Origin of the sequence: Pontibacter fetidus (assembly GCF_010119545.1) — a bacterium.
GTDB classification, from domain to species: domain Bacteria; phylum Bacteroidota; class Bacteroidia; order Cytophagales; family Hymenobacteraceae; genus Pontibacter; species Pontibacter fetidus.
The window spans coordinates 1-57,671 of the sequence record NZ_JAAEAA010000002.1 but is presented as its reverse complement, the minus strand read 5'-3'; the positions used below and the strand labels follow the sequence as shown (position 1 = coordinate 57,671).

The 57,671-nt window shown below is 44.8% G+C and carries 52 protein-coding genes and 1 tRNA gene (1 of these 53 running past the window's edge); 33 read left to right on the top strand and 20 right to left on the bottom strand.

Annotated elements, in window-relative coordinates; genetic code table 11:
- The 9 genes from GWO68_RS01475 to GWO68_RS01435 all read left to right on the top strand — a co-directional run.
- Positions 1-459 carry the 3' portion of a cytochrome c oxidase subunit 3 gene (locus tag GWO68_RS01475; protein WP_162344635.1) on the top strand. The gene continues 120 nt to the left of window position 1, outside the view, so only the last 459 of its 579 coding nucleotides appear in the window; its start codon lies off the left edge, out of view; the stop codon is at positions 457-459.
- Between the two features lie 20 nt (positions 460-479).
- Entirely contained in the window at positions 480-1,226 is a 747-nt protein-coding gene (locus GWO68_RS01470) for a cytochrome c oxidase subunit 3 (protein ID WP_162344634.1), read from the top strand.
- A 76-nt stretch (positions 1,227-1,302) separates the two neighbouring features.
- Complete coding sequence (locus GWO68_RS01465; protein ID WP_162344633.1) at positions 1,303-1,644, top strand: cytochrome C oxidase subunit IV family protein; 342 nt, start codon at positions 1,303-1,305, stop codon at positions 1,642-1,644.
- A gap of 10 nt (positions 1,645-1,654) precedes the next feature.
- The gene (locus GWO68_RS01460) at positions 1,655-2,323 is read left to right on the top strand and encodes an SCO family protein (RefSeq protein WP_162344632.1); all 669 of its coding nucleotides are present in this window, start codon (positions 1,655-1,657) and stop codon (positions 2,321-2,323) included.
- Positions 2,301-2,858, top strand: coding sequence for a DUF420 domain-containing protein (locus GWO68_RS01455; RefSeq protein ID WP_162344631.1), 558 nt, complete (start codon positions 2,301-2,303; stop codon positions 2,856-2,858). Before GWO68_RS01460 ends, GWO68_RS01455 begins: the two co-directional genes overlap by 23 nt.
- Positions 2,859-2,890: 32 nt before the next feature.
- Positions 2,891-3,166 (top strand): hypothetical protein, encoded by a 276-nt coding sequence (locus GWO68_RS01450; RefSeq protein ID WP_235941899.1) that lies wholly within the window; start codon positions 2,891-2,893, stop codon positions 3,164-3,166.
- Positions 3,150-3,536, top strand: coding sequence for a DUF983 domain-containing protein (locus tag GWO68_RS01445; RefSeq protein WP_235941898.1), 387 nt, complete (start codon positions 3,150-3,152; stop codon positions 3,534-3,536). The genes GWO68_RS01450 and GWO68_RS01445 overlap by 17 nt, the downstream gene beginning before the upstream one ends.
- A 65-nt stretch (positions 3,537-3,601) precedes the next feature.
- Positions 3,602-7,351 (top strand): sensor histidine kinase, encoded by a 3,750-nt coding sequence (locus GWO68_RS01440; RefSeq protein WP_235941897.1) that lies wholly within the window; start codon positions 3,602-3,604, stop codon positions 7,349-7,351.
- Positions 7,344-10,829 carry a hypothetical protein gene (locus GWO68_RS01435; protein ID WP_162344630.1) on the top strand — a complete coding sequence of 1,162 codons (3,486 nt, stop codon included), beginning with the start codon at positions 7,344-7,346 and terminating at the stop codon, positions 10,827-10,829. The genes GWO68_RS01440 and GWO68_RS01435 overlap by 8 nt, the downstream gene beginning before the upstream one ends.
- Positions 10,830-10,994: 165 nt before the next feature.
- On the opposite strand, the gene GWO68_RS01430 is transcribed toward GWO68_RS01435, so the two are convergent.
- Positions 10,995-11,453, bottom strand: a complete 459-nt coding sequence (locus GWO68_RS01430; RefSeq protein ID WP_162344629.1) for a YciI family protein — start codon at positions 11,451-11,453, stop codon at positions 10,995-10,997.
- 44 nt (positions 11,454-11,497) lie between these two features.
- A complete protein-coding gene (gene rfaD / locus GWO68_RS01425) occupies positions 11,498-12,463 on the bottom strand; it encodes an ADP-glyceromanno-heptose 6-epimerase (protein ID WP_162344628.1) in 966 nt (321 codons plus the stop codon).
- Positions 12,464-12,527: 64 nt separating this feature from the next.
- On the opposite strand from rfaD, the gene GWO68_RS01420 reads away from it, so the two are divergent.
- The 8 genes from GWO68_RS01420 to GWO68_RS01385 all read left to right on the top strand — a co-directional run bounded on the left by GWO68_RS01420 (position 12,528) and on the right by GWO68_RS01385 (position 19,606).
- Positions 12,528-13,433, top strand: coding sequence for an ABC transporter substrate-binding protein (locus GWO68_RS01420; RefSeq protein ID WP_162344627.1), 906 nt, complete (start codon positions 12,528-12,530; stop codon positions 13,431-13,433).
- The gene (locus GWO68_RS01415; protein ID WP_162344626.1) at positions 13,430-14,437 is read left to right on the top strand and encodes a FecCD family ABC transporter permease; all 1,008 of its coding nucleotides are present in this window, start codon (positions 13,430-13,432) and stop codon (positions 14,435-14,437) included. The genes GWO68_RS01420 and GWO68_RS01415 overlap by 4 nt, the downstream gene beginning before the upstream one ends.
- Positions 14,438-14,854, top strand: a complete 417-nt coding sequence (locus GWO68_RS01410; RefSeq protein ID WP_162344625.1) for a 6-pyruvoyl trahydropterin synthase family protein — start codon at positions 14,438-14,440, stop codon at positions 14,852-14,854. It begins immediately after the preceding gene.
- Between the two features lie 62 nt (positions 14,855-14,916).
- Positions 14,917-16,029, top strand: coding sequence for a lipid-A-disaccharide synthase (gene lpxB / locus GWO68_RS01405; RefSeq protein ID WP_162344624.1), 1,113 nt, complete (start codon positions 14,917-14,919; stop codon positions 16,027-16,029).
- 34 nt (positions 16,030-16,063) lie between these two features.
- Complete coding sequence (locus tag GWO68_RS01400; protein ID WP_235941896.1) at positions 16,064-16,861, top strand: DUF2971 domain-containing protein; 798 nt, start codon at positions 16,064-16,066, stop codon at positions 16,859-16,861.
- A 403-nt stretch (positions 16,862-17,264) separates the two neighbouring features.
- Positions 17,265-18,359, top strand: coding sequence for a Fic family protein (locus tag GWO68_RS01395; RefSeq protein ID WP_162344622.1), 1,095 nt, complete (start codon positions 17,265-17,267; stop codon positions 18,357-18,359).
- Between the two features lie 21 nt (positions 18,360-18,380).
- Positions 18,381-18,941 carry a sugar O-acetyltransferase gene (locus tag GWO68_RS01390; RefSeq protein ID WP_162344621.1) on the top strand — a complete coding sequence of 187 codons (561 nt, stop codon included), beginning with the start codon at positions 18,381-18,383 and terminating at the stop codon, positions 18,939-18,941.
- 68 nt (positions 18,942-19,009) lie between these two features.
- Entirely contained in the window at positions 19,010-19,606 is a 597-nt protein-coding gene (locus tag GWO68_RS01385) for a class I SAM-dependent methyltransferase (RefSeq protein WP_162344620.1), read from the top strand.
- Between the two features lie 71 nt (positions 19,607-19,677).
- Here GWO68_RS01385 and GWO68_RS01380 read toward each other — a convergent pair whose 3' ends face one another.
- The 3 genes from GWO68_RS01380 to GWO68_RS01370 all read right to left on the bottom strand — a co-directional run bounded on the left by GWO68_RS01380 (position 19,678) and on the right by GWO68_RS01370 (position 23,243).
- On the bottom strand, positions 19,678-20,664 hold the full coding sequence (locus tag GWO68_RS01380) for a c-type cytochrome (RefSeq protein WP_162344619.1): 987 nt from the start codon (positions 20,662-20,664) through the stop codon (positions 19,678-19,680).
- Between the two features lie 196 nt (positions 20,665-20,860).
- Positions 20,861-21,694 (bottom strand): carboxypeptidase-like regulatory domain-containing protein, encoded by an 834-nt coding sequence (locus GWO68_RS01375; RefSeq protein WP_235941895.1) that lies wholly within the window; start codon positions 21,692-21,694, stop codon positions 20,861-20,863.
- 118 nt (positions 21,695-21,812) lie between these two features.
- Complete coding sequence (locus tag GWO68_RS01370; protein WP_162344617.1) at positions 21,813-23,243, bottom strand: dicarboxylate/amino acid:cation symporter; 1,431 nt, start codon at positions 23,241-23,243, stop codon at positions 21,813-21,815.
- Between the two features lie 252 nt (positions 23,244-23,495).
- Here GWO68_RS01370 and GWO68_RS01365 point away from each other — a divergent pair, with 252 nt between their 5' ends.
- The 4 genes from GWO68_RS01365 (at position 23,496) to GWO68_RS01350 (ending at position 26,815) form a co-directional block, all read left to right on the top strand.
- A complete protein-coding gene (locus GWO68_RS01365; protein ID WP_162344616.1) occupies positions 23,496-24,485 on the top strand; it encodes an enolase C-terminal domain-like protein in 990 nt (329 codons plus the stop codon).
- A 290-nt stretch (positions 24,486-24,775) separates the two neighbouring features.
- Positions 24,776-25,234, top strand: a complete 459-nt coding sequence (locus GWO68_RS01360) for a MarR family winged helix-turn-helix transcriptional regulator (RefSeq protein ID WP_317164475.1) — start codon at positions 24,776-24,778, stop codon at positions 25,232-25,234.
- A gap of 41 nt (positions 25,235-25,275) precedes the next feature.
- Positions 25,276-25,938, top strand: coding sequence for a YceI family protein (locus GWO68_RS01355; RefSeq protein WP_162344614.1), 663 nt, complete (start codon positions 25,276-25,278; stop codon positions 25,936-25,938).
- A gap of 118 nt (positions 25,939-26,056) precedes the next feature.
- Positions 26,057-26,815: a DUF6503 family protein gene (locus GWO68_RS01350; protein WP_162344613.1), complete on the top strand. Its 759-nt coding sequence runs from the start codon at positions 26,057-26,059 to the stop codon at positions 26,813-26,815.
- A gap of 181 nt (positions 26,816-26,996) precedes the next feature.
- Here the strand turns inward: GWO68_RS01350 and GWO68_RS01345 are convergent, their stop codons facing one another.
- Both GWO68_RS01345 and GWO68_RS01340 read right to left on the bottom strand, forming a co-directional pair.
- Positions 26,997-27,539: a hypothetical protein gene (locus GWO68_RS01345; RefSeq protein ID WP_162344612.1), complete on the bottom strand. Its 543-nt coding sequence runs from the start codon at positions 27,537-27,539 to the stop codon at positions 26,997-26,999.
- Between the two features lie 156 nt (positions 27,540-27,695).
- The gene (locus GWO68_RS01340) at positions 27,696-29,867 is read right to left on the bottom strand and encodes a S9 family peptidase (protein WP_162344611.1); all 2,172 of its coding nucleotides are present in this window, start codon (positions 29,865-29,867) and stop codon (positions 27,696-27,698) included.
- A 243-nt stretch (positions 29,868-30,110) separates the two neighbouring features.
- Between GWO68_RS01340 and GWO68_RS01335 the strand changes: the two genes are divergently transcribed.
- The 5 genes from GWO68_RS01335 to GWO68_RS01315 all read left to right on the top strand — a co-directional run bounded on the left by GWO68_RS01335 (position 30,111) and on the right by GWO68_RS01315 (position 35,954).
- Positions 30,111-30,392 (top strand): ATP-dependent Clp protease adaptor ClpS, encoded by a 282-nt coding sequence (locus tag GWO68_RS01335; RefSeq protein ID WP_162344610.1) that lies wholly within the window; start codon positions 30,111-30,113, stop codon positions 30,390-30,392.
- A 9-nt stretch (positions 30,393-30,401) separates the two neighbouring features.
- The gene (gene recR / locus GWO68_RS01330; RefSeq protein ID WP_162344609.1) at positions 30,402-31,016 is read left to right on the top strand and encodes a recombination mediator RecR; all 615 of its coding nucleotides are present in this window, start codon (positions 30,402-30,404) and stop codon (positions 31,014-31,016) included.
- Between the two features lie 924 nt (positions 31,017-31,940).
- On the top strand, positions 31,941-33,155 hold the full coding sequence (locus tag GWO68_RS01325) for a pyridoxal phosphate-dependent aminotransferase (RefSeq protein ID WP_162344608.1): 1,215 nt from the start codon (positions 31,941-31,943) through the stop codon (positions 33,153-33,155).
- Positions 33,155-34,177 (top strand): bifunctional heptose 7-phosphate kinase/heptose 1-phosphate adenyltransferase, encoded by a 1,023-nt coding sequence (locus tag GWO68_RS01320; RefSeq protein WP_162344607.1) that lies wholly within the window; start codon positions 33,155-33,157, stop codon positions 34,175-34,177. The genes GWO68_RS01325 and GWO68_RS01320 overlap by 1 nt, the downstream gene beginning before the upstream one ends.
- A gap of 37 nt (positions 34,178-34,214) precedes the next feature.
- Positions 34,215-35,954, top strand: a complete 1,740-nt coding sequence (locus GWO68_RS01315; RefSeq protein ID WP_235941894.1) for a TrkH family potassium uptake protein — start codon at positions 34,215-34,217, stop codon at positions 35,952-35,954.
- Between the two features lie 162 nt (positions 35,955-36,116).
- Here GWO68_RS01315 and hemE read toward each other — a convergent pair whose 3' ends face one another.
- The 3 genes from hemE to GWO68_RS01300 all read right to left on the bottom strand — a co-directional run bounded on the left by hemE (position 36,117) and on the right by GWO68_RS01300 (position 38,621).
- Positions 36,117-37,145 carry a uroporphyrinogen decarboxylase gene (gene hemE / locus GWO68_RS01310; protein ID WP_162344605.1) on the bottom strand — a complete coding sequence of 343 codons (1,029 nt, stop codon included), beginning with the start codon at positions 37,143-37,145 and terminating at the stop codon, positions 36,117-36,119.
- A gap of 137 nt (positions 37,146-37,282) precedes the next feature.
- On the bottom strand, positions 37,283-37,909 hold the full coding sequence (locus tag GWO68_RS01305; protein ID WP_162344604.1) for a MarC family NAAT transporter: 627 nt from the start codon (positions 37,907-37,909) through the stop codon (positions 37,283-37,285).
- Between the two features lie 88 nt (positions 37,910-37,997).
- A complete protein-coding gene (locus GWO68_RS01300) occupies positions 37,998-38,621 on the bottom strand; it encodes a MarC family NAAT transporter (RefSeq protein ID WP_162344603.1) in 624 nt (207 codons plus the stop codon).
- A 161-nt stretch (positions 38,622-38,782) separates the two neighbouring features.
- Between GWO68_RS01300 and GWO68_RS01295 the strand changes: the two genes are divergently transcribed.
- The 3 genes from GWO68_RS01295 (at position 38,783) to GWO68_RS01285 (ending at position 41,859) form a co-directional block, all read left to right on the top strand.
- Entirely contained in the window at positions 38,783-39,913 is a 1,131-nt protein-coding gene (locus GWO68_RS01295) for a 5-(carboxyamino)imidazole ribonucleotide synthase (protein ID WP_162344602.1), read from the top strand.
- A 4-nt stretch (positions 39,914-39,917) separates the two neighbouring features.
- A complete protein-coding gene (purE, locus tag GWO68_RS01290; RefSeq protein ID WP_162344601.1) occupies positions 39,918-40,445 on the top strand; it encodes a 5-(carboxyamino)imidazole ribonucleotide mutase in 528 nt (175 codons plus the stop codon).
- A gap of 460 nt (positions 40,446-40,905) precedes the next feature.
- Entirely contained in the window at positions 40,906-41,859 is a 954-nt protein-coding gene (locus GWO68_RS01285; RefSeq protein ID WP_162344600.1) for a hypothetical protein, read from the top strand.
- 17 nt (positions 41,860-41,876) lie between these two features.
- Here GWO68_RS01285 and GWO68_RS01280 read toward each other — a convergent pair whose 3' ends face one another.
- The 10 genes from GWO68_RS01280 to GWO68_RS01235 all read right to left on the bottom strand — a co-directional run bounded on the left by GWO68_RS01280 (position 41,877) and on the right by GWO68_RS01235 (position 52,830).
- Complete coding sequence (locus GWO68_RS01280) at positions 41,877-42,839, bottom strand: glycosyltransferase family 2 protein (RefSeq protein ID WP_162344599.1); 963 nt, start codon at positions 42,837-42,839, stop codon at positions 41,877-41,879.
- Between the two features lies 1 nt (position 42,840).
- On the bottom strand, positions 42,841-43,779 hold the full coding sequence (locus GWO68_RS01275; RefSeq protein WP_162344598.1) for a glycosyltransferase family 2 protein: 939 nt from the start codon (positions 43,777-43,779) through the stop codon (positions 42,841-42,843).
- A 3-nt stretch (positions 43,780-43,782) separates the two neighbouring features.
- Positions 43,783-44,805 carry a polysaccharide deacetylase family protein gene (locus GWO68_RS01270; protein WP_162344597.1) on the bottom strand — a complete coding sequence of 341 codons (1,023 nt, stop codon included), beginning with the start codon at positions 44,803-44,805 and terminating at the stop codon, positions 43,783-43,785.
- A 4-nt stretch (positions 44,806-44,809) separates the two neighbouring features.
- Positions 44,810-46,429: a glycosyltransferase gene (locus tag GWO68_RS01265; protein WP_162344596.1), complete on the bottom strand. Its 1,620-nt coding sequence runs from the start codon at positions 46,427-46,429 to the stop codon at positions 44,810-44,812.
- A gap of 54 nt (positions 46,430-46,483) precedes the next feature.
- Positions 46,484-47,767, bottom strand: coding sequence for an ABC transporter ATP-binding protein (locus tag GWO68_RS01260; protein ID WP_162344595.1), 1,284 nt, complete (start codon positions 47,765-47,767; stop codon positions 46,484-46,486).
- 1 nt (position 47,768) lies between these two features.
- On the bottom strand, positions 47,769-48,623 hold the full coding sequence (locus tag GWO68_RS01255) for an ABC transporter permease (RefSeq protein ID WP_162344594.1): 855 nt from the start codon (positions 48,621-48,623) through the stop codon (positions 47,769-47,771).
- Between the two features lie 361 nt (positions 48,624-48,984).
- A complete protein-coding gene (gene clpX, locus GWO68_RS01250) occupies positions 48,985-50,208 on the bottom strand; it encodes an ATP-dependent Clp protease ATP-binding subunit ClpX (RefSeq protein ID WP_162344593.1) in 1,224 nt (407 codons plus the stop codon).
- A 353-nt stretch (positions 50,209-50,561) separates the two neighbouring features.
- On the bottom strand, positions 50,562-51,260 hold the full coding sequence (locus GWO68_RS01245; RefSeq protein ID WP_262887469.1) for a ClpP family protease: 699 nt from the start codon (positions 51,258-51,260) through the stop codon (positions 50,562-50,564).
- A 90-nt stretch (positions 51,261-51,350) separates the two neighbouring features.
- Positions 51,351-52,673: a trigger factor gene (gene tig, locus GWO68_RS01240; protein WP_162344591.1), complete on the bottom strand. Its 1,323-nt coding sequence runs from the start codon at positions 52,671-52,673 to the stop codon at positions 51,351-51,353.
- 75 nt (positions 52,674-52,748) lie between these two features.
- A tRNA-Leu gene (locus GWO68_RS01235) sits at positions 52,749-52,830 on the bottom strand.
- Positions 52,831-53,205: 375 nt separating this feature from the next.
- Between GWO68_RS01235 and GWO68_RS01230 the strand changes: the two genes are divergently transcribed.
- The 4 genes from GWO68_RS01230 to GWO68_RS01215 are packed head-to-tail and all read left to right on the top strand — an operon-like array spanning position 53,206 to position 57,530.
- Positions 53,206-55,392 (top strand): RelA/SpoT family protein, encoded by a 2,187-nt coding sequence (locus GWO68_RS01230; RefSeq protein ID WP_162344590.1) that lies wholly within the window; start codon positions 53,206-53,208, stop codon positions 55,390-55,392.
- Between the two features lie 27 nt (positions 55,393-55,419).
- On the top strand, positions 55,420-55,914 hold the full coding sequence (locus GWO68_RS01225; RefSeq protein ID WP_162344589.1) for a Fur family transcriptional regulator: 495 nt from the start codon (positions 55,420-55,422) through the stop codon (positions 55,912-55,914).
- Entirely contained in the window at positions 55,892-56,242 is a 351-nt protein-coding gene (locus GWO68_RS01220; protein ID WP_162344588.1) for an STAS domain-containing protein, read from the top strand. Before GWO68_RS01225 ends, GWO68_RS01220 begins: the two co-directional genes overlap by 23 nt.
- A gap of 7 nt (positions 56,243-56,249) precedes the next feature.
- Entirely contained in the window at positions 56,250-57,530 is a 1,281-nt protein-coding gene (locus GWO68_RS01215) for an adenylosuccinate synthase (RefSeq protein WP_162344587.1), read from the top strand.
- Positions 57,531-57,671 lie beyond the last annotated feature (141 nt).

The following is a 57,671-nucleotide window of genomic DNA, read 5'->3' as shown; positions in this document are numbered from 1 at the left end:
CGTAGGGAAGAGGGTAACTGGCTTGAGTTTGACCTGCCAGGAATGTTCCTGGTGAATACCGTTATTATAGTTTTAAGCAGTGTGGCCATGCAATGGGCATATGTTGCTGCCAAAAAGAATAACCTGAACATGGTTAAGCTAATGGTTGGGCTAACTATGGTTTTAGGTATTGCTTTTTTATACGGCCAGTTAAATGCGTGGGGCGACCTGGTAGCAAATAATGTGTATTTCGGTGGTTCTGAAAGCAACCCTGCAGGTTCCTTTTTATATGTATTAACCGGCGTACATGGTTTTCACCTAGTAACAGGGTTAATATTTTTACTTATCGTACTGATATCCAGTTTAAAATTTAAAGTACATTCTAAAAATATGCTACGTATACAGTTATGCACTACATACTGGCACTTTTTAGGAGCACTTTGGCTATATTTGTATTTCTTTTTACAGGTAAATCACTAAACACGTTTTATACATAAACTATGTCTACTACAACAACGCTGGAAGCACCTAACACAGGTACATGGGATGGTGGTAATGAACCAATGAAGGCGAGCTATGGAAAGCTCATGATGTGGTTTTTCCTGCTATCTGATGCCTTTACGTTTGGCGCATTTCTAATCGTTTATGGTTTGGCTCGTCATAAGCACATGCCTTATACTGGTAAAGCGGATGACTTTACATTCTCTACAGAATGGTGGCCAATACCTGAAAAAGTTTATAATGCTTTCCCAGGCTTACATGGTATGGATCTTCCGCTTGCCTTCGTGGCATTAATGACCATGATCCTGATTCTTAGCTCCGTAACTATGGTACTTGCCGTAGAAGCTGGTAACCGTATGGATAAGAACGATGTGCAGAAGTGGTTACTATGGACAATTTTGTTTGGTGCAACTTTCCTTGGTTGCCAGGCATGGGAGTGGACACACTTTATTACTGGTACTGAAGAAGGAATGCTTCTTGCGGATGGTACCCGTATTTTTGGTGCTAACCTAACCATGAACCAGTACGGCCCGCCATTGTTTGCTGACCTGTTCTTCTTTATCACAGGTTTCCACGGTACGCACGTATTATCAGGTGTAGTATTACTGATCATGATCTTCATTAACACCGTAAATGGCGTATACCACAAGCGCGGTCATTACGAAATGGTGGAGAAGGTTGGCCTTTACTGGCACTTTGTAGATCTTGTATGGGTATTTGTATTTACATTCTTCTACCTGATCTAATCGAACAATAAAGTATAAACTACGACCTGAACGATACTTTTAAACAAGTAGAAAGCAGGTTTAAACGTTATAAAATATGGCAACGCATCACGAGCACGATTATACTACAACCGGGGAAATACCTAAACCGCAAACAAAAGCGATCTGGAGAACTTTCCTGATCCTGGTTGGATTAACAGCAGTAGAATTCATTTTTGCCTTTACAATGGAAGCGAGCACGCTTCGTAACGCTATTTTTATCATCCTTACCATATTTAAGGCGTTTTACATTGTAGGCGAATTCATGCACTTAAAGCATGAAACCAAAGCACTGGTTTGGTCTATTATTCTGCCGATGGCCCTGGTAGCCTGGCTAATGGTAGCCCTGATTGCTGAAGGAAGCTACTACTTCGAGTCGGTTACGAATTACTTTAAATAAGCACTACTGCATGAGTAAGTTAAAGGCACTAATATTAGGTCTCCTATTATTAGTGCCTATTTTCGTTTTTATATTTATCTATATTTTCGGGGAGCATCATTTTAAATTAAGAGGCTACTTTCCGCAGACAGACGATAAAGGTGCGGTACTTTACACTGAGGCCGGGGATACCCTGTTTAAAACTGTACCCGCATTTCATTTCACTGATCAGAGTAACAAATCCTTTTCGCAGCAAGACCTGGAGGGCAAGATCTACATTGTTAATTTCTTCTCTTCGGACTGCGAAGATATGTGCCGGAAGATGAGTTCGCAGTTGGTACGTACCCAGGAAGCTTACCAGAACAATCCTATAGTTCAGTTTGTTTCTATCACGACCAAACCTGACCTAGATTCTGCAAGTGTACTATGGGCTTATGCCGCAAAATTTGATGCCGACACTACCAGATGGCATTTCCTGACTGGTAACCGGAACGAGATCTATAGCCTGGCACAACAAGGCTTTGAGATTCCGTTACAGAAAACCGGAGGACCGGATGGTTTTATCCATACAGATAAATTTATACTGGTAGATAAAGAGCAGAAGGTGAGAGGGATTTATGAAGGCACCAAAATTGCCGAAACAGATCGGATGGTTTTAGAAATTAATGTACTGCTGGATGAATACAGTAAAAGTAAATAACGCAGCTACTACACGTGATAAGCGTATCTTATTCCTGATTGCTATACTTTCGGTGGTTATACCTTTGGCAGTAGCAGCACTTTTCTTTTTAGATAAATCTACTGCTAATGCCTCGGTTGATGTTTCTTTTCAGCCCCCGTTACATGCTATACTGAACTCACTAACCGCTATTGCGCTCATAGTTGGGTACATCAATATCAAAAAGAAAAATGTAAAGGTGCACCGAGCTGCTATGCTCACGGCATTCGGCTTATCGGCCATTTTCCTGGTATCGTATGTAACCTATCATTTCCTGGGCGAGCGGACCATATATGGTGGCGATGGCGTGTTGAAGTATATCTATTACTTTGTGCTGCTAACGCATATTGTACTGGCTGTAGTTATAGTTCCGCTGGTGCTATTGTCGGTATACTTTGGCATTACAAACCAGTTGGTAAGGCATCGCCGCATTTCCCGCTGGACCTTTCCGATCTGGTTGTATGTTGCGATAACAGGCGTGTTGGTTTATCTGCTGATTTCGCCTTATTATAATTGAGTTACGTAATTTAATTAACTGTTTTTGATTTTATGAAAACGTTGATGATAAAAGCTTTTTCTGTTGTAATGCTTGTAGTCGGGCTTATACTTTCCACTGCAAACTATAGCTATAGCCAATGTGCCATGTGCCGTGCCACTGTAGAGTCTAATGTAGGAACAGGCAGCAAAGAACCGGAATCTGAAGTTGGTAAGGGGTTAAATACAGGTATACTTTACCTGTTAACTATACCTTACATTATGGTAGCTACAGTAGGTTTCTTATGGTATAGAAGCAACAAGAAAAACAAGAATGGCAACACCATCTAAGGCTGAAGCTATACTTAAAAACCGGTGCCCGCGATGCAGGCAGGGGAAGGTTTTTACACATCCTGCTTATAATCTACGCAAGTTTGACAGCATGTATGATGACTGTCCGGTTTGTGGATTGCATTACGAAGTGGAGGTCGGGTTATTTTACGGCGCTATGTATATCAGCTATGGATTTTCGGTGGCTATAGTTTTTATAGTTGGTGTTTTGCTCTATAACCTGGCCGGTGACCCGCCCACTTCGGTTTACATTGCCACCGTGGCAGGGATTGTGATTTTAGCGGCCCCTATACTTTTCAGGCTCTCCCGTATTCTGATGCTGCACTTTTTTTCCGGTATCAATTACGACCCATCGTATAGCAAAGTATAAATCTCTACTGAATCAATAGGGCTTATCCTGCGTTTTAATTAAATTCGTGGATAAACTGCTGAAACTTGAACCGGAAGATAACCCCTTTTATACTTCTATTACTGTCGTTGCTATGTTTTATAGTTACGGCTGCCATTCATTTTAACTTTATTTCGGTTCCGCCCATCTTCTCAGGTAAAGTGCAGGAGCAGGTATCCATACAAAAGCGTACTAACCAATGCATTGCAAAAGCCAAAGCACAAGCTTTAACTATAGATAAAAATCTGCAGCAAGGCAAAGTATCATTTTCCTCCATCCTGGACAAGTGCGAATACCCTACCTTAGTTTATAAGAATAACCGGGTTGTGCTGTGGTCGGGGCATGCGGCCATCACTGACCTGGATACGGAACCCGATCTTAAGCAAACCGGCTTTGTAAGCAGCGATTATGGTTCGTTTATAGTAGTGCCCCATCATACCAACGGGTATCATGTGTTTATTTACATCCCCCTGGAGATTGATTACCGGATAAAGAATGCCCACCTGAACAAAACCTTGTCATCGGAGATATTTAAGGAACCGATAACCGGTATAGTTTCGGATGCGCGCCTGCCATTGCCACAAATAAAATCGCCACAGGGCCAATACCTTTTTTCTATAGACCTTGATAAGAACAATGTGGATGGCAGCATCCAGTTGGTGCAGCTTATAGTTTTGTTGGCAGGTATTTTATTTTATGTGGTAGCGGCTATAGTTTACTGCAGGCAACAGGTAAAACGTGGGCGGTATGGCAGAGGTGTTATAACGTTACTGGTAATGCTGGTCGTGCTGCGTGTGCTGCTGCTGGCATTTAACCTGCCCTTTACTATCACCGATGCCGAGTTATTTGATCCTCGCCTGTACGCTGCTTCGCGCTGGTCGCCTTCGTTAGGCGATTTGGGCCTGAATATGATTTTGCTGCTGGTGGTTTCGCTGGCTGGTATTTACCTGTTTTATAAGTATAACTGGATTGCCCAGCTAAAAGCCAGGCCTGTAAAGTATAACCGTCTTATTGTAACAGGGTGCATGCTGGCATTTTACCTGTTGCTTATCGTGTTGTTCCTGTTTTATTACGGTATTTACCATAACTCCCCGCTTATACTGGACATTAACCAGTCGCTGGAGTTTACCAAGTATAAGGTAATCCTGTACAGCATTATGCTGGTGCATACAATTGCACTGTGCGGTTTTGCCTACATGCTAACGACAGTAACTATCGTTCTGCTGCAGAAGGAAAATAAATACTGGGCTTACAGGGTACTTTTGTTACTGGCGGCTGGCCTTTTTCTGGTAGCCATGTTATCGCAGTTGCAATACTGGGGAGTTGTATTGATCGGTACTTTTTTCTGGGCCATCATTATCCTTTCGGCACAGCACCGCAATGTGTTTACAACCGCATACCGAACCTACCTGTTCATCCTGCTAATTATTATGATGAGTGCCCTGACCGGTGCATTTGCGTTGTTCAGGCATTACCAGATAGAAGTTAAACTATACAAACAATCTTTCGCTTCTACTATAATTCAGGGCAACGATGTAGTGGGTGAGTTCTTCCTGGATGAGGTAGCGGATAAGATTGCTGCCGATGCGCTTATCCGGATGAAAATGATGGGACCTTACGTAGATGCCTCCTTCATAAAACGGAAAATTGCCAAGCAGTACCTCCGCGATTACTTTGATAAGTATGAAACCAGTGTGTTGCTGTTCGATAGCCAGGGAAATTCGTTGGAGAGTGCCGATACCACAGCAGCTACCCTGCAAGAACTGTTAAGAAAATACGATACTCCGGAGAACAGAACCGAACGGAAAAACTTGTTTTTAGTGCAGAACCCGGCCAGGTATAACTCCCGTTTGTACTTAAAAATAATTGATGTACCGCTAGCTTACGGGCAGAAGGGAACTATAGTATTGCAGCTGAACCTGCAGAAGTTATTGCCCCATAGTTTAGTGCCAGAACTGCTGAGCGAGCAGGAACTCGACCAGCCATTCCGGATGGACCTGCTGAGCGAGCAGGAACTCGACCAGCCATTCCGGATGGACCTGCTGAGCTACGCCATCTACGAGAACCGCAAACTCAGCTATAGTGAAGGCGAATACGATTATGCCACCAACCTGGATCCTGCACACATAGGCCACTCAGAATTTTACCGCGATGGCCACAACCAGGGCGATTATCACCATTTTGGCGTAGTTGCCGGCAAAGACAAAGTGCTTGTCGTAACCAACCAGAAGTATAGTGCTCGTGAAGTGCTTTCAAACTTCTCGTTCATGTTCCTGATCTATATGGCGGGGTTTGTTGTGTTTGGGCTGCTGATCATGTTATGGCGGCGCAGTTATATCCTGGAGTTCAAGCCTAACTTCAGTACCAAGATCCAGGTGTTCCTCAATTTCGGTATCCTGCTGCCCTTGCTGCTGGTAAGTATAGCTATCGCCAGTCTTGTAACGGCCTCTTACAAAAAAGACCTGATGAACACGTATGAACAGCGGGGCAAGGTGATACAGGAAAACCTGAGCGCTTTGCTGGGTACCAGCGTGTTTGCAAATAAAAACGAACTGCAGAAACGTATCTCCGAGATCGCGTCTATTTCTGAAACCGATATTAACCTATATAACCGCGACGGTCGCCTGATAACGACCAGCCAGCCGTTAATTTTTGAGGCCGGTTTGTTGTCTAAACTCGTGAACCCACATGCTTTTGCGGCTATTTCGGAGCGGCAGGCCTTGCGCGTGCTGTTGGAGGAGAAAGCCGGTAACCTGACCTTTAATGCGGTATACCTGCCTTTGCGTGTCAACAACGATCCGGCTTCGCTGTCCGGGTTTGTCGGTATTCCGTTCTTCGATTCAGAAAAGCAGCTGGACCTGAAACTGATAGAATTGATAACTACCACGATGAACATTTTTACGGTAATGTTTATCGTGTTTATGCTGCTAACCTTCTTTGCCTCGCGTGCGCTTACGGTGCCTTTACGCTTGCTGGCTGATAAACTGAAACGTACTTCGCTAACCGGTAAAAACGAAATGCTGGCTTATGAAGGAGCCGATGAGATTGGAATGCTGGTGAATGAGTATAATCGCATGTTGCTGACGCTGGAACAAAATAAACAGGACCTGGCCATACAGGAAAAGGAAGCGGCCTGGCGCGAAATGGCTCGTCAGGTAGCGCACGAGATTAAAAATCCGCTTACCCCGATGAAGCTTTCGCTGCAATACCTGCAGAAAGCGATCTCGGAAAACAGGCCAAATACAGAACAGCTCATCAGTAAAATATCACAAACGCTGATTACGCAGATTAATATTCTGAGCGATATAGCTACCTCGTTCTCCAGTTTTACATCTATGCCGGAGCCTAAGGCCGAGTTGGTGGATGTGGCTGCAGCCTTACGCAAAGCCGCTGACCTGCACAACGACCCAGCTACCGCTATTATAACTGCTGATATACCTGCCGAGGAAGTAATGGTGATGGCTGATGAAAGTTTGTTAGTACGTACGTTTAATAACCTGCTATTGAATGCAATACAGGCTGTGCCCGCAACCCGTAAACCGCAGATAAAAGTTAACCTGCACCGCAATTCGGAGTTGGTACATATCGATATTAAAGACAACGGCAGCGGCATACCTGTTGAGATTCAGCAGAAAGTATTTGTACCTAACTTCAGTACCAAGTATACAGGCTCGGGTATAGGCTTGGCAGTCGCAAAACGCGGAATAGAAAATGCAGGCGGCAAAATTTGGTTTGAGACCGAGAACGGCAAAGGCACAACCTTTAAAATAACGTTACCGCTGGTGCACCATGCGTAGCCAACCGTTTATACTTGGTGTACTACTTTTCTTACTCAGCCTGCCTTTGCTGGCGCAAACGCCCCTGAGCAACCGACGATGCCAGTGGTTACGCGTTACCACTGAGCCTATTGTACTCGATTCGATGACGGTTCTTCCCTCCACTATAGAATTTTCTGGACCTAAAAAAGACCAGTACAGTTTCGATTACAACTATAGCCGCAACGAGTTTACGTTTACTCGCATTCCAACACCCGATTCGGTAGCCATAGATACACTGGGTACGATGCAGGCCGTGCCAGATTCAGTGCTAATCTGTTACCGCGTGCTGCCGCTTAACCTAACCAAACCTGCTTTTCGGCGCGATATAAATAAGCTGGACATGAGCTCGTTTAACAAAGGTTTTTACCAGGAAGACATTACCCAGCGCGAAGAGATATTTAAAACACCGGGCCTGAACAAGACCGGAAGTATAAGCCGGGGTATTTCGTTTGGCAACACTCAAAATGTATTCGTTAACTCTGCATTAAACTTACAATTAGATGGCAAACTGACAGATGAGATAAGTATAACCGCCGCCATTACCGACCAGAATATTCCGTTTCAGCCGGAAGGCAACACGCAGCAGTTACAGGAATTTGACAAAGTATACATTACCCTGAAACATAAACTATGGCAACTGACCGCGGGCGATGTGGTGCTGCGCAACAGGCCATCCTATTTTTTGCAGTTCTATAAAAATGTACAAGGCGCTGCTTTTGAAACTGTAACTGGCAAATACCCTGAAAAGCAGGGTATAACTACTGTGGCGGCATCGGCCTCTAAAGGCAAGTTTGCATCGCAGCAGCTGGAGGCACAGGAAGGCGTGCTGGGGCCTTACCGTTTAAGAGGTCCGAACAACGAGCGTTTTATTATAGTGTTGGCTAATTCGGAAAGGGTTTTTCTGGATGGACGGTTGCTGCAGCGTGGTTATGATTTCGAATATGTGATAGACTATAACCAGGCCGAGATCACGTTCACGACAAAGCATGTGATTACCCGTAACTCTCGCATAAAAGTGGACTTTGAATACTCGGACCAGAACTATAGCCGCGCTATTTACCATGCCAGCCATTACCAGCAACTGAATAAACTAAGCATTTACGGCAATTATTACAGCGAACAGGATAACCCCAATAACCTGTTGAACCTGGACCTGCGCGACGAAGACAAAAAACTGCTGGCAGGCATAGGCGATAACCTGGATCAGGCTGTAATACCGGGCGTGGACAGTGTAGCGTTTGACCCAACCCAGGTATTATATGCCCGCCGCGATACTATAGTGAATGGTTTCCCTGCAGAAATCTATGTATATTCTACCGACCCCGACTCGGCTTATTTTAATGTGCGTTTTTCGGAAGTAGGGCAGGGCAGGGGAAACTATGTGGTGGCCAATACAGCGGTTAACGGCCGGGTTTACCGGTGGGCGGCCCCGGTAAATGGCGTGCGACAAGGGAATTACCTGCCAGTGCGTGTAGTGCCCACTCCCCGCAAAAAGCAACTGATAACCATGGGAGCCGGCTATGAACTGCAGAAAGGTGTGAATGTTTTCGTGGAGGGGGCAGCCTCACAAAATGATCTGAACCGCTTTTCGAAGTTAGATGCTGCCGATGATAACGGTAAAGCGCTGCGGGTAGGTTACCAGGTAACAGACAAAGCACTACCTATACTGGGCAACTATAAACTGAACAGCACCCTGAACTATGAGTTTACGGACGAGAATTTCTCACCAATAGACCGTTATCGCCCGATAGAGTTTGACCGTGACTGGAGTTTGCAAACTCCCGATCAGAAAGCTGAAGATCATATTTTTAACTTTTCGGTAGGGGCTGTAAAGGATGTAAAGAATCTCTATAATTACCGCATCAGCAGGCGTTACCGCGAAAACCAGTTAGACGGAGTACAGCATTACCTTGACCTAGTTAAAGAGATCGGAAGAATAGAATTACGGAATAATTTCTTTTTACTGAACAGCGAGCAGAACACCAGCAACTCGGATTGGTACCGCGGCGATGTGGGGGCAAAGTACAGATTTAAAGGTTTTTCACCGGGCTATTTGTACCGTTTCGATAAGAACAAGATCAGAAGTATAGCTACCGATTCGCTGATAGGCTCTGCCCAGTATTTTGACGAGCATTTGTTTTATATCGAGAGCAACGATACAGCCCGAACCCGCTTCAGGGTAGACTATAGTCACCGCACCGACCAGCGCCCTACCACTACAGGCGAGTTTGGTACCCCGGAAGTAGCACAGACCTATAATGCAATGCTCAGTACACCTATTGGCGAAGAAAGCGACCTGGCCTTGCAGGCAACTTACCGGAAGTTAAAGCTGGCGAACGGCAAGCTGGAAGAAACTATACAGAACCGCGCCGACTGGAACGCTACGTTCCTGGATGGCAGTTTCAGGTCTGAGCTGACGTATGCTGTAGGTACCGGCCGTGAGTTGAAGCGTATCTTTATTTTCAGGGAGACATTACCGGGCCAGGGAACACACTACCTGCGCGAAGGCGGCAACCCCAACGACCTGAACGATTACCTGGAGGCTCAGACCGTAGACCAGCAGCGCTACATCAAAATATTTCTGCCCACCGACGAATACATAAATGCCTACACGAACCAGTTTACCTATCGCCTGAACACGAGTGCTCCACGAAACTGGCGCGATGCAACAAGTATAAAAGGCTTTGTGTCGCGGTTTGCGATGCTCACGTTCATTAGCATTGATAAGAAAACTACCGACGATAATTTACAAAACCGCTTTAACCCGTTCAGCCAGGATATAGAAGACGAGTTCCTGATCTCGATGGCGCGTACGCTACGCAACTCGGTATACTTTAACCGCAGTAACCCGCAGTATGGCCTGGAGTACACTTTTCAGCAAAATCAGCAGAAATCGCTTTTAGCCAATGGCACCGAAACCCGCAATGTAGGCAGCCATAGCATAATTGGGCGTGTAAATCTAAACGAAGTGCTGAGTTCGAAACTAACTATAGGTACGAATGTGCGGGAGAATCAATCTAATTTTCTGGAGTCGAAGAACTTCCGGATACTGTCGGCAGAATTATCTCCGGAACTAGCCTACCAGCCAAATACCCGATTGCGTTTTACCGGCATCTACCAGTTTTCGCACCGTGAAAATGAGCTAAACACAACTGAAGAAGAACAACAGGCAAACTTCCATGAACTGGGCATTGAAACCAAACTAAGTCAGGTAAGCAAACGCGCAGTAACAGCCAATTTCCGGTATGTAAAGATCGGCTTTACAGGCGAAGAAAATTCTTTTGTAGGGTACGAAATACTGAACGCCCTTCGCCCTGGCAACAACATAACCTGGAGCCTGAACGTGCAGCAACGCCTGAGCAATGGCCTGAATATCTCACTAAACTATGATGGCCGCAAGGCGAATAAGGTAGGGGCAGTGCATACCGGCAGAACACAGGTGTCGGTGCTTTTCTAGACTAGTAATTAAGGAGATTTACTAGTGCTTATTCAGTGTTTCTATACCTCGTATCGTGTGCAGCTCCTACGAGCGTTTGTATTAATTGCTCTCGCTATGTAATAAACTATACGCTCCGAGGTTTATCAACGCTCGGAGGTCTGTACAATCAATCCAAGTTCAGACCTAAGGATTTTCCTTCGAAATCTTGCTGTGCGTATCCAGGTATACAGGAAGTGCAGCTGAGCCATACCACGGGTATAGTTCGACATCAAATATTTTAGCCTTAACGGCCGGGTCTGTTTCTACCAGTTTCTGGGCTTCTTCTATCGTTTTGGCATCAAGTATAAAAATGCCGCGGTAGGATTTGTCGTTTTTGCCCAGCGGACCGGCTACTACCAGTTTTCCCTCTTTGGCTAACCGGCCAATATTTTCCATATGACCACGGAAGTACTGGTTTAGTTTTTCTTTGTCGGTGGTGGTGTTGGAGCCGGTCTTCAATATAACCAGCACATACTGCTTCATGCCATAGTTGTCGGCGCCAAGAGAATCGGCTAAAGCTTTGTTATAGTTGGAGTTGGTGGTTTGGGCATTGGCTGTAAAACCAAGGCAGCAAAGTATGGCTAAGGTGTAGAGGTATTTCATGGGCGTTTCTTTTGAAGTAGCTGTCAAGTTATTGATTCAGACAACTAATAATACTTCCCCTCCATCAAATAACCCTGCACATAGTCTTTCACGCCTTCTTCCAAACTATAGAATGGCTTGTCGTAGCCGATAGAGCGGAGTTTGCTCATGTTGGCTTCGGTGAAGTACTGGTAGTTGTCGCGCAGGTTTTCCGGGGTATCCATAAAGTCGATGTTCGGGGTTACGCCCATAGCATCGAAGGTATTCAGGGCAAGATCCAGGAAGGTGCGGGCCTGGCCGGAGCCTAAGTTATAGATGCCGGAATTTTTGCGGTGATGCATCAGGAACATACAAACTTCCACCACATCTTTTACATATACAAAGTCGCGCATCTGTTCGCCATCCTTAAAATCGGGGTGGTGAGAGCGAAACAGTTTCATGCTGCCTTTTTCCTTTATCTGGTTGTAGGCATGGAAAATAACCGATGCCATTTTGCCTTTGTGGTACTCGTTCGGGCCATACACATTAAAGAATTTTAGGCCGGCCCAGAAGAAAGGCTTTGCCGTTTGCTCCAGTGCCCAGATATCGAAATCGTTCTTAGACTCACCGTACGGGTTAAGCGGTTTCAGTAACGGAATAGTGGCTTCGTCATCATCATACCCTAATGTACCCGAACCATAGGTAGCTGCCGAAGATGCATACACCAACGGGATCTGGTACTCGCAGCAGGCGTTCCAGATGGCTTTGGAGTAGTTCAGGTTCAGCAGGTCGAACACATCCTTGTTAAACTCAGTGGTATCGGTGCGGGCCCCCAGGTGGAAGATGAACTCTACTTCTTCGTAGTTCTTGTCCAGCCATTCAATAAAGGTGTCGCGGTCAACAAACTCCTTTATCTTTTTGCCTTTCAGGTTATCTTCTTTTTTAGCGACAGAGAAATTATCCACCACCACGATATCATTAAAGTTCGCTGCGTTAAGTCGGCTTACCAGGCAACTGGCAATAAACCCGGCAGCACCGGTTACTACGATCATAGAATTAGGGCTATGTTAGATTTTGCGTAAATTTACGAAAATATCCAGAGCAGGTCCTGCCCCGATGAAGAACAAAATCATAGTTTATAGTTTATGCTTGCTACTTTTTATGGTTGCAACTATAGCCGGCTGCCAGCAAAAGCAGGAACAGCAGCAGGAGCAGGGCATAACTATAATCGATGACCTGGGCCGCGAGCTGCATTTACCTAAAAAACCTGTTCGCGTTTTTGGCTTTACTTCAGCCATGGCCGAAATGCTGTTTGCTATAGGTGATACGGCCAACATTATTGCCCGCACACCCGATAGCGACTACCCTGCCGCCGTTTACACCAAACCTATCGTCAGCAATTACCCTGTTGATTTAGAGCAGGTACTTGCTCTGAAACCCGACCTGATCTTTACCAGCGAAGGCATGACACCGCTTGATGTAGCTGCAAGGTTAGAAGAGTTGGGCATACCAGTGTATTACCAGAAATACAGAACAGTAGAAGATGTGCTGCGCGGGATAGAAGACATTGGCCGCATTACAGGCCGGGAGCAGGTAGCTAACCATTTAGCAGACTCGTTACGCCTGCAGGTGCAGCAGCTTGAGGCAAAGTATAAAAACCGCCCAAACCCGCTGCAAGTGTTAACTATAACCTGGACCGACCCGATCTATGTGTATGGACAAAATACGCTGCTGACAGATAAGCTGCGCATTTTAGGAGCTGAGAATGCAGTAAAGGAAACATTTGACCAGCCTTACCCGGCCCTTACCCGCGAGTATATCTTAAAACTGAACCCGGATATTTTGATGGGTGGCACCAAAGAAAAACTGGAGCAAACCTTTTTCAGTCAATACCCGGAGCTGCGTAAGATAAAAGCCTACCAAACCAACCGAATTTACGCCCCAACGGGCAACCTGATAGAGCGACCGGGCCCGAGAATTGTGGAATCGCTCAAAGAGCTGGAAGGATTTCTGTACCCATGATGCGCGGCCTGTACTTTATATTGGCCCTGCTGCTGATCGCTATAGTTATAGTGCTGGGTTTACAGGTCGGTTCTTTTGAGTCGGACCTTTCAACTATAGCCGAAGCTTTCCTGAACTATAACCCCGATAATACCACGCATTACGCTATAGTTCATCTTCGTTTGCCGCGTTTGCTGCTTGCTTTGGTGGTTGGAGCTGCGCTGGCTTTTTGCGGGTATCTGATGCAGGCAATGGTGAACAACGGGCTGGCTGATCCTTATTTGCTGGGGACGGCTTCGGGGGCATCACTGGGTGCAGTGCTGGTCTTCTTTGGGTTTGTAAACATATCTGTGGCTGGGTTTTATATGCCGCCGGTGCTGGCTATGGCGGGCGCTTTTATAGTTACACTGGTCGTGGTTATACTTGGGTACCGCAAACGTCAGCTTATACCTGCGCAGTTGCTGTTGGCTGGTATTGCTATCAGTTCGCTTTGCACGGCTATGGTTGGCCTGCTTACATTTCTCTCTGATTCGGAAGGTAAACTGAAGTCGGTTATTTTCTGGAGTATGGGGAGTTTTGAGCGGGCCAGCTGGACCTTGTTGCCTTACCCGGCCGTGGCGCTTATAGTTGCGCTTATACTTTTCGCTTTTCTCCAAAAACAACTAAATATACTGATGCTGGGCTCCGAAAGGGCACAGGCGCTGGGCGTGCAGGTGTCGCATACGCGCTGGGCTATACTTGTAACAGTTTCTATAGTTACCGGGTTTGCAGTGGCTACGTCGGGGCCAATCGGGTTTGTGGGGCTAATTGTTCCACATGTAACGCGCGGGCTGCTGGGTACCACGGGTAGGAGCAACCTGCTTTTCTGCGCTTTTGTGGGTGGTTTGTTCATGTTGCTCTGTGATCTTTTGTCCAGAATAATTTATCCGCCGACCGGGCTGCCAATCGGAATTATTACATCGTTCTTTGGTGTTCCTTTCTTCGTATATTTGCTGTCCAGAAAAAATTACAAGTTTAGCAGTTAAATGATTTACGTTAGCAGATTAGAGCATTTTAATGCAGCCCACAAGCTGCACAACCCGAATTGGTCGTTGGCAAAGAATAAGGAAGTGTTCGGGCCGTGTGCCAACACCAACTGGCATGGGCACAATTATGAGCTCATTGTTACCGTAAAAGGCAAGCCGGAACCCGATACCGGTTTTGTAATCGACCTAAAAAAACTGAGCACACTTATCCGTACGCACATCATCGAGAAGGTAGACCACAAAAACCTGAACCTGGATGTACCATTTATGGAGGGCAAACTGGCCAGCACCGAGAACCTGATCATCGAGTTCTGGAACATACTTGCCCCGCAGATCGAAAAAATATCCAACGCGAAACTGCACAGCCTTAAACTTTACGAAACCCCACGCAACTACGTGGAGTACTTCGGAGAATAATTTCCTTTAAATTTTTAGTGCGCTTATACCTGTTCAGGTAGCCCATTACGTTTCTGCATTACATGAAATACTACATTATAGCTGGCGAGCGATCAGGTGATTTGCATGGTTCTAACCTTATAAAGGAGCTCAGGAAGAAAGACCCGGACGCGGAAATACGTGGCTGGGGCGGCGATATGATGCAGGAAGCCGGAATGGACCTTGTGCGCCATTACCAGGACATGGCCTTTATGGGCTTTGCCGAAGTTATTAAGAACCTGCGCAGGATATTTGGTTACCTGAAAGAAGCGAAAGCTGACATTGCTAACTATAAACCTGATGTGGTGATACTGGTAGATTATGCCGGTTTTAACATGCGCATTGCTAAGTTTGCCAAAAGTAAAGGGCTGAAGGTTTTTTATTACATCTCTCCGAAGGTCTGGGCCTGGAACCAGGGCCGCGCGCATAAGATCAAAAAAGTAGTGGACCGCATGTTCGTGATCATGCCGTTTGAGAAGGACTTCTACAAGCGCTTCGATTACGACGTGGATTATATCGGCAACCCTGTTTCTGATTCGGTAACTGACCACGTGCCTAACCCGGATTTCAGGACGAAAAATAAGCTCTACAATTCCAAACCGATTGTGGCTATACTTCCGGGCAGCCGTGCCCAGGAGATTGAGAATATGCTAGATGTGATGCTTAGCGTGCTCCCATCGTTCCGTGATTTCCAGTTTGTAGTGGCCGGCGTGTCTACATTTGGCAAGGAGTATTACGAGCAGTACAACAAAGACAAGAACATTAAAATAGTTTACGACCAGACCTACGACCTGCTTTCGCACTCGGTAGCGGCCCTGGTTACATCCGGCACAGCCACGCTGGAGACAGCCCTGTTTAATGTGCCGCAGGTAGTATGCTACAAAACCAGCAAAATATCTTACACCATCGGTAAGTGGGTGATAAAAGTGCCTTACATTTCGCTGGTGAACCTGATTGCCGGCAAGCAGGTAGTTACTGAACTGATTCAGGACGATTTTACTGGCAAGCAAGTAACAGCCGAGCTAAAAAGCATTCTCTTCGACAAGCACTTCATTAAAAAGCAAAAAGACGGTTACGCCCTCGTTCGCGAGAAAATAGGAGAGTGCCGCACTGCCGAACGTGCCGCTGAATTAATGGTGGAGTATTTGAAGGGGTAGGGGTTAACTTATTTTAATAGTAGTAGAATAAAAAATGCCGATTGGAGATCACCCAAATCAAATACCCTTGAAGCACAATGCTGTTATTTGGCGCTACATGGATATTGACAAATATACATCACTACTTAAAAAGAGAGCACTCTTTTTTTGCAGAGCGGACAAATTTAGTGATCCGTTTGAAGGAACTATTCCAAAGCGTGAAGCTGAGTTTAGAATCGAAGAATCTAGATTGAGAGCAGAATATTTAGGCAATACTTTTGACGAAGAGGTAGCGAAAGCAAATATTGAAGGCCTTATTGATTTACACAAAAGATATAAAAGAGGTGTTATTATTAATTGCTGGCATATTAATAATAATGAATCTGACGCAATGTGGAGGCTTTATTTGAAAGATAATGAAGGAGTTGCTATCCAGAGTAATGTCCAAAGAATAAATCAGGCTTTTGAAAAAGCAAAAGAACAGATTGAGTTTTCTAAAGTTAGATATCTTGACTATGAAAATAGTATTTGGTATCATCCTATAGACTATCCTCACAAAGGATATAATCTATTAACTCCTTTTTTTCATAAGCGAATGGAATTTTGTCACGAAAAAGAATATAGAATCTACCATCAAATATATGATGCAATAGATAATCCAGATTACTGGGAAACTCAAGAGCATAATAAAGGTAAATTTATAGATGTTGACTTAAATATACTTATTGAAAAGATTTATCTACCCCCAACAATTGATAATTCAACTTATCAAAATATAGTTAGTTTGACTAATGAGTACGGCTACGATTTTGTGTTTGAGAAATCAAAATTACAGTCTGAACCATATTATTAAAAACTTAAGAAAATAGCTACTAGTTATGCTCCCTCACATACCGTAAGTTTAGCGCCAGCACAACTTATGGCTAACTATGGGGCCAGTTTGTAACTGGCGTGTCAGCGATAAACTATAGTTTCGCCAGTTACAAACTGCCACCAATCAAAACCACCAGTTACCGCTGCGCTCAAACTGGCGGTATAGTTAGGACTTATGTTATAACTATAGTTCTGGCCCACTTACAACATCCCATGTATACCGATAAACAAAAAATGCTGGTTGGGGGCTGTAAGAACCTTATCTTATTCCACATCTAAACTTCTTATCTCAAAAGGTAATAATTGCTTCTGAATTTAAAACGAGTGTAAATTTTTATTATATTTACCTTTGTTTTAACAATAAGTGTAATTGCTACTCCTATATGCTACAGTTCAACAGAAATGCGCCATATAATAACCTGCCTTTATTGCCACCAGATACGGAACTGGAAACAAAGAGAGTGTTACGCAAAACAATAAGTGCAAGCAGGGCACTTGCGCAACTCAATGGAGCAATCATTAACCTGCCTAATCCCACGCTGTTTCTGGATACGATTCATTTACAGGAAGCTAAGGCGAGCTCTGAGATAGAGAACATTATAACTACCAATGATGATCTTTATAAGGCGGTGGTAGCTGATCTGAAATATGAGAATGCCGCAGCCAAAGAAGTAATAGGTTATAAAGATGCCTTATGGTATGGGCTTAAAAAGCTTGAGTCGCGGCCGTTCATTACGACCAACCTGTGCGTGGAGATAATGCAGTGCATCAAGCAGAATACATCCGGTATTAGAACAACCCCTGGCACCACACTTGCAAATTCCAGGGGAGAGATCATCTATACTCCGCCAGCGGGGGAAAATGTGATTCGCGAAAAGCTTACGAACCTGGAGAATTTTATAAACGAAGAAAGTTCACTGGATCCGCTCATTAAAATGGCGCTCATGCATTACCAGTTCGAAGCAATACACCCGTTTATAGATGGTAACGGCCGTACTGGCAGAATACTGTTGTTGTTATACCTTAAAATGGTAAACCTGTTACATGTGCCCGCACTGTTTCTGAGCGAATATATTATACAGCATAAAGCCGATTATTACGAGCGCTTAAGAGCAGTAACTGAAGAAAACGACTGGGAAGGATGGATACTGTATATGCTGGATATGATTGAAAAGACAGCAACAAGCGGCTTACTGAAACTGGAAAGCATTATCGCAGTAATGCAGACTACCGCAGATGAGATCAAAGAAAAGCTCCCGAAAGTTTACTCAAAAGAGCTGATTGAAATTTTGTTCAGGCTGCCATATACGAAACGCCAGTTCCTGATAGATGCAAATATGGGCACACCAAAAACAGTAGGCAATTATCTGATGGCACTTGAGGCGCAAGGGTTCCTTAAAGCGACTAAAGTTGGAAAGGAAAAACTATACCTGAACCAGCGATTAATGGCTGTGCTTGAAAGTAAACCCCAACTATAGCCCACCCCACGTACAATACCCATGCAAACCGAAAAAGAAAAAATGCTGGCTGGGGAGTTGTACGACCCATTAGATCCACAACTTTCAGAAGAGCGGTTACAGGCCAGATTGCTGCTGCAACAGCTCAACAACTCCCACGAAGACTATCCCATAGAAAGAAGCCGCATTCTAAAAGAGCTTATACCTAACTCCGGCGAAGGCCTGTGGCTGCAACCGCCCTTCTACTGCGATTACGGCTACAATATTATAGTTGGCGAGAAGGTGTTCTTAAATTTTAACTGTGTGGTGCTGGATGTAATGCCGGTAACTATTGGCAGCCGCACCCTTTTTGGCCCGAATGTGCAGATCTATACCGCTACGCACCCGCTAAACTATAAAGAGCGCGCCTCAGGGCTGGAATATGCAAAACCCATAACTATAGGCGAAGACGTTTGGGTAGGTGGCAGCGTTGTCATTTGCCCCAGCGTAACCATCGGCGACAGAAGCGTGATAGGAGCAGGCAGTGTGGTGACCAAGGACATTCCCGCTGGCGTGTTTGCAGCTGGCAATCCTTGCAAAGTTATCCGGGAGTTAAAGCAGTAACTATAGTTCATTAAGAAAACACTTATCTTTAAACAGCTTACTAACTGAACAAACTATACTATAAGTGGATGAACCCTGCTGAAACAGGAAAAAAGTATGATAAGATAGCGCAATGGTGGCACGACCAGCATTATACATCTGCTTACGGGCTGCTCCAAATAAAAAGGGCGATCAGTTATTGTAAAGGGCGTGGGGCGGCTTTGGATGTTGGCTGTGGCAGTGGTGGCAGGGTTGTAAACGCGCTTATCAGTGCTGGCTTTAAAGGTATAACTGGCATTGATTTGTCTGAAAAGATGATCGGGTTAGCCAAAGCCAACCACCCGGATGTTGATTTTCAGGTGCAGGATATCTGTAGCTGGCAAGCTGCCCAAACCTATGATTTTATAGTTGCCTGGGACAGCATCTTTCATGTGCCCTTACACTACCAGGCATTAGTAGTAGCTAAACTATGCCAGTTGTTAAACCCCGAAGGTATCTTAATTTATACGTTCGGCGATGCCTCGGGCGAGCACCTCAGCAACTGGCAAAACGACCAATTTTACTATAGTACCATCGGTATAGACGGTAACCTAAAAGCCATTATGGATAATAATTGCCAGTGCCGCCACCTCGAGCTTGACCAGTTTCCGGAGAACCACGTCTATGTTATAGTCCAGAAGCAGTGAGCGCCTAATACCCAAAAAAGAGCCCTTTACTATAGCAAAAGGCTCTTCCGGAGTAAAAGGTTTAAAGCGTATTATGACTTGGCAGGTGCCGGCGTAAATTTAACCACCTTGTTTTTGGCAGGCTCTAAGGTGCGCAGGTACTGGTAAATAGCGCGCAGGTCTTCCTCTTCCATGCCCGCATACATATTCCATGGCATTATCGAATTAAAATCTTTAGATCCTAATTTATTACCTGACATGGCTAAGGCCTGGTTCTGCTTAAAGCGGTTTACAAAGGCATCTTCTGTCCAGTTACCTAAGCCGGTTTCGTTATCGGGGGTAAGGTTGGCAGAGCGTATGGTGCCGAAAGGCAGGTTAAATTCTGCGCCTCCTGCAAATTTCATTTTTTCGTCACTATCCTGTGGGGTATGGCAATCGCCGCAGGCGGCCACCGTTACCAGGTATTTTCCTTTCGATACCTGGTCATCGAGTACAGGTTCCGGATGTTTTTCAGGAGTGCCCGGCATGGTGCGCAGGATCAGGTTAAACGGAAAATCAGGGTCAGATTTAGGTACTTTATTTTTGATCGGCTCAAGGGTACGGATGTAAGCAATGATAGCGTGAATATCCTGCTCGCGCATCTGGCTGTAAGCATTGTAAGGCATCATCGGAAAGATCGGGTCTCCATCCTTAGTTACGCCCGAGGTAATGGCACGGTAAATATCGCCATCTGTCCAGTTGCCCAGGCCTGTTTCCTTATCAGAGGTAATATTTTTCGCATAAAACACACCCGGGAAACCCATTGTCTGGTCAAAACGGTCGCCGCCTTTGCCATGTGTGCCCGGTACTAACGGCCCTGCAAACTGAGACCAGTCGCGTGTAGAGTGGCAATCGATGCAAACGGCCACGTGGTTGGCCAGGTACTCGCCGCGGGCAACAAGCTCCGGTGTCTTTTTAACCGTAATGGCTGGCGCGGCATCTACATTCGGGAATGCGTACTGCATGTAAACGACCCCGGCTGCAAGTATAACCAGTAATCCGACAAGCCCATAGCCTGCAACTTTTAAAACTTTTTTCATAGAGTGGTTTGGTAGGTAACGATAGATTTCAGTAAAGAAAATATTGTGTAATTTTACTAAAAAATATAAATAATACAAACTATAAACTCTCTAAACCCTGCTGATTTTAGTAGAAGTGATTTCAGAACTGGTAGACATAAATAAAAAAGCCGCAGATGTTGGTCTGCGGCTATCGTAAGGTATGGTGTATCTGATGTTAAGGTATAGTTTCCGAAAAAACGATCGGGTTTGTGCTGTTTAGTGTGCTGCTATTTGTGCAATCCGGTTTCTGCCATTTACCATCGCAGGCATCTTCAACTATAGCATCAGTAAACAGTACCATGTATACGGTGTCGCCGTGTTGCATTTCATTGTTTATAATCAGGCTGGCAAAGTATGGGTAATTGATCTGGAACTCTTGGCCGCTTACTTTATAGCTAAACATGTGCACATAATCTGACAGCGAAACAGCCGCATTTTTGCCCAGGTATAGTTTAAGTTGTATTTCTTTTCCGGCAGGCACGGCTTTGTTCAGTTTGCCGGTTATACTATAGTAAGGATTATTCTGCTGATTTTTATTTACTGCAACCGATGCCTGTGTTACAAAATAGGCAGATGGCTCAATCATTCGGGCTATGGGAACCGGCGTAGAAGTGTGTTTGGTACGTACATGCTCCACATTGTGTACAAAGGTAGTTGGGTGGCCTTCTTTTGCAAATTTCAAACTATAGTTACCCGATGCCAGGTAGGGCAATACGTAAGCGCCTTCGCTGTCTGTTTTGGTGGTTCTGCCGGTTTGTTCTATTGTTACCGTCACGCCCGATGGGTCCTGCGCTTCGCCGTATGCATTGTAAATCTGTACGTTTCCGTTGATGCCTTCTCCGTGGGGACCAGAGTCTGGTTCGCGTTCGCAACCGGTTAGGGCAAAAGCAAAGAAAGCCAGTAGCAGGACAGATAAAGCAGTTGGTTTCAGAAATGATTTCATAAGCTTAAATAATGGGTCTTCTATAGTTTCTTGCAGTACAGGGCTCGCAACTATAATTGTAAGCATAGGTTTGAAATTCGTGCAGCACTATATAGTTAAAACTGATTATCTAAAATAATGCCAGAAAACAACAAAGCCGCAGGTTTAGGGCCGCGGCTTTGTAAATGTATGTATGTGGTATAAACTATACCAGTTCTTTTGGTTCTGCTTCAGCTACCGGCAATTCAGGGTTTGTGGTTTCTACAACGCCGGTTTCCGGCTGAATGTCGAGCTCACCTTCCCAGCGGGCTACTACGGCAGTGGCAAGGCAGTTACCGGTTACGTTAATAGAAGTACGGGCCATGTCCATCAATTCATCTATACCAAGTATGGCAAACACCGGCCACACCGGTAAATCGAACGATGCCACCGTACCTAAAAGTATAACCAGCGAGGCTCTTGGCACACCGGCCACACCTTTACTTGTTAGCATCAGCGTAAATACCATTACCAATTGCTGCTCCCAGCTAAGCTCTATACCTGCGGCCTGCGCCACAAAAACAGATGCAAGGGCTAAGTATAAGGTGGTGCCATCCAGGTTAAAACTATAGCCAGTCGGCATTACAAAGGCTACTATTTTGCGTGGCACACCCAGTTTTACCATTTCTTCCATGGCGCGTGGCAGGGCAGCCTCCGAGCTGGTAGTGGCAAAGGCAATAGATACCGGCCCCGAAATAGCTTTCAGGAAACGAACTACCGGTACGCGGGCAATTAAAGCAACCGGCAATAACACGATCAGTACAAAAGCAAGTAGGGCTACATACAGCGTGGCCAGCAACTGGAACAGGTTAACCAAAATACCAAGCCCCATGTGGCCTACTGTATAAGCAATGGCAGCGCCCACACCAATAGGAGCAAAGTACATGATGATGTTCGTGAACTTGAACATCACTTCTGAGAGGCTGTCGCAGAACTCGAGCATCGGCTTACGCTTTTTCTCGCTTACCATGGCCAGGCCAATTGCAAACAGCACACTAAAGATAACGATCTGTAAAACCTGCCCCTCCGCTACCGATTTGGCAATGTTCTCCGGGAAAACGTGCAGTATGATATCGGATGCGGTTTGCTTTTCTACCGGCTTTATTTCATTGTTTACTTCGGCCAGGTTCATGCTGATGCCTTCGCCTGCCCTTGTAATGTTAATGGCAGCTAAACCAATAAATAAGGCCAGGGTAGTTACGATCTCGAAGTAAACAATGGCTTTCCAGCCCATGCTGCCTACCTGCTTTAAATTAGAGTGGCCGGCTATACCTACTACCAGCGTACCAAAAATAAGCGGAGCAATAATGGTTTTGATCAGTTTCAGGAAGACCTTGCTGAGCACACTCAGGTTTACAGCAAAATCCGGGAAGTCGTAGCCAATTTCGGCACCCACCACCATACTTACCAATATCCAAGTAGTAAGTGAGCGTTTTTGTATACCGTAGCCAAGCAACACACCAATACAAGCCCAGCGTACCGCCATCATTACATCGGCGGGTAGGTTGATAAAGTTGTAATGTTGTAAAACGGTAAGTAAAGCTGCAATTGTTATGCTTAGCAGCGTTGCCAAAGGGATAATAGAAGATTTCTTCATATAAAATAAGAGAAATGGCGCACCAGCTATAGGCTAAATGCAGTAGGTTGGGAGTGTGGCAAACACGGTTCTTACCTTATCGGCCGCAAACACGCTAGTTAATTCTTAGCAAATATAACCAGATCAGGCACAATGCCAAAGCCTGTAGCGGCATTAAGTCGATTTTTAGGCACTCTTCTGCCTGGTTTTGGGTGCATCTTATGTTGTACTTAATCAGTATATTTAGCCACACCAACTATAGACGCTCCACATATGCTGACCTGGCGCATCGAGGCACTGCACCTTAAACTAAAGTATACCTGGCGTATTGCACGAAATGCCAGCGACGAAAAACTAAATTTCCTGGTACAGGTATCGGATGGTACGTACAATGGTTTTGGTGAAGCTGCCCCTAACATACGCTACGGCGAAACCCCAGATTTACTGCTGCAGCAATACCAGGTGCTTTTAATGGCCGGCCTTGCCAGCGTAAAATCTATGGAAGACCTGCTGCAACTGCTTACCGAGCACCCACCGGTTAACGCATTGCGCTTTGCTATAGAAGCTGCCTACCTGCACTATCATTGCCAGGTAAAACAGATAGCGGTGCACCAGTTGTTAGGCCAGCCCATGCCGCACCAGCAAGCTACTTGTTTTTCGTTGCCCATAATGGAGCCCGGCCAGGTAAAAGATTTTATCATACAACACCGGTTGCAGCGCTTTCCGTGCCTTAAAGTAAAAGTAAACAGCGAGCAGGGCGCCGACCTGTTGCAGGAAGTGTTGGATGTAGTACAGAAACCGGTGGTGCTGGATGGCAATGAAAGCTGGAAAGACCCGGACGACCTGTTACGTTTTCTGCATACCCTAGATACGCAGCGTGTTTTGTTTATAGAGCAGCCCATGCCCGCCTCCGAAGCCGCTGCCTATGCCCACCTGAAGCCACTTAGCTCTTTACCACTTGTTGCTGACGAGTCGGTGACAGATAATGCCGATTTTGCGATGCTGCGACAGGAGTTTCATGGGGTGAATATAAAACTGATGAAAGCCGGCGGTTACCTGAATGCGGTGCGATTGTTGCAGGAAGTACGCAAACACGGCCTTATGGCGATGATCGGGTGTATGGTAGAGACGAGCCTGGGAATATGGAGTGCCATGCAACTAAGCGCCGCCTTCGACTTTGCTGACCTGGATGGTTTCCTGATCATAGAAGACGAGCCGTTTAAGTTGGTTAGCGAGGAGCAGGGCATTCTGTACCTGAAATAAGTTGATTGCTGAATTGCTAGAAAATTAGATGGCTTAGGGTTATTTACTTATAATAGATAAATCCCCTCTTGGGAGGGTAGGGTCAACTATAGGAGATCACTAATTATTCATTCCATCCTGAGCTGTAACTATAAACTATACCACAAACCAACAACCCATTCTAAACAAGCAAACACTATAGTTTTGAGAGCTTTTCCCGAAAAATCTCAACTAATTTGAAACTTATCTGAAAAAAAACGTGTAATATGTTTGTACATTAAATGTATGTACATATATTTGCATCATCATTCATGACAACGATGAAGATAGAAGACGAAATAAAGCAAACCGCTTTTAAAACTGAATACCATAAAGCTTACATTAATATGCTTTATACTTCTAACTGGCTGGTACAGGAGCAAAGCAATTTGTTTAAGCCATTTGGGGTAACATTGCCGCAGTATAATGTGCTTCGCATTTTGCGCGGACAGCACCCGAAACCTGCCACCGTTAGCCTGCTGATAGAGCGGATGCTGGATAAAACATCAAACGCATCGCGCATAGTGGATAAGCTGGAAGTGAAAGGCCTGGTAACACGTAAGCAATGCCCTAACGACCGCCGCACCGTAGATGTGCTGATAACCGATAAAGGCCTGGCGCTGCTGAAGCAAATGGATGATCTGGATGGCGGATCGAAGACCGGTATACGCAACCTGACAGAACAGGAAACAGCAGAGCTAAACAGGCTGCTGGATAAGATCAGAGATTAATTAAAAAGTAACCTATATATAACCTGAATAAATTTAATAAAATGAAAAAAGTAGCAATCCTTGCATCACTTGCCGCAACTATGGTTTTCACAGCTTTTGCTGGCAACACAACAACTGGTAAAACTACAGCCACTACAGAAGCTACAGCTCCTGCAAAAGCGAAAGGCCGTGTTTACAACGCTGTTATCGAGAAAAGCGATTTGACCTGGAACGGTAAAAAAGTAACTGGTGAGCACTTTGGTACTATAGACCTGAAAAGCGGTAACCTTGTTGTAAACAAAGACAAAGTAACTGGCGGTAAATTCGTGATCGACATGAACTCTATTAAAGTTACTGACATTAAGGATGCTGAATACAACGGTAAACTGGTAGGTCACTTAAAGTCAGATGACTTCTTTAGCGTAGAGAAATTCCCGACTGCAACATTCGAAATTAAGGCACTTGCTCCGATCGCGAAAGCTGCTGCCGGTAAGCCAAACTATAAAGTGAACGGCCTGCTAACTATAAAAGGCATTACTAAGCCTGTACAGTTCCCGGCAACTATCACTGTTAAAAATGGTGTAGCTACTGCTAAAGCCGATGTAACTGTAAACCGTGCCCAGTACGATGTAAAGTATGGTTCTGAGTCATTCTTCGGTAGCCTTGGCGACAAAGCAATTATGGATGATTTTACAGTATCTTTCAATGTAACGGCAAAGCAGTAATCTGAGTAGATATAACTGGTTTTGATTTCCGCCCCGGCGCTCTTTGTAGTGCCGGGGCGGTTTTGTTTTAAGGTAAACTATAAGTTTGTTATCTTTGATATAACCGATTTTAAAACCCATGCGCAGATTTTACACATCCTTAACTATAGTTTTTGCCTTGCTGTTGCTGGCAGGTTGCGAGCCCAAAGTGCCGGATGCCCAGGAAATTGTAGATAAAGCCATTGCCACGCACGGTGGCCCAAACCTGGATAAAGCCCTCGTTACCTTCAAATTCCGGGATTACCAGTACAGAGCCCTGCGCGATAACGGTGCCTACGTGTATAGCCGCACCTTTACCGACACTACCGGCCAGCGTGTGTATGATGTGCTGCAGAACAGCGGATTTACCCGAACTATAAACAACCAGAAAGTAACATTGCCCGCCGATAAAGTGAAAGCCTATCGTAACTCTGTAAATGCTGTGATATACTTTGCCTTACTGCCTTACTTTTTAAACGATGATGCGGTGCAGAAGCAATACCTGGGCGAAGCAACTATAAAAGGCGAGCCATACTATAAAATAAAAGTAACTTTTAAACAGCAAGGCGGCGGCGAAGATCACGAAGATGAGTACGTGTACTGGTTCCATCAGCAGAACTATACGATGGATTACCTGGCCTATAATTTTAAAGAAGACGATGGCAGTATAGGAACACGTTTCCGGGAAGCTGTAAATCCACATAAAATAGGGGGATTCCTTTTCCAGGATTATGGCAACTATACTTCAGAAGAAAAAAACTTTAATATAGAGAACTTTGACAAAGCCTTTGAAGCCGGTAAACTCAAAAAGGTATCCGATATTAACCTGGAAGAGATAGATGTCCGAACCATTGATTAATGCAGATTTAATTGATCCTTGGGATTATACTTTTACGGTTTGGAAGTTATAATTTCATCTCTTCAGTTTATCGCTCTGATAGGTAGCGACTTGTACTTATAAGATCCTGCAGAGCCTTATTCGGACTATCAAGCTAATCTATCAAATCCCTTCTTAATCCAGGTTCAGACAACTGAATTAACTATTCTAGCTCAAACTCTTTAGGCAAAGCAAAAGGAAGAGGCTTGTTACGGTTACCGATCTGTGTCAGGTAATCGTCTATCGTGTCTTTGTACTCGAGGTGGTAATCTTCGTGCAGGTTCTTTTTAATGAGTTGCATGGTGCGCAGCAACAGCCTTGCCGTGGAAGTATAAAATACTTTATAGTAACTATCGAACTGGCCGGTATAGTTATCGAAAATGATGCCCAGTACATATAAATGCAGCTCGATCTCCGCCTTTGGGTCTTTGGTTACGCGCTTAAAACGGGCGATCTCTTTTACCGCTTTTCGCAATGCTTTTGCCAGTGCTTTGGTCAGGCTGCGGCCAGTGGCGTTTAGCAGCAACTCATGTATCGTATCCTGGCTTTGCTCCTGAATTTCTTCGAGTGTACGTTCACCCAGTTCATACGAAAACATATCATACAACTCAGCATCGCGGCGCACGGCTTTTAACAGCAGGGTTTCCTTTTCCTTATCGCTAAGTTGTTTTATGGCTTTCTTGAAGGATGCGGATGGTGCAGGCATAATATCTGTAAAGTATAAATGTGCTGCAAAGGTACGTAATTCAGGGATTTAGGTATAGCTATAGTTTATGCTATGGCGCGAGCGTCTTCGCTCGCACCTTCATTGAGTGTAGTAAAAAAAAAGGCGCTGAAATCATCAGCGCCTTTTCTATAGTTGTTATTGTTTCGGAGTTTCCTTTAGGTTGTCTTCCAGGTACTGTGTTACTTTCTGCATCAGGTGCACACGGTCTTTGCCGCGCACGTTGTGTGGGTGGCCCGGGTACACAAAGTAATCAAGCTGTACGCCTTCGTCAACTGCTTTTTTAATAAATGCTAAGCTGTGCTGCCATACTACTACATCATCCACGGTGCCATGTATCATTAGTAATTTGCCTTTCAGGTTCTTTACGTGGTTTAGCAGGTTGGCATTTTTGTAACCTTCCGGGTTCTGCTCCGGCGAGTCCATGTAGCGCTCGGTGTACATTATTTCGTAGTATTTCCAGTCTATAACCGGGCCACCAGCTACACCAACTTTAAACGTGTCCGGCGATTTCAGCATCATAGTTGTCGTCATAAAACCACCGAAGCTCCAGCCATGTATACCCATGCGGCTGGCATCAACATAAGGCAACGATTTAAGGTATTCTACACCACGCAGCTGGTCAGCCATTTCTACGGTGCCTAACTGGCGGAACGTAGCCTGCTCAAAGTTTAAGCCGCGCGCCGATGTTCCACGTGGGTCCAGGGTAAATACGATGTAGCCTTTCTGCGCCATTAAGTGCATCCAAAGGTTAGCGCCACCCAGCCAGCTGTTTGTTACCAACTGCAAATGCGGGCCACCATAGAGGTAAACTACAACCGGGTACTTTTTGCTCTTGTCAAAGTTCGGAGGCGTAATCATGCGGGCATACAGGTCGGTACCGTCGTCAGCTTTTACCGTAAAAATGGTTGTCTCGCCAAGTTTATAGTCTGCAACCGGGTTTTTAGCTGTAAGCAGTGTCTGTGCTATTTTACCGTTTTTGTTATCAATTACCCATATCTTACGAGGCGTTACCTGGCTGCTATAGTTGTCGATAGTATAGCTGCCGGTTGGGCTAAGCGTAGCATTGTGCGTGCCTGTGCCCTGCGACAAACGGGTACTTTTACCATTGCTTAATTCCACAACATAAAAGTGGCGCTCTAGCGGGCTTTCGGCAGTTGAACTATAGTATAGCTTTTTACCATCCTTGCTAAAACCAAGTACATCTGTCACCACCCAGTCGCCTTTGGTCAGCGTTCTAATTTCTTTGCCGTTGGTGTCATATAAGTATAGATGGTCGAAACCGGTGCGCTCGCTTACTCTTACAAACTGGTTGTTTTTGCCCGGTACAAAGTATAAACCTTTCTCAGGTTCTACATACTTAGCGTGTTTTTCTTCTAGCAGCGTCTTCATAAAGTTACCGGTAGCAGCATCGTACTGGTTCAATTTCATGTGGTTCTGGTCGCGGTTAAGTACAGCTATATAAATGTACTTTTCGTCGGGGCTCCAGGTAAGGTTGGTCAGGTACTGGTCGGCCGGTTCGCCGGTTTTCAGGAAAGTGGTTTGCTTGGTAGCGGTGTTGTAAACGCCTACGGTTACATGGTGGCTTTTGCCACCGGCCATCGGGTATTTAATGTTGTTCTGTTTAGCCGGAAGCGGCGCAATATCCACCAACGGGTAATCAGTTACCATGGTCTGGTCCATGCGGTAAAAGGCCAATTGCTTGCCTTCCGGAGACCAGAACGTACCTTTGCTGATGCCAAACTCAGAGCGGTGCGCCGCCTGGCCGTTTACGATAGTTTCGTTTTTTTCATTTGTAACTGCTACATCGGCAACACCCGGAAGCGACACATACAAGTTGTTGCCTTTGGTGTATGCTACGCGCTGTTTGGTTGGGTCCAGGTCAGTGTTTTCAGCATCGGCAGCATAGGTAGTTACTATAGTTGCCTTACCGGTTTTCAGGTTATAGTTAAAAATTTTGCCCTGCGCATCTACTATAAAGGTGTTGGCATCTTTCCACTGCACCACCGGAAAGCTTTTTACTTCTTTACCGCCAGCAGCCTGCAATGCAGCGCTCAGTTTATCAACAGTAAGTATAGGTGTGTGCTTCGTAGATTTTGCATTGCCACCAACCAGCGTATTATCTTTTACAAAAGTAAAGTCGTCGGAGCCGGCTACCCAGTTAAGTTGGCGCAGGTTTTCTGGTTGAAGCGCCGGGTTAATTACAGCATCTTCCATGGTCAGCATTTTGTTTTGTGCTTGTACCTGCAACGATGCTGCAGCCAGCAAAAGGGTAAATGCCAGACCTTTCAATCGGTTAGAAAAGATCATTATAGAGGTATAGTTGATTGTTAAATGTTTAATTACCTGCAAGAAAACAGGAATATCGGTAAAGAGCAAAAATAGCGCCTTTTATGCTGCATAAGGTATAAAACTATAGTTCAGGATATTGAGCTTACAGGAATTATAAGCCACGCAAGTTTGTTAAAAACTATACTTTATGCCGCAGCTTTACAGCGATTTATAGTTGTCCGGCTGCTTCATAAAGTGCTATAAAATGCCTAAATTTGTGCTATGAATACTGAGAGAGAAATTTTACATCAGGAAGATGTAGCGGTGCTGGAAGAGAATACCGACCTGCGCCAGCTTATCGTTTTTAATGATGACGTAAATACCTTCGATCACGTGATCGAAACCCTTATAAAAGTATGCGGCCATACGGCAGAACAGGCTGAGCAATGCACGCTGCTGATACATTATAAAGGTAAATGCACGGTTAAAATGGGCGCATACGAAGAGTTGTCTGGTATGTGTACAGCGCTGCACGATAAATCGCTTTCTGCGGATATTCAATAAGGAGGTTACATGGAGTTTCCGTCGAAGCTGATAGAAAACGCTGTGGAAGAGTTGGCCAAACTGCCCGGTGTAGGAAAAAAAACGGCCCTGCGCTTAGCATTGCACCTGCTCAAAAACGAATCGGAAGATACCTTTTTGTTGGCTGAGTCGCTGGTGAAAATGCGTACCGAAGTAAAACACTGCAAGCAATGCCATAATATTTCGGATACAGAAGTATGCGGCATTTGCTCAAACCCGTTACGCGACAAAAGTTTGCTATGTGTGGTAAGCGATATCCGGGATGTGATTGCCATTGAAAATACATCGCAGTATAAAGGCTTATACCACGTGTTGGGTGGCGTTATTTCGCCGCTGGAAGGAGTAGGACCCTCAGACCTGCACATCGATAGTTTATTGGAGCGTTTACTGCCAAACTCAGAAGTAAAAGAAGTACTGATGGCGATAAGCCCAACTATGGAAGGTGATACCACTGCCTTTTACCTGACCCGCAAACTACGTGACCACCAGAACCTGAAGATTACGTCTATTGCCCGTGGTATACCGGTTGGTGGTGAGTTGGAGTACACAGATGAAATTACCTTAGGCCGAAGTATAGTTGAAAGAACTGCTTACGGAAGAGCTTAAGGTCTAATTTGTAAGACTTTTAAGGGGCTGCAGCTATAGTTGCAGCCCCTTTTTGTTGCTTGTCTATTGTCATTTCGAACAACGTGAGAAATCTATTTCAGCTTATAGTTTAATGATAACCTGAACATGTGCGCAGCTTCTGCTAGCATCTAATGCTATAGTTGATTAGTTGTCATTCCGAGCGCTAGCCGAGGAATCTTATGTGTCCTATAGTTAGATATAGTAGCAACTGGAACCAAGCTATCCTTTCAAACTACTTTCATTCCTGGGAGCTCTACAAACCTATAGTTTCATCTCAAGCTTTGGTACCCTCACGGCCGGGAGGCCCCGTCTTCGGGCATCGCACTGTGTACATTTCTTTTTCTCGTTCCTCGAAATGCCTTACGGCACCAGAAATCTACAAGGCGCTCAACCCAAAGACTGATATCTTTCTCATAGTAACTGTATTTCTACATTTTGAACCTTCTTGCTTTGACTTTTATCGTGGTTATAGTTCCGTAGGGACAGGTCGCGACCTGTCCGATCTTGGTCTGAAACTATAAAGTTATAGCTTCAACTATAGCAGCAGAAAAAACTCCCTCTCCTGTTTTTAGGAGAGGACTGGGGTGAGGTAAAAACTCCCCGCCTTAAATTACCGAAAACGAGAGTTCAAAAGTAGTGAACGTAGCTCTGAGTGGTTGGACCACGCTAACTATAAGACTATAAGCTCAGCTGTAGCAAACACCTACTTCCACCTGATCCTTCTTAAAAGAGTCAATCCTGATTCAGACCAAATCAGCTTCAAATTTTATATCCGATAACTTTATACTTTCACTTCATTTCACCAACTTACTTTTAAACGGGTAGCAATTGTGTTTTACAGGCCGGCTTTCTGGAAAGTCTGTAACAGAATAAGTACCTTTGAGCCTTTAAATTGAAAACCACATGCAGGATATAGAAGAAGTGAGCAGCATTTTATCTGACAGAATAACTGCTTTGTCTGAGTCGCAGACCATTGCTATGGCAAAAAAAGCCCGCGAACTGGCTGCGCAGGGGCACGATGTAATTAACCTGAGCTTTGGAGAACCTGATTTCCAGACACCACAATACATAAAAGATGCCGCCAAAAAGGCCATTGACGACGGCTTTACATTTTACACGCCGGTGCCGGGTTACCCGGAGCTGCGCCAGGCTATTGCCGATAAATTTAAGCGCGACAACAACCTCGATTATAAACCTGAAAATATAGTTGTTTCAACAGGGGCCAAGCAAAGTATAGCCAATGCGGTGATGTGCCTGGTAAACCCTGGCGATGAGGTGATCATTTTCTCGCCTTACTGGGTGTCGTATGAGGAGATCGTGAAGCTTGCCGAAGGTACGCCGGTGCAGGTGATGGGCAGCCTGGAGAACGACTTTAAAGTGACGCCTGCACAGCTGGAGGCTGCCATTACCTCAAATACCAAGCTCATCATGTATTCGTCGCCATGCAACCCGACGGGCTCTGTATTTACCAAAGACGAACTATATGCACTGGCCAAAGTACTGGAGAAATACCCGCAGGTGCATGTTATTGCCGATGAGATCTACGAATACATCAACTTTGAAGGCGAGCAGGCCAGCATGGCAGGCTTCGATTTTATAAAAGACCGTGTGATTACGGTAAATGGTTTCTCGAAGGGTTATGCCATGACCGGCTGGCGCGTTGGCTACATTGCTGCCCACAAAACGATAGCTGCAGCCTGCGAAAAAATGCAGAGCCAGATCACATCAGGTACCTGTTCTATTGCACAGAAAGCTGCTTTCGCTGCCTTACAAGGCGGTAAGGAAAGTGCTGTAGAAATGCGCGAGGCCTATTTGCGTCGTCGGAACCTGGTGCTGGAACTGATGAACGATATCCCGGGCTTTAAAACCAATGTGCCGGAAGGTGCCTTTTACATTTTCCCGGATGTGAGCTATTATTTTGGCATGAGCTACGAGGGCAAAACCATCCAGAATGCGCTGGACCTATGCATTTACCTGCTGACGGATGCATTTGTGGCAATCGTAAACGGCGAAGCTTTTGGTGCACCGCAATGTGTACGTTTCTCCTTTGCCACTTCCGACGAAAAACTGACCGAGGCCCTGCGCCGCATCAAAAACAGCCTGGCAAAACTTCAGTAATGAATCAAATTAATAGCTTAGAAGATATTTTTTCGGCCTTTAATGGGCTAACTGTGCTTATAGTTGGCGACGTGATGATCGACTCTTATTTATGGGGCAAATCTACACGCATTTCGCCGGAGGCACCCGTACCTATAGTTAATGTGGTGAAGCGCGAAAAGCGCCTGGGCGGAGCTGCCAACGTTGCCTTAAACATTCAGGCTTTGGGTGCTACGCCGTTGCTTTGCTCTGTAGTTGGCGATGATAAAGACGGCGGAGATTTTCTGAGACTGCTGGAGGAAAAAGGTCTTTCTGCGGAAGGGATAGTACAAAGTCCGGAGCGGGTAACAACTATAAAACACCGCATTATTGCAGGAGCACAACAACTGCTGCGCGTAGACGCTGAAATTGAAACCGAGCTGACAGCTTACGATAACCGCCACCTGGAAGAACGCTACCTGAAACTGTTGGAACGGGCTGATGTGATAGTTCTGGAAGATTATGACAAAGGCGTTTTCACGGAGGCGAACATCAGGCGTTTTATTCAGCTGGCCAACGAGCGCAACATTCCAACGGTCATCGACCCCAAGAAAAAGAACTTCCTGAGTTATGTAGGCAGCACGCTTTTTAAACCAAACCTGAAAGAGCTGAAAGAAGGCCTTAAAGTTGAATTTGCAGACGAAAACCTGCACGCTTTTGAAGAAGCTGTAGCCGAACTGCAGAAACTACTACAGGTACAACAGGTGCTGGTAACCCTTTCGGAACGTGGCGTTTTTGTTGCCGATAAACAGGAAAAGACTTACATAGATGCTCACCGTCGTTCCATTTCGGATGTATCCGGGGCGGGCGATACAGTAATAAGTATAGCTGCCCTGTGTATGGCCCTGCGCACCACTATACCGTTTATGGCCGGGCTAAGTAACCTGGGCGGCGGACTGGTTTGCGAGCAGGTAGGAGTAGTGCCCATAGACAAACAACGGTTACTGAGCGAAGCAAAACAGGTAAGGCTTTTCGAGCTATATGAACAGCGAGCAACTAAATAGGGCACTATACAGCAGTAAGCTAACGGCCTACGCCCTTATGCGGCGTACCACTTATTTGCTAACCATACTGTCTGTGGTGCTGCTGGTGTATGCACATGGCGTGGTAGAAAGCCCGGTAACACTGCGTTACCTGTTTTATGCCATCGATGCTATACTTGCGGTTTTCGTGCTTATTTATTTCCTCCGCATCCTGTATGCCTTCGAGCGTATAAAATTCCTAAAACGTACCTGGTTTGAAGGTATTCTGATGCTGATCATCCTGGTCAACCAGGTAGGGACATATTTATTAGATATCCCGGTAGTTTATAACGTTTTCGAAAGTATAGGTATACCCCTTTCGGTAGAGTTTTACCGGCTACTGGTGTCGTTATACATGTTGGGGCTGCTTATTATCGAGCTCCTCGAAACCAAGGTACACCTTAAAGCCCTGCGTTTACAGCCTTCCACCACATTTATCATGAGTTTCCTGTTCCTGATATTTGCAGGAGCTGGCCTGTTTATGTTACCGAAAATGACCAATGCCCCCGAGGGTATGCGCTTTATTGACGCACTTTTTGTAGCTACCAGTGCATCGTGCGTTACAGGGCTTTCGGTGGTGGACCCAGGCACTTACTTCACTTTTTCGGGGCAGGTGGTGTTGCTGCTGCTGATACAGCTGGGCGGGTTGGGTATTGTTACGTTTGCCACTTTTTTTGCATCCCTGATGCGCCAGGGTGTAGGCATAAAACAGTATGTGGCCATGCACGAACTGCTGGAAGGCGAATCGCTTTTCTCCTCTAAAGGGTTGCTGCGACAACTGGTATACTTAACTTTCCTGATCGAAGGGATAGGGGCGCTGCTTGTTTTTATGACCTGGGGCCCAAACGTGCAGTTTGATAACCTGGGAAGTAAAATCTTTTATTCGGTTTTTCATGCGGTGTCGGCTTTTTGCAATGCAGGTTTCTCGCTTTACCCGGCAGGGCTTTATACCGAGCCGGTTCGGTTCTCTTATATCATGCACCTCGTTATCGCCTTCCTTATTATTTTCGGAGGTATCGGTTTCCCTACCATCCTAGATGTACTGTCGCCGAAAGCCATGCGCGCACGTATGGATGCACCCTGGAAAAACTGGAAACTGATGTCGCGAATAACCATTTATACTTCGGCAGCCCTGATCGCCATTGGTACTGTCGGTTTCTTTCTGCTGGAATATTTTAATACGCTTTCTACCTTAAGCTTCGGAGAAGCACTCGTGGCTTCCTTTTTCCAGTCTGTTTCTACGCGAACTGCCGGCTTTAATACCGTTGATATTTCGTTGCTTACTACGCCTACCATGTTGATGTTCATTTTCCTGATGTTTATCGGGGCATCGCCGGGCTCAACAGGTGGAGGTATAAAAACAACAACATTCGTGGTTATTTTGCTGGCGGTGTCGGCAACTATACGCAATAAAAAATACCTCGAAATCGGTAACCGGACCATACCGCATTCGGTGGCCTACAAGGCTTTTTCCGTTTTTGTGTTTGCTGCGCTGCTTAATATGTTATTCCTGTTCATTCTCACTATTTCGGACCCGAAATTTGATATTATAAGGCTGGCACTAGAGCAGGTTTCGGCTTTTGCTACAGTAGGTTATAGCACTGGTATAACTGCTGGCTTTTCAGATGTGGGGAAAACAGTGCTGATCTTATCAATGTATATTGGTAGGGTAGGTACGCTTACACTTGCCCTGGCACTCAGTACCAGAACTATAGCCGCAGACTACAAATACCCTCAAACGCACCTGGCAGTGGGATAAAATAGTTAGAAAGTTGGGAAGTTTGGAAGTTAGAAAGTGATGGAATCATAAATAATAAAGGCCTGCAATTTTGCAGGCCTTTATTATTTATGATCAGAAAGTTTAAATTATACCTGAGTTATCAAACTCCTAAACTTTCTAACCTTCTAACTTCCAAACTTTCTAACTTCTATACTCTTTCACTGTTTGTACGAAGCATTTTACTTTTTCCGGGTCGGTATCCGGGTACACGCCGTGGCCCAGGTTGGCGATGTGGCGCTGCGGTCCGAATTCCTGTAGCATTTTCTTGGTCTCTTTTTCTATAGTTTCGAAAGAGCTGTAAAGCAGGCATGGGTCCATGTTACCTTGCAGGGTTTTGTTCGGGCCAACCTGTGCTCTCGATTTTGCAATTTCCATGTTCCAGTCCAGACCGATGGTTTCGCAGTTCAGTTTAGAGAAATCTTCTAAAGCAAAGAAAGCACCTTTGGCAAATACAGTTACCGGTACGTTGCGGATAGCGTTGCAAATCTCTGAAATGTATGGCAAGGAGAACTCGCGGTAATGCGCCGGAGTAAGTATACCGGCCCACGAATCGAAGACCTGGATTAAGTTTGCACCGGCCTCCACCTGCGCCTGCAAGTAAGCTATAGTTGTATCGGTTATCATGCGGAGCAACTGGTGCGCCAACTGTGGGTTGGTATACAACATGCCACGCGCATGCGAGAATGTTTTAGAACCGCTGCCTTCAACCATGTAAGCCAATATAGTCCAGGGTGCTCCGGCAAAACCGATTAGTGGCACACGGCCGTTCAGGGCTTTTTTAGTAACCTTAATAGCATCCAGTACATAATGCAAATGCTCATGCGGGTCGGCTACTCTAAGTTTTTTCAGGTCTGCTTCCGTGCGGATTGTATTCGGGAACCAAGGTCCGCGCTTTTCTACCATTTCGTAGGTGCAGCCCATTGCTTCAGGCACCACTAAAATATCCGAGAAGATAATAGCAGCATCTACATCCAGTATATCAACAGGTTGTATAGTTACTTCAGCGGCCAGTTCCGGGGTTTCTACCAGTTCCTTAAATCCGCTCAGGCTTTCGCGTACAGCTCTGTATTCAGGTAAAATTCTGCCGGCTTGGCGCATCAGCCATACCGGGGTGCGCTCAACAGGTTCTCCTTTGGCAGCTCTTAAAAGCAGGTCGTTCTTCAATTGCATAGCGCAAAGATAAGCTAATTTGCCGATTGTGTGAAGGTGATTGTTATCACCAAACTATAGGAGGTGTTTACCGGATAGTGTACTACTTGGTTTTGAAAGATAACAATTATAGTTGGCCGGCGATGAGAACTTATAGTTTAGCTTCCGGTAAAGAATAGCGCCTGTATACCTGAAACTATAAAGTTAACGCCCAGCGCCAGCACAATAAAACCCATTATCCGGGACAGGGCAGACAAACCGGCTTTACCCAAAAAACGAAGTAGGCTGTGCGAAAAAATAAGGATGAGGCAACTAACAGTAGCTACCAGTAAAATTGCCAGCACAATCAGGCCCAGTTCTGTATAGTTCATAGTAGGCTTGTACATGCCAATGCACACAGCAATGGCTCCGGGCCCCGAAAGCATAGGCATAGCCAGTGGCGTAAACGAAATATCTTCTTTATGCAGGCTTTCTTTTACGACGCCTTTCGAGACCTTTTTGCCCCGGTGCGCTTTGCTGGATAGCAACTCAAACCCGGCTTTTAGTATCATCAGTCCGCCGGCAATGCGCAGGTCGTGTATCCGAAGTCCGAAAAAAGCCAGCACATACTGCCCCGCTAGAAAGAAAACAATCAGGATAAGGGCCATGTAAATACAGGCTCTCAGGGCTTGTTGTTTCTGGTCTGAGGATGCGTCGTCGTGGGTGAGGGTAAGAAATACGGGCATTGCCCCAAACGGATTTACGACCGTAAATAATGCCGTAAATGTGGCCAGTAGGATATCCATGTTGTGCTTTTTATAGCACAAAAGTATAGCCCCGACATTACGCCATAGTTACGGTTGTGTTGCTGAATAATTAAGGTTTAAACTATACTTACCGCCCCGTAAAGAACAGCGCATTGATAGCCGAAACTATAAAGTTAACCCCGATTGAAAGCGTAATAAAACCCATGATGCGGGAAAGTGCCGACAAACCTGCTTTGCCCATAAAGCGCGTAAGCTGGTGCGAGAAACGCAGAATGATATAGCTAACTATAGCCAGCAATACTATAGATACAAGTATAAGGCCCATATCGAGGTAAGATAACGAAGTAGTATACATGGCAATACTTACAGCTATGGCGCCAGGCCCGGAAAGCATTGGCATAGCCAGTGGTGTAAACGAAATATCTTCTTTATGCTGGCTTTCTTCTACCACTTCCGGGGATATTTTCTTTTTGCTGGCGCCCGGGCTCAACAGTTCAAAACCAGCCCGCATAATCATCAGTCCGCCGGCAATGCGCAGGTCGTGGATACGGATGCCGAAAAAGTTTAGCACATACTGCCCCGCCAGGAAAAACACGGCCAAAATACCGACCATGTACAGACAAGCTTTCAGGGCCTGCTGGTTTCGGTGCACGGGTGTATCGTCCTGGGTAAGCGTAAGAAAGACCGGCATGGCACCGAACGGGTTTACGACAGAAAATAAAGCAGAAAAAGTGGCAAGAATAATTTCCATTAAAAGTTGTGCGGTTTCAGAAAAAGTTAAGCTATCAATATAAGGCTTTGCGTATATAATTCAAAGTCTATCTTGTTGTAGCTGCATATTACTATAGTTGGGGCAGGTAGGTTTAACTATAATCCTTATTTTTGAGGAACAATCACCCAAATAACCCATCTATGAAAGGAGAAGTAAAGCTTGGTATACTTGGCGGCGGACAACTGGGCCGTATGCTGATGCAGGCCGGGCTCGATTTTAATATCTACACTTTAGTGCTGGACCCCGACGAGAATGCACCTTGTAAGGACATCTGTAACGAGTTTTTTGTAGGCAGTTTCCGCGATTTCGATACGGTGTATGAGTTTGGTAAGCAGTGCGATATTTTAACTATAGAAATTGAACACGTAAATGCCAATGCCCTGGAAAAACTGGAGCAGGAAGGCGTTAAAGTTTACCCGGATGCCAAAACCGTTCGCACCATTCAGGATAAAGGTCTACAGAAAGAGTTCTTCAGCAAGCACAACATCCCGACATCAGACTTCAAGATTTTAGCTGATAAAACGGAGCTTGAACAAAATATCGACTTTTTGCCTGCGTTTCAGAAGCTGCGCCGCGAAGGGTATGATGGGAGAGGCGTTACCCGATTAACAAGCGAAGCCGATTTCGGGAAGGCCTTTGAAGAGCCAAGTGTGCTGGAAAAGCTGGTAGATTTTGAAAAAGAGATTTCGGTTATAGTTGCCCGCAATGCCAACGGCGAAGTAACGGCTTTCCCGGTTGTAGAGCTGAGTTTCCACCCGGAGCATAACCTGGTTGATTCGCTTTTTGCACCTGCCAATGTAGCCTACAAACTACAGCGCCACGCCATAGAAATTGCCACCCGCGTTATTGAAGCGTTTGATATGGTTGGTATACTGGCCGTTGAAATGTTCCTTACTAAAGACGGGCTTATATTGGTAAATGAAGTAGCCCCGCGTCCGCACAACAGTGGGCACCATACGATAAAGGCAAACTATACCTCGCAATACGAGCAGCACCTGCGCGCTATACTTAGCCTGCCATTGGGCTCTACTGAAATACAAAGCGCTGCCGTCATGCTAAACCTGCTGGGCGAGCCCGGCTTTGATGGCGAAGCGAAATACGAAGGGCTGCAGGAAGCGCTGGCCGTACCAGGCGTTTACATACACCTTTACGGTAAAAAGTATACAAGACCAGCGCGAAAAATGGGACACATCACCGTACTGGGGCAAACTATAGAAGAAGCGCAGCAGCGTGCCGAACAAATAAAAAACGTAATAAAAGTAAAAGCATAAAACCATGGCCGAGCAAACTACACCTACACAACCCTTAGTTGGTATCATCATGGGCAGCCAGTCTGACCTTAAGATTATGGATGCCGCTGCTGAAATACTGGAAACACTGGGCGTGCCATATGAGCTAACTATAGTTTCGGCGCACCGCACGCCGCACCGCATGTTTGAGTACGCCGAGCAAGCCCGTAAAAAAGGCCTGAAAGTGATTATAGCTGGAGCCGGTGGTGCTGCACATTTGCCAGGCATGGTAGCATCGCTTACTACTTTGCCGGTTATTGGCGTGCCTGTAAAATCAAGTAACTCTATCGATGGCTGGGATTCGGTGTTGTCTATATTGCAGATGCCGGGTGGCGTGCCTGTTGCAACTGTAGCGTTGGATGGCGCCTTAAACGCAGGTATATTGGCTGCCCAGATCATCGGAACAACTAATGCCGCCGTAGCTGATAAACTAGAGAAGTATAAAACCGGGCTGAAAGATAAAGTAATGCGCTCTGTAGATGAACTGAAGCGCGGTGACCGGGACCTGGATTAAGTAGTAAAGTTCTGCAGAAGCCATGGCAACTTTAATTAAAGTGAACTTAGCTTTTGCAGAACTAATTTGCCCCTCAAACTATAGGCAGTACACACAATTTTGCCCTATAAGCCTAAGCTCTTCTGGTTAATTGGTAAAATCCGGTGCTGTTCAAAAAGTATAATATAACAATAGCTCAGGCCTTTGCCAGAAATCTCCCATCAAGTCGTCAAAAGGCGTTCTGCCCTTTGTAAATAGCCCTTCTATAGTTTTCTCCGACACCAGCTCTTGCAAGCTACCATCTCTGTTTTATACAAGGAATGTATAATACAGTAATTATAAAATGTAATAATTAAAATTAATTTTATAATTATTTTAGCAAGTTTTGCGTATGCTTTAGGTAAGGTGCAGAGTAAATCCCTCGTTATTTAAACCAATTTTGCGCGTTTTAGAGAACAGCTTATCAAGAAACGAAAGTAGTTTGAAGCAGTACGATCTTCTTTATTATGTAAAAAAAATTAAAAAGCAGCTCAGGGGACCATTTCGCTATGGTACTCCGGAATTCTTTGATCGTGCCAATCTCCTCGCCCGCCTGAACCAGGTAAAATATCTTGTACAGGACTATGTTATCAAACCAAAGTATAAAACGATAGAGTACAGGCAGGAATTTCAGCAGGAATTAATCTTTGCATTGCCCTTTGCCTACTGGCATTTCCTGAACGGTACATTAAAAAATACTATATCCTCTAAATTTACCAAAGAGCTTTACTTTTTTAGTGAAGGGCACGAGGAAAAGTATGAGATGCGCATCTGCAAATTGCCACGCGAGCACTACCAGGTCCCAAACCTGTACCATAGTAAAAAAATTTATTTTGATAAGTGGGCCCGGGTGCCTCTTAAGCAGCATTACGCCAACAACCTATTCGTTTTTAGCAAACCTATGTTAGTAATTGCTAACAAGTATAACACAGAATGGGGGCGGAAACCGGTAAATTACCTGAGTATGCCGGTTATCGATGAAGTTTTGGCGCGGTTCAGCAATAAATACCAGATAGTTTATAACCGGCCCAAACCTGACCAGATAGTAATGGACAACAGCGAAGTGCTGGATATGAATGACTTTGAACTCATCAAAAAAAATTACCCGGACGTGTTGCTGGCCGAAGACCTGTATGTAAAGTACCGGTACCAGTTTAATAACTATAACCATTTTCAGTTGATGCTGTACGCAAATTGCGACCGTTTTTTGTCGGTACACGGCGGAACAGCCGCCCTGGCCAGTTATTTTGGGGGTAAGAACATTATATTCTCCAGGCGGGGGCACGAGCATAACTACAAAGAGTTTGAAACTATATTTCCGGTTTTATCCGGTGCAGAAATTTATCACGCAAAAAGTGAGAAGGATATCTTTAAGTTTCTGGAAGCGCATTACTAAACTATAAGCCTTGTTTATTACAGACTGAACTGCAAGCGGAATTTTAAAAGCAGCGCTTTATGAACCGGGAGTTTGTGTGTGAAATAGTGTGAAATGTGTTGTTTTTTTAGGGTTGCAGCTTCCTTAATCTTAACTATATCTCTATTTACATTCTCTTTGGCAAGTATAGCATACGTGATTTTATCAAGCTCTTTAAGGCACGCTACTATACTGCTTACACTTTTTTCTGCAAGTAACGGTTTATAGTTATATCGGAAACACTCCACAAAACTATGGGGGATACGATAGCTCTGGCCGGTAAAATATTTCAAATTGGCCAGTATCTGATTCAATTCTGCCTGGCTGTATTCTTGCTGTTTCAGGTTGGTGCTGGTACTGTTGCTGTTAAGCCTGTAGTGTAGTAAAATGTCTGGCAACACATGCAGTTTATGCTGTCGGGCTAACCTGCACCATAGTTCATAATCTTCGGCGTAAGGCAGTTTATACATACCTGCCGCCTCTATAATGCTTTTACGGTACATAACACTTGGGTGGTAAATAGCGCAAAAGAACGTAAGGTTATAGTAAGTGTAGTCACTTTCCGGTTTATCTTCCCAACGTATACTTCCTTCTTCTGAAATAGTAGCCGTACGTGAGCCAACAAGGCAGCACTCGGGGTAGGCTTGCATAAACTCATATTGTTTACGCAGGCGCTCCGGTAAACTGATGTCATCGGCATCCATACGGGCAATAAGGTCTGTTGTGGCCAGGGTAATGCCTTTGTTTAAGGTAGCCGTTATGCCCAGGTTCCTCTCGTTCCTAACCAAACGGATACGGTTATCGGTATAGGATTGTACAATGGCTACACTGTTGTCCGTTGATCCATCATCAATTATCAGTAGTTCAAGGTCAGAGAAAGACTGTTGCAGGATACTATCTATAGCCACCGCCAAAAACTTCTCAGCATTATACACAGGCATCAGAACGGTTATCTCGGGCATACTATAGCGCTTTTTGCTGTTGCTTAATGTATTGCTTTATAGTACCAGGCAGGACCCTGGCTATCCATTTTTTTGCTTTTTGTGGGGCCTTTTTTGTAAGGTAATAAAGTACGGGAGAATGATATGGCAGCAAAGCTATACGAAGCAGTTTATCAACTTCAGGGTATTGTACAGGTTGCGATTTGAGGTATACTTTCAACCACTCCAGAAATATTCGTCGTTCCTGCTTATAGTTACCAGTTTGATGCGACGTATGCACCAGCGATTCAGGCCGTTGGCGATAGCGGTTTTGCACAACAGAGGAAATATAAACAGGCTCGTGCAGGTATAACTTAACAAGTAGGGTCTGGTCATCATACATGCCTTTAAAGTCGTTAGCAAATCCGCAAAGCTTTACAATTGCTTCTTTTTTCACCAGCGTTCCGCAGATGCAGGGGGCAGCACCACGGCCCAGCGGATATAGGTCTAGCAAAAGAGAGGGAGGTGAGAAAGATTTGTCTTGTGTGGTGCCTACAGGTTTTGTTACATCGCTATAGTTCTTTTTGCGCCAGCTGCTCCAATACTCCGTTGCCTGGCAAACCATAGCTACAGGGTATTGGCTAAGTATAGCTAACTGGCTGGTCAGGTAATTCGGTAACCAGGTATCATCAGCATCCAGAAAAGCAATATATTCCCCCGTAGATTTCTCAATTGCTACATTACGACTGAAACTGGCCCCTTTGTTCTGGTGGTTGTCGTGCTCAAAGTAAAAAATCTTATCAGGGTATGTTGCTGCATAGTGTTTAGCTATAGAGGTACTTTTATCCGCTGCCCCATCATCTACCAACAGCAATTCCCAGTTAGTGTGGTGCTGCTGCAATACGCTTTGTATGGTTTCTTCAATGTAGCGCTCAACATTCAGGAAACAGGTAACTATAGAAACCTTTTGTGATGCTGCCATTTGTTATTTTTCCAGGTTATACCAATACATCAGCTTTTTATTCAATACATTGCTATCCCAGTTCTGTACCAGAAACCTGCCTAATTTATACGTATGGCTGTTGTTTCTTACTGGCTTAGCTTCAGTTGTAAAAGCTGCCTCCAGGCCTAGTTCAGAAACTACAGCTAGCGTATCGGAGTTATAGTTTCCATAGGGGTAAGCCAGCATATTTACTTTTTTAGCGAGCGCCTGCGCCAGGTATAGTTGGTTGTCGTGTATGTTTTTATGTTGGGCATGAGCCGGATGACTTGCCAGAGCCAGGTGGTTAGCGGTGTGCAAACCTATATCCAGTATCCCGGTCGTTGTCATTTCCTGCAACTCAGCTAAAGTTATAGTTCTGTAGGCAGCGCGCTCTTTCATTTCTGTGTCTGCTGCCTGCCGGATTTGCTGTATGATGTGCTTTTGCTGGCTATAGTTCAGGGGTTTAAGTAAAAAGTATAGTTGCAGGTACAACTTGCTTCTTACACTTACTGGCTGCGAGCTTTCTGCTTTCCAGGTGCTGTGCAGTGCCCTCAGTTCGTTGTTCAGTCTGGTTTCGTTTCCTAGATCAACTTCATACGGCCTGCCATCTATAGGTAGCGATATTCGCCCGGTACGCATGTCTGTATGTAAAAGCAGGTGTTCTAACTCATCCCACCAAAACTCGGTTGGCTGACCTATATGCCCCGATGAAATAAAAAAGGTAGCAGGTAAATCATACTTTTCCAGTAATGGTTTCGCTACCTGGTAATTATCGGCATAGCCATCGTCGAAGGTAATAGCTATAGTTTTGTTGGGTATAGTTTTACGCTTCAGCGATGCGACAAGGGTTTGCAACGGAACAACTTGCCAGTTTTTTTTAAGCAATTGCAGGTGTTGTTCAAAATTTTCAGGAGTTACCGCACAGTTCCATACATCCGATACAGGAGCAGCTACCCGGTGGTATAGCAGTACCAATGCCCGGGGGGCAAATATGTTTCGTATCCGATGTAGTATTGTTTTTTTCAAAGCATTATCCTTTTACAGCTTTTGCAGTAATTATAACCTGGTAGTGCGGATCCTGGTGGTCGAGTTGCGCTATAGTTAACTCCTGTAAGCCCATGCCATACAGAAAAGCAGCAGCGGTATATACATTTCCCAAGGCATTTACTTTTATAGTGCCGCCTGTAAAAGTATCTTCCAGTAAGCGCAAAACCGACTTATCCGTAAACGACCAGTACCAGGTATCTTTCCAGATCCCCTGATCGATGGGCGTAATGCCCGGCGTAGTCAATAACAATGCTCCGCTTGGTTTTAAAATTCTGTAACAGGTGGCCAGCGCTGCTTTAAAATCATAAATCAGGTGTAAGGTCTGCGTCAGTATAATACAATCAAATGTGTTATCGGGTATGTCGGGTGCTTGGCTCAGGTCACCTATTATTGTGGCAGCTGGGTTGGTGTTATCTATATGTAAAATGTCGCTTTGAGTAACATTGCTGCCGCCATACTGCCGGGTGTAGGTATCGTCGCCAATTTCCAGTATTCTTCCTTTAATGCAGCCAGCCTCTTTTGCTAAAAAGTGCTCAATGTAATACCTGTCCACGGGGCCGCCGCGGTCGTACCCGAAACGGGTGCTAAAAGGCGATTGCCGTAAAAAATCACCAGGATTTACATTACCCACCGGTGGGGTAAAGCGCTTAATGTAATTGGCTTTATGCAGCCACCGTAATGCAGGAATGGGTGCATGCTGTTTTAAAAGAGATTTTAATCCACGGGAGAGCAAAGCAGGCAGGTATTTAAGATAAAGCTTAGGACTGTATTTCAGGAGCATAAGCTGGTTATCGGTTGTTGGTCGGGCCTGTTTGCTTTGTAATTTCTTGTAAAGTTTTTTGCAGTAATAGTTTTTCCAGGCTCGGTGGCTGGCAGCATAATCAAATCTTTCGGTACCATCAGCTATAGTTTGCTGATGCCTTTTTACCACTGTAAGCGCATTCTGAAGCATCCAGGGGATGTTGGCAGACATGTTTTGTTTGTGTATGCGGTATGCCGCTATTTTATCGGAATGGTGATGAACGGGATACTTGAGCGTGATCTTTAAGTATAGATCATAATCCTCGCAAGATGTTAGGGTTGTATCAAAAACAAATTCATCAAAGATCTTTTTCCTGAAAAGTACGGTGGCGATCATGCATATATAGTTGCCCTGAAGCATACGTTTGTAATGATCGGATTTTACCGTGTGGCCTCCCGCGGCAATTCTGTTTTCCTGGATGTATACATAATCATACAAGCCTGAAACAAACGCCAGTTCTTTCATTTGCTGCAGGTAAGCAGCATTTACCTCCAGCCCCCTGGGGTATAACCAGTCATCAGCATCCAGGAAAAGAATGTATTCGCCCTTGCTGTGTTCAACGCCTTTGTTTCTGGCCGCAGACAGCCCCTGGTTTTGCTGGTATACATACCTTACACCTGCATATTTTGCTGCTATAGCTCTTGTATTATCCGTTGAGCCATCATCTATCACTATAATTTCAGTGTGCGGGTATGTCTGGTTTAAGACGCTTTCTATAGCTTTTGACAGATACTGGGCATGGTTATAACAAGGTATAACTACAGTGATCAATTTTTTTTCTTCAGTTGCAGTTAAAGGCATAAACCAGCGTACATTAAGCAGTTTTAAAGTAGTTAGCCTGTTATTTATAGTTAGTTAATTGTGCAGGGTAGTCTCATACTGCTTTAACTTAAAAGGCAGTTTGGGCCTGACGGCTCCGGTCCATTTACCATACCACTGTATATTTTCCCGGTAATCTGCCAGTTCAAACGAAATACACTCTTCAAAACTGTATAGTATTACCGAAGTGTCGCGCAATATCAAAATTGAAATGTAGTAGGAGCCATCGTTCAAGAAGTTGCCCGGAATAAGGCATTCTGCTTCAACTATACCTTTATGGCAGGTAATAGCAGGGGCGGGCACATCAAAAATACAGTCTCCGCCATAGGTAAACAGGTGAAGCCCCATACTTAGCACAAGGTTGTCTGTCATGTTCCAGAACTTTATGCGCACCAGTAGCGGCACGCGTATATCCAGCGGGGCATCAGCATCTGTTACCTGCGGAATCAGTTCTACAGCATGCATCCGTATCCATTCATTTCCCGGGGCTTCAGCTTTAATATGCCAGGTTTGTTTTAGCTTCTGCTTTTTAACGTCAGATAAATAACTGTTTATAACTCCTGAAACCGGTCCGTTTGCCATTAACTTTCCGTTATTAAGCCAGATGGCTTTGTCGCACAGGTTTTTTACGGCCTGCATGCTATGGCTTACGAAAAGTATAGTTCGGCCATCAGCCTGAGATACCTCGCGCATTTTGCCCAGGCATTTTTTCTGAAAGTCAGCGTCACCAACTGCCAGTACTTCATCCACAATCAAAATATCGGGTTCTAAGTGTGCTGCTACAGCAAAAGCCAACCGCACATACATACCCGAAGAGTAGCGTTTTACAGGTGTGTCTATAAAATCTTCAATTCCCGAAAAAGCAACTATTTCATCAAACTTGGCGGTAACTTCTGCTTTGCTCATCCCAAGTATATAGCCACTAATAAAAATATTCTCTCGGCCGGTGAGTTCTTTGTTGAAACCTGTGCCTACTTCCAGCAGGCTGCTTACTTTGCCTCTGCCTTTTATGCTGCCTGTAGTTGGTTTTGTAATCCGTGATATAATTTTAAGCAGGGTAGATTTACCGGAACCGTTACTACCTATAATGCCGATAGACTCGCCCTGTAGTACATCAAAGCTGACATCTTTTAATGCCCAGATATAATTTCTGTTTTTGTTGTTCTGGTTAACGGTCGCCAGGTCGAAGAATGGGTCTTGTTTGCGAAGCATATGCCGGTTCCACCATTTCTGCATGTCCTGACGGAAAGAGCCTGTACCTATAGTTCCCAGGTGGTATAGTTTAGAAATGTTCTCTACCTGTATAATTTTATCTGCCATACTATACACTGTCTATCAACCTATCGCCCTGTTTGTTGAATAAAACCAAAGCTGCTATAAAGAAGACAACCGTAAAAAGTATGCTGCCTGCTAACTGGAGCAACGAAACCGTGCCTTCGCCTAACAACGATAACCTGAAAACCTCGAATAAAGGCACCAAGGGATTGAGCTGCACCAACCAGCGTACGTTGTCCGGGACTGACGCTAAGGGGTAGATTACAGGTGTTACGAACATCAGCAGCCGCACACCCAGGTTAATAACATAGCTTAAGTCGCGGTATTTGGCCGTTAACACAGAAAAGAATAAGCCCATGCCCATCGCCAGCACTGCCGTTGTAACTATAGCCACCGGAAACCAAAGTATAGCTATAGTTAGTGTATAGTTCAGATCCTGAAACAGCCAATAGTATGCGATTAGCAGAAACAGGAGCAGCAGTTGTATAAAGAAACTATAAAGTTCAGTGCTTACTACTGAAAGGGGCATAACTATACGCGGGAAATATACTTTGCTGAAAACCTGGATATTATCTTTAAACGTTGTGGCTGTACTTGTAAAGCTCCCACTAAAAAAGCTCCAGAGAATAATACCTGAGAAATAGAATAAAACGGGAGGTAAATTTCCTGTTGGGATACGGGCAACTTTACCGAATACAATAATGTAGGTAACCAGCGTAAGAAGCGAAGGAAAAAGTATCCAGAAGGGGCCCAACACAGTTTGCTGATACCGCAATAAAAAATTACGCTTCACCAACCCAGCCAGCAGATACCGGAACGACCATAACTCGTTCATGCTATTGCCCCAATAGCTGGTTTTGCTTGTAATTTCCCATTCCCAAGGTATCTTACTATCAGGCATATGTTTGCAGGATCTAAAGCTATGGTGGCAAAAATGATTAATATTTAATTATTTTTACAATTATTAGTATATATACGCCTTTTGAGTGCGAAAGCCTGCTTGGGAAGCAAATAAATATTAGAGTAGCATGTAGCCTAAGTAACTGTGCCTCTCTTAAACTATAGTTTCTGCTTCAGGCTCTTATAACTATAGCTGCGCTGCTTTTATATATTTTAACCCGGAAGTAAGGTGGGAAAAGTGCCGGGTAAATTTAATTCTGAACAGGAGAGAGCATCCAGTTAAGGCAAGCGACCTACCCGCAAAAATAAAAATCCCCGGCAGCCAGGCTACCGGGGATTTTTAAACTATACATAAGTTAATGTTAAGCCACTTTCAACTGCTTTAAGCTTGATTTCTCGAACTTCTCACGGGCATAATCACCGGTAATAAGCAGGTCGTGTGTTCCTTCTTCAGATGGCAGGTCAAACATGGCATCTGTCATAATGCCTTCGCAGATAGAACGCAGACCACGGGCACCAAGTTTATATTCAGCAGCTTTCTCAACGATATATTCCAATGCACTTTCATCGAAGCTCAGGTTAATGTTTTCCATCTCAAACAGGCGCTTGTACTGCTTCACGATAGAATTCTTAGGCTCCAGAAGTATCAATCTCAGGGTTTCTTTATCAAGCGGGTCAAGGTGCGTAAGTACAGGCAAACGTCCGATCAACTCCGGTATCAGGCCAAAGTTTTTCAGGTCTTGCGCCGACAGGTATTTCAGGAAGTTTTCACCTTCTTCGTTATCATCCTGCTTCGATTTAGAGAAACCAATTGGGCGGGTGTTCAAACGGTTTTTGATCAGTCTGTCGATACCTACAAAGGCGCCACCACAAATAAACAGGATGTTTTCTGTGTTTACCGTAATCATTTTCTGTTCCGGGTGCTTGCGTCCACCCTGTGGTGGCACGTTTACTACCGTACCTTCCAGTAACTTAAGCAGGGCCTGCTGCACACCTTCGCCGCTCACATCACGGGTTATAGATGGGTTATCGCTCTTACGGGCAATCTTGTCAATCTCATCAATATAAACTATACCACGTTCAGCAGCTTCTACATTGTAGTCAGCGGCCTGCAATAAACGGGTCAGTATGCTTTCTACATCTTCGCCTACGTAACCAGCCTCAGTAAGTACAGTAGCATCGGCAATACAGAAAGGAACCTGCAGAATACCGGCCATCATACGGGCCAGGTAGGTTTTACCTGTACCGGTTTCGCCTACCATTATAATGTTCGATTTCTCGATCACTACATCCTCGTTCTCGCTGTGCTGCATCAGGCGCTTGTAATGGTTATACACCGCTACAGACATTACCTTCTTCGCATCATCCTGGCCAACCACAAACTGATCCAGATATTGCTTCATCTCCCGCGGTTTCATTAAATTAAACTTAGGGCTGCGACTGCTGGCTCTGATCTTATTCTCTTCGTTCAGTATCTGTTGTGCCTGTCCGATACATCTGTCGCAGATGTGCGCGTTTATACCGGAGATCATTACTGATACATCCTTCTTGTTTTTGCCACAAAATGAGCACGTAATCTCAGCCATAAGTTTAAGTTGTTCCGGGGAATTAGGAGCGAATATTTCCTCGCTCAAAACAAAGGTACAAAATTGGAAGTTTAATAAAACATAAAAAATTTAACAAAGCCTGCACTTATACCTAAAAATATGCCTATAAATTAAAGAATTTATATTACTATATTTTAAATTAAGTTGCTGATAATCAACAAGCTATAGTTGCAAGGTATCCACACAGCCCTGTTGATAAATTGTTTGGCTTTCTTTCACTTTTCAGCTAAGGCTATAGTTGCTTCTCTTCCAGACCCTGTTTTAAACCGCAGAAAACATAAAACCCACTCCGGCAACGGAGTGGGTTTATACTTAGAGTTACCCCTTAAAGGTTACTGTTTCTTACGGGTCAGCACTTCGTCAATCAGACCAAACTCTTTTGCTTCTTCGGCACGCATCCAGTAGTCACGCTCCGAGTTATCGTAAATATCCTGGTACGATTTGCCTGAGTGCTGCGCCAGGATCTCGTAAAGCTCTTTCTTCAGTTTCAGGATCTCACGGGCTGTTATCTCGATATCGGTGGCCTGGCCTTGTGCACCACCCATTGGCTGGTGAATCATAACGCGGGCATGTGGCAAAGCAGAACGCTTGTCTTTAGCACCACCTGCCAGCAACACGGCACCCATACTGGCAGCCAGACCTGTACAAATTGTAGCTACATCAGGGTTTACATACTGCATGGTATCGTAAATACCCAGACCAGCATACACTGAGCCACCCGGCGAGTTAATATATAACAGAATGTCCTTTTTCGCGTCAGCTGACTCCAGGAACAGTAACTGGGCTGTGATGATATTCGCGATAAAATCATCTACCTGTGTGCCCAGGAAAATAATGCGGTCCATGATCAGTCGCGAGAAAACGTCGATCTCACGGAAGTTGGTAGGGCGTTCTTCAATTACCGAGCGCGTCATGCTCTCGATGTTGTGCATTGCCTTACCTTCTATGTGATGGATATATTGGTCTACGCCCAGTCCGCTCAGGCCCTGGCCTTTTACAGCGAATTTACGGAACTCGTCTTTGTTAAACATCATAGTTGTTTGTGTTACGGTTTTGTCAAAAATAAAAAAGTCCTTTAAAAACTAAAGGACTTTTTTGATAATATATTACTTAATCGTTTTTTAGAACGATAAGTTTTTGAAGTCCTCTGTAGAGATGGTTTTCTCTACAACAGTCATCTTTTCTTTTAGTTTAGCAAGCACCTTCTCGGCCAGTAGCTGCTCGTACTCGTTAATATAGTTACGGCCGTTGTCCTGCTGCAGGTACTGCTGTGCATAGTTATTCATGCTTTCAGCAAGCTCCTCAGGAATTTCCGGCATGTTGAACTGCGCCATCATCTTCTCCTTCGTGCTGTTTACTACCTCTTCGTTCGTAACTTTCAGCTCGTTCTCTTCCACAACCTTGTTCTTGATCATCGACCACTTCAACTCCTTGGTGTATTTGTCAAAGTTCTCTTCGATCTGCTCCGTAGTTAAACGGCCTTCGTTTGTAACCTGTAACCAACGCTTAAAGAAGTCAGCCGGTAGTTCGATGTTCAGGTTATCAACCAGTGTATCGATGATGTTGCGGTTAAGCACGTTATCAGCTTCACGGTCGTAGTTCTCTTTGATCGTCTCACGGATCTTGGCATCAAAGTCTTCCTGCGTAGTTACTGCATCTTTACCAAAAAGTTTATCGAAAAGTTCTTGGTTCAGTTCAGCTTCTTCTGTGCGGTTGATTTTCTCTACTGTAAATTCAAATTCGCCGTTCAGGTCAGCAGTTACTTCTTTGCTTAAACCGGTTACGTGTGCAAGGGCTGCATTGTCATCACCGAAAGCCTTACGGATATCGAATTTAACAACATCACCTGCTTTAACACCGATAAACTGCTCTTTGCCAGCCACTACACGGTTAGTAGGGATAAGTGTTTTTGACTCAAACTCACCATCAACCTGCTTCAGATCACCATAAATAAAGTCACCTTCTTCAGATGTTTCAGGGTTAGTGGTTTTACCGAACTGGCGCTTGATGTTTTCGTAAGCTTCGTCAATTGTTTTCTGGTCAACCTCAACTGCGTAACCCTCTACGCTCTTATCCAGCGGAAGGTTAAAAGCAGGAAGTAAACCAACTGCATACGTGAATTCGAAATCTTTCTGGTTGTCCCAGTCAATCTCAGCCTGGCTTGGCTCCGGAAGTGGCTCGCCCAGTAGCTTTACATCGTTATCTTTAATATACTTAGAGATTTCTTCCTGAAGCAATTTGTTGATTTGCTCTACCAGGATGCTCTTGCCGTACATTTTCTTAACAAGTCCGGCAGGCACTTTACCAGGTCTGAAACCTTTGATCTGTGCTTTTTTGCTAAATTCTTTTACCTGCTGGTCAACTTTAGAAGCGTAATCTGCTTCTTCCAGAGCCACCTTCAGTTGCGCATTTGTGCTGTCGGTTTGGTTTAATGTAATATTCAAGGCTATAATTTTTTAATTTGGTACATCCAGTAATAACAAACCCCCAACATGACTGCTGAGGGTTTATTTGTGTTGTGCGGATGGAGGGACTCGAACCCCCATGCCTCGCAGCGCTAGATCCTAAGTCTAGTGCGTCTACCAATTTCGCCACATCCGCATAATGTGTGCTTGTTTGTAATGATGATGCAAAATTACAACGCAGATTCTTATTTGCAATACCTGCCTCAAAAAAAAGTCAATATTTTTTCAGGGGTTATAGGTAACGGCTTAAGTATGTTTTATTTAGATCGTAAATTATTTTTACCAGTGGCGCTGTAGTGTTGTAAACCATAACCTAGCCCGACTTTCAACTGCAGGTTTGTATTCGTGTTTGTAGCGATAGTTGGCAGCTTTTAAAAGGCGCTATTGAAAGCAGCTTTTTATCCTGTATATTTGAAACTTAGTATGGCTACTGCTGTTTTATACATATATAAGTAAAGTGTGTACGCCTGCATAGTGGATACCCGCTTTTTCTGATACCCTACATAGTACTATGATCGATCCGGAAGCAGAACGCAAAGAGATCTTACGACTTTACAGAAGATTACTTCGGCACGCAAAACCCTTCTTAAAGGATAATGATGCCAAAATAATAAAGAAGGCCTTTAATGCATCGGTAGAGGCACATAAAGATATGCGCCGTAAATCTGGCGAGCCTTATATTTACCACCCCATAGCAGTCGCCCAGATTGCTGTAGAAGAAATTGGTTTGGGTACTACATCTATAGTTGCCGCACTGCTGCACGATGTAGTAGAAGATACTGAACTGGAGATTGAAGACATTGAGCGTGACTTCGGGCCAAGCGTAGCGCGTATCATTGAAGGGCTTACAAAGATCTCGGGTGTTTTTGATTATGGCTCTTCGCAGCAGGCCGAGAACTTCCGTAAAATGCTGCTTACCCTCAGCGACGATGTGCGGGTTATACTTATAAAGCTGGCCGACCGCCTGCACAACATGCGTACCCTGGACAGCATGCCGCGCCACAAGCAGCTCAAGATCGCGTCTGAGACCATGTACCTGTATGCCCCGTTGGCACACCGCCTGGGCTTGTATGCTATTAAATCGGAGCTGGAAGACCTATACTTAAAGTATACCGACACGGATACTTATAAAGATATCTCCAACAAGATCCGCCAGACACGCAGTGCACGCAGCAAATTTATAAAAGACTTTATTTCGCCAATAGAGGAGGAACTGGATAAGCATGGCTTTAAATTCAATATTAAAGGCAGGCCTAAGTCTATTTACTCTATCCTTAAAAAGATAAAGAAACAGAACATTACGTTCGAGGAAGTATACGACCTGTTTGCGATACGCATTATATTGGATGTGCCGCTGGAAAACGAAAAAGCTGCATGCTGGCAGGTATACTCTATCATTACAGACTTTTACCAGCCTAACCCGGACCGCCTCCGCGACTGGGTAAACACACCAAAAGCAAATGGCTACGAATCGCTGCACACAACGGTAATGAGTAAGTCTGGGCAATGGGTAGAAGTACAGATACGCACCAAGCGTATGGATGAGATTGCAGAACGTGGATATGCAGCGCACTGGAAGTATAAAGATGGGCCTGGCTCAGAGTCTGGCTTGGAACAATGGATAAACAAAGTGCGCGACATGCTGGAGAACAACACCGGCAATGCCCTTGAGTTTATGGATGAGTTCCGCAAAAACCTTTTCGTAGAAGAGGTGTTTGTGTTTACACCCAAAGGCGAGCTAATTATTCTTCCGGATAAAGCTACTGCCTTGGATTTTGCTTTTGAGATACATAGCCAGATAGGACTGCAATGCCTGGGTGCAAAGGTTAACCAAAAACTGGTGCCACTAAGCTATAGGTTATATAACGGCGATCAGGTCGAGATCCTGACATCTCAAAAACAAAAGCCAAACGAAGAATGGCTGAACTATGCCGTTACATCAAAAGCCAGGGCACGCATAAAAGAAGCCCTTCGGGAAGAGCGTAAGCATAGATCAGAACAAGGTAAAGTGTTGCTGGATAAGCGCCTGTCTCAGTTAAAGATGGCTGATACGCAGGCAAACCTGAACAAGCTGATGGCCTTCTTTAATGTACCTACTGTGCAGGATCTATACTATCATCTGGCAACCGGGTACATCGACCCTAAAAACATAAAAGAGGTAATCTTTACTGCCACTGCCGAAAAAGGCAGCTCTACCTTAGACCCTAAAAGTTTTGACAGGGAAGTGCAGAAAATACGCGGCGTAAACTCTGATATGTTGGTGATAGGGGAGAAAACCTCTAACATGAACTATAAGATATCCAGCTGCTGTAACCCGATACCTGGCGATGATGTGTTTGGGTTTGAGACCGGCGACGACGATATTGAGATACACCGTACCAACTGCCTTCGGGCCATAGAACTGATGTCCAACTATGGTAACCGTATAGTTCGCGCCAAATGGACAGATCAGAAAGAACTTGCTTTCCTGGCAGGTATCCGCATTAAAGGAACCGACAGGGTCGGTTTAGTAAATGACCTGACACGCATTATCTCCAACAGCTTAAAGGTAAACATGCGCTCTATAACTATAGATTCGCACGACGGTATATTTGAAGGGAATATCATGGTGTTCGTAAACGATACCGACCACCTGGATAAACTGATACAGCGGATGGGCAAAGTGAACGGTATACTTACCGTAGAGCGTTTCGATTAAGACAGGCAGCCAACTATAAAAAAGAATATGGCATTAAATCCTATAAAATTTGAAGAGGTAAAGAAGATTTTTACCGCTTACCTCGAAAGCAAGGGGCTTCGCAAAACACCGGAGCGCTATGCTATACTTGAGGAGATTTATTCGCGCGACGGTCACTTTGATGTGGAGTCGCTTTACATAAGTATGAAAAACAAAAACTACCGCGTGAGCCGGGCAACTGTGTATAATACCCTGGACCTGCTGGTAGAAAACGATTTGGTAAGCAAGCATCAGTTTGGCCGTAACCTGGCACAGTACGAAAAATCGTACGGGTACCGCCAGCACGACCATGTGATCTGTACAGAGTGCCATAAAGTGGTTGAATTTTGCGATCCAAGGGTACATCAGATCCAAACAATGGTGGGCGAACTGTTAAATTTTCATATCTTGCACCATTCTCTAAACCTTTACGGTGTTTGCGGCGACTGCCGCGCTAAAAAAGCAACCGAGGAGCAGAAACATGAAGTACCAGACAGAGCTTAAAGATGATTTGCTATTTGTACGGCTTGAGGGCGACCTGGTAGCCGGCAAAGATACACAGCAAATGATCGAGGAAGTAGACGTAATACAGGACGGAAAAGCCTTGCTTTGTGCTATTGACCTTTCTAATGTCAGGTTCATGGATAGCAGTGGAATGGGTGTACTGGTATCGTTGCTTACAAAATTCAGAAACAGGGGCGGTGAGCTGGTGCTCATCAAGCCATCCGATCATATCCGTAAACTGCTGATCGTTACTAAGCTCAATGCTATTTTCACGATTGCTGAAAACGACGATTACGCAGCACAGTTCTTAAAAGAGTCAATTTACTAACAATTAGATGGCAGTTGATATTTTATTAGGGTTACAGTGGGGAGACGAAGGCAAAGGCAAGATCGTTGACGTACTGGCACCAACCTATGACATTGTAGCCCGTTTTCAGGGAGGTCCTAATGCAGGACATACGTTAGAGTTTGAAGGCACCAAACATGTACTTCACCAGATCCCTTCCGGTATTTTCCATCCGCACATCCAGAACATTATTGGTAACGGCGTAGTGCTCGATCCAATTGTGTTCCGCACTGAGATGGCAAAGCTGCAGGACCGCGGCGTTGATGCATCCATTAATCTGTACATTTCTAAAAAAGCCTCCCTTATTCTTCCGTCTCACAAAGTATTGGATAGAGTATCAGAAGAAGCCTTAGGAAGCGGAAAGATCGGGTCGACACTAAAAGGTATAGGCCCAACTTACCAAGATAAAATTGGTCGTGTAGGCTTACGAGTTGGCGATATCCTGGCTGATGATTTTAAGGATCGCTATAATAGACTAGTAGAGCGCCACCGCAAAACGGTAGAGTTCTATGGCCAGACCATGGACTTAGGTGAGCAGGAAGAGTTATTCTTTGAAGCTGTGGCCTACTTGCGCACGTTGAAACTGGCAGATACCGAATACCTGATTAATAATGCTCTGCAAGAGGGCAAGCGCATATTAGCTGAAGGTGCCCAGGGATCTTTGCTGGATGTAGATTTCGGAACGTATCCGTTTGTAACATCATCTACAACTATGGTTGCAGGTGCCTGCACAGGTTTAGGCGTTGCACCTAAATACATTGGCGAAGTGTATGGTATCTTTAAAGCATATTGTACGCGTGTGGGAAGCGGACCATTTCCAACAGAACTCTCGGATGAAGTAGGAGAAGAAATCAGAAAAGCAGGACGCGAGTTCGGTGCTACTACAGGTCGTCCACGTCGTTGTGGTTGGGTAGACCTACCTACTTTAAAATATAGCATCATGCTGAATGGCGTAACGCAGTTGAACATGATGAAAGCAGACGTGCTTACTGACTTTGAGACTATAAAAGTTTGTACACACTATAAATTAGCCTCAGGAGAAATTACAGATCAGTTGCCACATTCTTTGGAGGAGCACATTGAGCCTATATATGAGGAATTGCCAGGCTGGAGGGTCGACCTAAATAAAATAGAATCGATAGATGAACTACCTGAAGCATTCAAGAATTACCTGTCTTATATAGAGTCTCATTTAAATGTTCCGATAACTATAGTTTCAGTAGGGCCGGATAGAAAGAGTACACTGAAAAGAGAAGCCGTAAAAGCTTAAGCTTGCATAATAATTGACCCGTCCTAAAATAAGTTGACAGGTTTTACGATGATTTTAGAGAACCTGTGGGCATTAGCTCACAGGTTTTTTGATGTACCTGCTGTGGTGTACACATTTTCAGGCTCAGGTGAGGCCTTCGGG

Bases quoted from the DNA above. Each gene is read 5' to 3' on its own strand.
- GWO68_RS01470 (WP_162344634.1), top strand. From the start codon at position 480: ATGTCTACTACAACAACGCTGGAAGCACCTAACACAGGTACATGGGAT.
- GWO68_RS01465 (WP_162344633.1), top strand. From the start codon at position 1,303: ATGGCAACGCATCACGAGCACGATTATACTACAACCGGGGAAATACCT.
- GWO68_RS01460 (WP_162344632.1), top strand. From the start codon at position 1,655: ATGAGTAAGTTAAAGGCACTAATATTAGGTCTCCTATTATTAGTGCCT.
- GWO68_RS01455 (WP_162344631.1), top strand. From the start codon at position 2,301: ATGAATACAGTAAAAGTAAATAACGCAGCTACTACACGTGATAAGCGT.
- GWO68_RS01450 (WP_235941899.1), top strand. From the start codon at position 2,891: ATGAAAACGTTGATGATAAAAGCTTTTTCTGTTGTAATGCTTGTAGTC.
- GWO68_RS01445 (WP_235941898.1), top strand. From the start codon at position 3,150: ATGGCAACACCATCTAAGGCTGAAGCTATACTTAAAAACCGGTGCCCG.
- GWO68_RS01435 (WP_162344630.1), top strand. From the start codon at position 7,344: ATGCGTAGCCAACCGTTTATACTTGGTGTACTACTTTTCTTACTCAGC.
- GWO68_RS01430 (WP_162344629.1), bottom strand. From the start codon at position 11,453: ATGAAATACCTCTACACCTTAGCCATACTTTGCTGCCTTGGTTTTACA.
- rfaD (WP_162344628.1), bottom strand. From the start codon at position 12,463: ATGATCGTAGTAACCGGTGCTGCCGGGTTTATTGCCAGTTGCCTGGTA.
- GWO68_RS01420 (WP_162344627.1), top strand. From the start codon at position 12,528: ATGAAGAACAAAATCATAGTTTATAGTTTATGCTTGCTACTTTTTATG.
- GWO68_RS01415 (WP_162344626.1), top strand. From the start codon at position 13,430: ATGATGCGCGGCCTGTACTTTATATTGGCCCTGCTGCTGATCGCTATA.
- GWO68_RS01410 (WP_162344625.1), top strand. From the start codon at position 14,438: ATGATTTACGTTAGCAGATTAGAGCATTTTAATGCAGCCCACAAGCTG.
- lpxB (WP_162344624.1), top strand. From the start codon at position 14,917: ATGAAATACTACATTATAGCTGGCGAGCGATCAGGTGATTTGCATGGT.
- GWO68_RS01400 (WP_235941896.1), top strand. From the start codon at position 16,064: ATGCCGATTGGAGATCACCCAAATCAAATACCCTTGAAGCACAATGCT.
- GWO68_RS01395 (WP_162344622.1), top strand. From the start codon at position 17,265: ATGCTACAGTTCAACAGAAATGCGCCATATAATAACCTGCCTTTATTG.
- GWO68_RS01390 (WP_162344621.1), top strand. From the start codon at position 18,381: ATGCAAACCGAAAAAGAAAAAATGCTGGCTGGGGAGTTGTACGACCCA.
- GWO68_RS01385 (WP_162344620.1), top strand. From the start codon at position 19,010: ATGAACCCTGCTGAAACAGGAAAAAAGTATGATAAGATAGCGCAATGG.
- GWO68_RS01380 (WP_162344619.1), bottom strand. From the start codon at position 20,664: ATGAAAAAAGTTTTAAAAGTTGCAGGCTATGGGCTTGTCGGATTACTG.
- GWO68_RS01375 (WP_235941895.1), bottom strand. From the start codon at position 21,694: ATGCTTACAATTATAGTTGCGAGCCCTGTACTGCAAGAAACTATAGAA.
- GWO68_RS01370 (WP_162344617.1), bottom strand. From the start codon at position 23,243: ATGAAGAAATCTTCTATTATCCCTTTGGCAACGCTGCTAAGCATAACA.
- GWO68_RS01365 (WP_162344616.1), top strand. From the start codon at position 23,496: ATGCTGACCTGGCGCATCGAGGCACTGCACCTTAAACTAAAGTATACC.
- GWO68_RS01360 (WP_317164475.1), top strand. From the start codon at position 24,776: ATGACAACGATGAAGATAGAAGACGAAATAAAGCAAACCGCTTTTAAA.
- GWO68_RS01355 (WP_162344614.1), top strand. From the start codon at position 25,276: ATGAAAAAAGTAGCAATCCTTGCATCACTTGCCGCAACTATGGTTTTC.
- GWO68_RS01350 (WP_162344613.1), top strand. From the start codon at position 26,057: ATGCGCAGATTTTACACATCCTTAACTATAGTTTTTGCCTTGCTGTTG.
- GWO68_RS01345 (WP_162344612.1), bottom strand. From the start codon at position 27,539: ATGCCTGCACCATCCGCATCCTTCAAGAAAGCCATAAAACAACTTAGC.
- GWO68_RS01340 (WP_162344611.1), bottom strand. From the start codon at position 29,867: ATGATCTTTTCTAACCGATTGAAAGGTCTGGCATTTACCCTTTTGCTG.
- GWO68_RS01335 (WP_162344610.1), top strand. From the start codon at position 30,111: ATGAATACTGAGAGAGAAATTTTACATCAGGAAGATGTAGCGGTGCTG.
- recR (WP_162344609.1), top strand. From the start codon at position 30,402: ATGGAGTTTCCGTCGAAGCTGATAGAAAACGCTGTGGAAGAGTTGGCC.
- GWO68_RS01325 (WP_162344608.1), top strand. From the start codon at position 31,941: ATGCAGGATATAGAAGAAGTGAGCAGCATTTTATCTGACAGAATAACT.
- GWO68_RS01320 (WP_162344607.1), top strand. From the start codon at position 33,155: ATGAATCAAATTAATAGCTTAGAAGATATTTTTTCGGCCTTTAATGGG.
- GWO68_RS01315 (WP_235941894.1), top strand. From the start codon at position 34,215: ATGCGGCGTACCACTTATTTGCTAACCATACTGTCTGTGGTGCTGCTG.
- hemE (WP_162344605.1), bottom strand. From the start codon at position 37,145: ATGCAATTGAAGAACGACCTGCTTTTAAGAGCTGCCAAAGGAGAACCT.
- GWO68_RS01305 (WP_162344604.1), bottom strand. From the start codon at position 37,909: ATGGATATCCTACTGGCCACATTTACGGCATTATTTACGGTCGTAAAT.
- GWO68_RS01300 (WP_162344603.1), bottom strand. From the start codon at position 38,621: ATGGAAATTATTCTTGCCACTTTTTCTGCTTTATTTTCTGTCGTAAAC.
- GWO68_RS01295 (WP_162344602.1), top strand. From the start codon at position 38,783: ATGAAAGGAGAAGTAAAGCTTGGTATACTTGGCGGCGGACAACTGGGC.
- purE (WP_162344601.1), top strand. From the start codon at position 39,918: ATGGCCGAGCAAACTACACCTACACAACCCTTAGTTGGTATCATCATG.
- GWO68_RS01280 (WP_162344599.1), bottom strand. From the start codon at position 42,839: ATGCCCGAGATAACCGTTCTGATGCCTGTGTATAATGCTGAGAAGTTT.
- GWO68_RS01275 (WP_162344598.1), bottom strand. From the start codon at position 43,779: ATGGCAGCATCACAAAAGGTTTCTATAGTTACCTGTTTCCTGAATGTT.
- GWO68_RS01265 (WP_162344596.1), bottom strand. From the start codon at position 46,429: ATGCCTTTAACTGCAACTGAAGAAAAAAAATTGATCACTGTAGTTATA.
- GWO68_RS01260 (WP_162344595.1), bottom strand. From the start codon at position 47,767: ATGGCAGATAAAATTATACAGGTAGAGAACATTTCTAAACTATACCAC.
- GWO68_RS01255 (WP_162344594.1), bottom strand. From the start codon at position 48,623: ATGCCTGATAGTAAGATACCTTGGGAATGGGAAATTACAAGCAAAACC.
- clpX (WP_162344593.1), bottom strand. From the start codon at position 50,208: ATGGCTGAGATTACGTGCTCATTTTGTGGCAAAAACAAGAAGGATGTA.
- GWO68_RS01245 (WP_262887469.1), bottom strand. From the start codon at position 51,260: ATGTTTAACAAAGACGAGTTCCGTAAATTCGCTGTAAAAGGCCAGGGC.
- GWO68_RS01230 (WP_162344590.1), top strand. From the start codon at position 53,206: ATGATCGATCCGGAAGCAGAACGCAAAGAGATCTTACGACTTTACAGA.
- GWO68_RS01225 (WP_162344589.1), top strand. From the start codon at position 55,420: ATGGCATTAAATCCTATAAAATTTGAAGAGGTAAAGAAGATTTTTACC.
- GWO68_RS01220 (WP_162344588.1), top strand. From the start codon at position 55,892: ATGAAGTACCAGACAGAGCTTAAAGATGATTTGCTATTTGTACGGCTT.
- GWO68_RS01215 (WP_162344587.1), top strand. From the start codon at position 56,250: ATGGCAGTTGATATTTTATTAGGGTTACAGTGGGGAGACGAAGGCAAA.